Origin of the sequence: Streptomyces sp. NPDC088553 (assembly GCF_044752965.1) — a bacterium.
GTDB lineage: Bacteria > Actinomycetota > Actinomycetes > Streptomycetales > Streptomycetaceae > Streptomyces.
This window is the reverse complement of sequence record NZ_JBIVMG010000001.1, coordinates 733,763-791,433: the sequence shown is the minus strand read 5'-3', so window position 1 is coordinate 791,433 and position 57,671 is coordinate 733,763. Positions and strand designations below refer to the sequence as shown.

Below are 57,671 nucleotides of genomic sequence, written 5' to 3'. Positions count from 1 at the left end.
GCCTGACGGACGTGCGGGCCGTGTCCATCGGGCCGGAGGTGTGGCAGGGCTGGGACCGCTGGCTGTCGGACCAGTGGAAGCCGGGAACCTGGCCGCGCAACTTCCTGAAGGTCTACGAGCAGGGCGACCTCGACTACTACATCGTCACGGCCGGCCGCCCGCAGGACTGATCCCGGGACCCGGCTCCGCCGTCGCGCCCCCGTCGCCCACACGGGGCGCGCTTGGCCTATACCAATCGCGAGCGTCCCAGTAGTCTCCTCCGTGGCCAGCGGTACACCCCGCCCCCCACCCCGGTTGCGTGCTGGCGCGGGCGAAGCGACCCCAACCACTGCCCCGAGCAGCCGGGTTCCCCCCATGCGCCGCCTCCAGGAGGATCACGGTGAACGTTCGCACGAGAAGCTCGGCCATCCTCTGCATCCTCGGTCTCGTCACCTCCCTCGCGCTCTCCACGGCCTCCGCGGAGGACACCGGCACCCGGAAGCCGGTCGCGAAAGCCGCTCAGTCCGCAACGGCGGCCGAGGCGAAGAAAGTCGCGAAGATCTCGCTCACCCACGTCGCCACGGCGCGCAATCCGATCGCCGGCGCCGCCGGTCCGGGCGGCGCGATCTGGATCGCGGAACGGGCCGGAACCGTAAGGGTGTTGGGCCCACGTGGCCTCGGAGAACCGGTGCTCGACATCTCCGCCGAGACCACCACCGACGGTGAACGCGGCCTCCTCGGCATCGCTTTCGACCCGGCGCGCACACACCTCTACATCTCGTACACGAATCTCGAAGGCACCAGCACCATCGACGAGTTCGCCGTACGGAAGGGCAGGATCCGGCCGGAGACCCGGCGCACCGTCCTCACCCAGACGCAGCCGTACGCGAACCACAACGGCGGTGACATCAAGTTCGGGCCCGACGGATACCTCTACATCGCGTTCGGCGACGGAGGCGCGGGCGGCGACCCGCACGGCAACGGACAGAACCTCGACACGCTGCTCGGCAAGCTGCTGCGGATCGACCCGCGCGGAGGCACGCCGTACGCGATCCCCCCGGACAACCCCTTCGTCGGCGACCCGAACGCGAAGGACGAGATCTGGGCGTACGGGCTCCGCAACCCGTGGCGGTTCTCCTTCGACGCGCGCACGGGCGATCTGCTGATCGGCGACGTCGGCCAGAACGACTGGGAGGAGATCGACCGGGCGCCCGCGAGGAGCGAGGGCGGCGAGAACTACGGCTGGTCCCAGATGGAGGGCAACCACCCCTTCCGGGGCGGCACCGAGCCGGCGAACCACGTGCGCCCGATCCACGAGTACGCCCGCACCGGCCTCGGCTGCGCGGTCACCGGCGGGTTCGTCTACCGGGGGAGCGCGATCCCGGCGCTCAAGGGGCAGTACGTGTTCAGCGACTACTGCGACGGCACCATCCGCTCCCTCTCGCTGAAGAACGGCAGGGTGACCGGGGTGAACGACCTCGTCGTCAACGGGGGCGAGGTCATCTCGTTCGTGGAAGGCCGCGCGGGCGAGCTGTACGTCCTCGCGCTGGGCGGCGCCATCACCCGTATCGACCCGGCGTAGCCGACGAGGCACGCCACGGCCCGACCCGACGCCGGGGCGGGCCGTGGCGTGCGGTCCGGCGTCCCGCCTGACTTGAGTCCTGATGTGCGTCCCGATGTACGCCCTGGCGTGCGTCCTGCCGTTCGACGGGCGTTCATGTGACAACGGGTCCGACGCCGACCGGTGTTCGGCGTCGGGCGTGAGTCTCGTGACGCCCTTCGCCACTCTCTCAGGACGGACCCGCCGTGCTCGAAGTACGCGCTCCCCGGAGGCGCCGCCGCCTCGCCCCGATCCGCCTCGCCGTCGCCGGTGCCATGCTGCTCGCCGCGGCGACACTCGCCGCTCCGGCCGCGCACGCCGCCCCGGCGGACGACATCCGCATCAACGAGGTGGTGACCACCGGCAGCGTCGACGACTCGATCGAGCTGTTCAACAAGGGCGCGGCCGCGGTCGACCTCTCGGGCTGGGTCCTCAAGGACGACGACGCGAGCCACACGTTCACGGTGCCGGCGGGGACGACGCTCGCCCCGGGGGCGGCGCGCGCGTTCGCCGTGGCCGCGGCGTTCGGCCTCGGCTCCGCCGACAAGGCCCGCCTCTACCTGCCGGGCGGCAGCACCCTCGTCGACAGCTTCAGCTGGAGCGCCCACTCCGCCCCGTCCTGGTCGCGCTGCCCCGACGGCACGGGTGCTTTCGGGAAGGCGGCCCTGACGCTCGGCGCGCCGAACGACTGCGGCTCCGGTGGCGGGACGAACCCGGTGTCCTGGCCCGGCGGCGGCTCCGTGGCGACGGCCGACGGGGCCGACGTCTTCGGTGAGGACCTCAGCGGCCTGTACCAGGAGGGCTCCGTCCTCTGGGCCGCCCAGAACTCCGGCAAGCTGTGGCGCCTGGTCCGCGACGGCTCCGGGGGCTGGCGGCCGGACACCACCGACGGCTGGACCTCCGGCAAGTCGCTGCGCTACCCCGGCGGGAGCGGCAGCCCCGACGGCGAGGCCGTCACCCTGACCGCCGCCGGCGCCGCGGGCGGCGCGTACGTCGCCACCGAGCGCAACGGCGACGCCTCCGGCACCAGCCGCCTGTCCGTCCTCCGCTACGACGTCGCCACCGGCACCGGCAGCACGTTGACCGCCACGAAGGAGTGGAACCTGACCGCCGGCCTGCCGGCCGTGGGCTCCAACCTCGGCTTCGAGGCGATCACCTGGATCCCCGACACGTCCCTCGTCGCGGCCGGGTTCAAGGACGAGACGACCGGCGCGGCCTACGACCCGAACCGGTACGGCGCGCACACCGGCGGTGTCTTCCTCCTCGGCGTGGAGGGCACCGGCGCGGTCCACGCGTACGTCCTCCAGGACAGCGGGACCGCCACCCGCGTCGCCACCGTCGCCAGCGGCATGGCCGGCGTGATGGAGCTCCAGTGGGAGCCGCAGGCCGCCCGGCTGTGGGTGGTCTGCGACGACACCTGCGGCGGTCTGCACAAGACCATGAAGATCGGCAGCGCGGGCACCTTCGCCCCCACCGCCTCCTACCAGCGCCCGAGCGGCATGCCCGACCTCAACAACGAGGGCTTCGCCGTGGCCGGCGCCGACGAGTGCGTCGCCGGCACCAAGCCGGTGTACTGGTCCGACGACAGCAACACGAGCGGCCACGCGCTGCGCCGGGGCACCATCGCCTGCTGAGCCCCGACCGTCCCGGCGGCCGGGTCTCCCGGCCGCCGGACCCGTGCGATCAGGCGCGCCGGGTGGCTGCCGCCAGCGCGTCCCTGACCTCCTGGGCCACGCGGGCCGCATCTTCGGCGTTGTTGACGATGTCCGTGTGGTTCATGTCGATGACGAGGACGTCGCTGGCCGAGTAGTGCTTGTGCACCCAGTCGTCGTAGCCGGACCAGAGGGTCCGGTAGTACTCGACGAGGCTCTCGTCCTGTTCGAAATCGCGGCCGCGCAGGCCGATGCGGTGCAGCACGGTCTCGAAGTCCGCCTTGAGGTAGACCATGAGATCGGGAGCCTTGCGGTAGGGCAGGCCGTCGATCTCGCGCATCATCTCGTCGAGCAGCCCCTCGTACACCTGCATCTCCAGGGAGCTGATCCGCCCCAGGTCGTGATTGACCTTGGCGAAGTACCAGTCCTCGTAGATCGACCGGTCGAGGACGTTGTCCCCTCGCTTGTACGCCTCCTTGATCGCGGCGAAGCGCGTCTGGAGGAAGTACAGCTGGAGGAGGAAGGGGTATCGCTTCGCCTGGATCTCCTCGGGGCTCGCCGTGTAGAAGAGCGGCAGGATCGGGTTGTCCTCCACGCTCTCGTAGAAGACGTCGCTGCCCAGCTCCTTGGCGATCAGCTCGGCCACACTCGTCTTGCCGATTCCGATCATGCCGCCGACGCAGATCACGGACATACCTCACTTCTCCCTGGGGGTCTTCTCTTGCGTGGGCGGGTCAGCCGGGTGAGCTGGGAAACCCGCACCGATGAGACGCACGCCGGCGGTCACCCGATTCCCTGGGATCTTTGTGATCAGCGTCATGTGGTCCCGTCCGGGCCGCGGCCCTGGGGCGGGCCGCTGTCCTGGACCGGCCTGACCGTTCCGCGGCCGCCGCGGGAAGCGACGAGCCGCGGCCCTGAGGCCGCCCTGAATTTTAGATGACGAATGCGCCCCGGGTGGGCCCGAGTGCGGGCGCCCGCCTCGCCGCCCCCGAGGCGGGGAGCCGCCCCGGCTGGCTAGGGCGTGAGCCAGCCGCGCAGGAGCCGGCTCACGGCGGGCATCGCCACGTATGTCATGAGCACATTGAACACGCAGGCGACGATCGCGCTGCTGAGCAGGAGGGGGAGACCGGTCAGTCGCGGGATGAGGACGAGGCTTCCCAGGACGGAGATCGGGTAGATCGCCAGGGTCGCGCTGATCGCCATCTTCCACCGGGGCGGTGCGGGCCGTGTCGAGCCCGGCTCGGCGAACCAGGTCTCCATGCCGGTCAGGGTGCGCCGGGCGATCTCCGTGTGGTGGTGCCCCTCGCAGTCGGCGAACCAGGCCGCCCGCTCCGGAGACTCCTGCCAGCCCCGGCACGCCGCCTCGTCCCGGAAGCGGTGCACGAGGAACCACGGGGCGTCGCCGCCGGAGGAGCGGAAGAGACCGTATCCGAGATGCCCCGGGAAGGCGGCCGCGCTGTCGAGGATGCCCCTGGCCCACAGCTCGAAGGCCGCTTCGTAGCCGGGCTCCACCCGGCGGGCTATGAGGAGGGTCACCTCGCCGGTGTCGGCGGGGACGGTGGCGTGCTCAAGGCTGATCGCGGTCATGCGAACTCCATCCGATCTCACCGCGCCCGGCCGTACTCTACGCAGGGACCGCCGTGAGTGGGTGAAGGCCGCCGGGGCCGTCGCGGCCACGGCCCGGGCGAGACGGCCGACGGGAGGTGACGGTCAGTAGGCCCCTTCAGGGCCCGCCGACCCGCCCCCGGCCGGGAGTTCGCCGCTGCATGTCGTCCGGCCGAAAGCGCCCGTCGCCGTGGCGCGCTGGACGTGTGCGCCCCGTACGGCCAGGGTGCAGCTCGCCGTGCCGCCCTTCTCGTCGAGGGTGACACCGACGGACGGGGGCGTGCCGGGCGGCAGGCTCACCGTCTTCCGCCACGGCAGGCCGACACGCGTGACGACCCCCGCCGGGCCGTCGCCCGCCGCCCGGTAGGTGATGTCGGCCGTGCCCTCGCCGACCACCTCGTACGTCACCTCCGCCGCGGGTGCCCCCGCCCGGCCCTTCGGCGGGGCCTTCTCCTGGCCGAGGACCCCGAAGGCGACGAACGCCGCGCAGGCGAGCAGCAGGACGGCGGCGACGACGAAGCCGCCGCGGTCGGTGCCGCGGTCGTCCGGGCTCCGCGAATCCCTTGTGGTGGCCGGGGTTTCGGTCCCCTCCGGTGCTTTCGCTTCCTCGGTCGTCGGCATGGCCGCACTTTCTGTAGGCGTGAATTCGCCTGGGTTATACACCATCGGAATCGACCGGTGCCAGGCCGCCGACAAATCAGGCAAGTTGTTTGAGCGGTGCCACGTCGAACCTGAAATGCCCTAAATGAGCTGCCGCTTGACGAAGCGTCATGCGCGTGAATAAGAATCGCCTCCGCCTTGATCGGCACACCTCTCGCGAGGTCGCCTCCCCGTGTGGGGAGGTGGCCCTACTTGGCATGCCCTGAGGTGCTCCGGCCGAGGTCAGTGCCATCGCGACCGGTGAGGGATCCCCTTCGTCGGCGCGTTGGCGCGCTCCCCTGCGCGTACGCGCGTGAGGGGAGCCGAGGAAGGGATTCGCGTGAAATTCAGATACGGGCGGGCGATAGCCTGCCTCGTGGTCGCGGCTGTCGCCGGGACCATGCTGCCACAAGTCGCTTATGCCGCACCGGTTTCATCCGATGACGGCGAGGGAATTGTCGATGCTTTCGCCGGCTGGTTCTCGGACGACGAACCCGAGGGGCCCCAAGAGCCGTCGACGGGCGGCACCCCGGTGCTGCCGAGCCGCGAGAGGCTGCCGCAGGGCAAGGCGGTCGCGAAGCCGAAGCGCGTCGCGGAGCTGACGGGCAGGCGCACGGCCAACGCCCGCTACTGGCAGCTCTCCGACGGCCGGGTGCAGGCCGAGGTGTCGGCCGTACCGACGGGCTACCGGGCGGGGAACTCCTGGAAGGACATCGACCCGACGGTCACCCCGACCGACGCCGAGGGCTTCGCCTTCACCAACGGGACCAACACGGCCCGCAGTTGGTTCGGCACCGACCCGAGCGGCCTGCTGCGCTTCGAGGCCGGCGGCCGCGCCGTCACGCTGGGCCTGGAGGACGCGGGCAGGCTCACGCCCGTCGCCGAGGGCGACACCGTCACGTACAAGGACGCGGTCCACGGCGCCGACCTGTCGTACGAGGTCGGTCCGGGCCGGGTCAAGGAGAACATCCTCCTCGACCGGAAGCCCACGGGCCCGGTCTCCTTCACGTTCACCCTGGACGCGGGCGGGCTGACGCCCAAGGCCGGCAAGGACGGCTCGGTCCTCTTCTACGGCGAGGGCGCCGACCCCGTCCTGGTGATCCCGGCCGCGTTCATGACGGACGCCAGGAAGGACACCCGCTCGCCGTACGGCTTCGCGTACAGCGACAAGGTCACCCAGACGCTGAGCAGGGCCGGCAAGGGCTGGAAGCTGACCGTCACCCCGGACACGGCCTGGCTGGCCGCGCCCGAGCGGCAGTACCCCGTCACCGTCGACCCGACGATCTCGATCGCCCCGACGCCGACGACGGCGCAGGACGTCATGATCTCCTCGGACGGTCCGACGACCAACTACAACGACAACTGGCGCCTGTCGGTCGGTAACACCACGACCGGCACCTCCCGGGCGCTGCTGCGGTTCCCGCTCACCGGCGTCCCGGCCGGCACGAAGCTGGACTCGGCCGATCTGAAGCTGTACTACGACCAGACGCACACCACCGGCGAGACCGAGGTCCAGCTGGAGGCGCACCGCGCCACCCAGGCCTGGACCGAGGAGCAGGCCACCTGGAACAGCGCCAACGCCCTCACCGGCGAGCTCTCGGGCACGGCGGTCGTGGTGGACGACGGCGACGCCGGGCGGACGGCCGCCGTCGGCGCCTGGCCGGCGTCGGGGAACACCGCGTACACGCAGTACGCGGTCAACCAGGACTACCTGTACAACAAGGACTCGGTCGCGGGTGACACGTACACCTGGCAGCCGAACCTCCCCGAGGACGGCACCTACCAGGTCGAGGCGCACAGCATCCCCGCCTCGGACCGTGCCACGAACGCCCCGTACACCCTCACGTACGACGGCGGCAGCAAGACGTACACCGTCGACCAGCAGGCCGGTACCGCCGGGGTGTGGAAGACGCTGGGGTCCCACCCGTTCAAGGCGGGCACCCTGGGCAAGATCGTCCTGGGCGACGGTCCCGCGTCGACCGCCACGTCGGTGATCGCGGACGCCGTCCGCTTCACCAAGGGCGGTGTCGTCACCAAGCGGCCGGGCGAGCTGAACACCTGGCACACCTTCCCCGTGACGAAGACCGTCCAGTCCTGGATCGACGGCGCGAACGCCAACAACGGCTTCGTCATCAAGGCCGGCGACGAGAGCGCCAACGGCCCCAAGGGCGGACCGCGTTACGAGGGAAGCGAGTTCGGGTACGGCGGTGAGACCGCCAACTACCCCCGTCTGGTCATGACGTTCGGCCGTCAGGGCGTGGACCTCGCGGCCCCCACGACGATCCATGACACGGGCGCGGAGCTGTCCTGGTCGGCGTACCAGGACAAGGATCCGATCGGCACCGGCGACGACATCGTCGAGTACCAGGTCCACCGCTCCGTCAACCAGACGTTCACGCCGTCCCCGGCCACGCTCGTCGCACCCGTCGCGTCGACGGTGACCTCCTTCACGGACACCACGGGCGTGCCGACGAAGGCCGACGACCCCGACCCCTTCGGGCGCGCGTACTACTACATGGTCGCCGTCAAGACGAAGGACGGGCAGGTCGTCGGCGCCCCGACGCAGCTCGTACGGCTGCCGAAGGCCGGCCGGACGACGAAGGTCCTGGACGCGACGCAGGACACCACCCTGTCCTCGGCCCGTCCGGCCCTCACGCACGACACCATCGACGACAGCGGCCCGAAGAACTGGCTCAGCGTCGGCAACAACTCGGCGACCTACGGCGACACCCGCGCCCTGCTGAAGTTCCCGGCCCTCGGCATCCCCGCCACAGCCCGCGTCCTGGACGCGAACGTGCGGCTCTGGAGCACCCAGACCGCGCAGGACACCGCCGGGGCGATCTACGAACTCCGGCCGCTGACACGCGACTTCGACGAGGTCACGGCGACCTGGGCCAAGGCGAACGCGACCACGAACTGGACCACCCCGGGTGGTGACCTCGGCGCGGTGGCGGCCGACACGGGCGCGAAGACCAACGACCCCGCCCGGCACGACTGGAACGTCACCTCGCTCGCCCAGTCCTGGGTGACCACCCCCGCCTCCCAGCAGGGCGTGGCCATCAGGATGGCCGACGAGGCCGCCGCGCAGGAGCGGACCCTGTTCCTGTCCTCCGAGGGCACCGAGCAGCGCCTCCGCCCGAGGATCGTGGTCACGTACATCGACTCCACCACCGAGTCGACCTACTACGCGCCGCAGACCCCGGCGCGGATGACCCCGAACACCGACTACACCGTCGACTTCACCCTCACCAACACCACGGCGTCGACGTGGAACGCCGCCGACCAGGTCCTCACCTACACGTGGGCCCTCCCGGACGGCACCGACGTCACCAACGGCGGCAACCAGGTCAGGACCGCGCTGCCGACCGACGTCGCACCCGGCGGCTCGGCCGGCCTGCAGGCGACGGTCAGGACGCCGGTCAACTCGGACAACGGCAACAAGCGCACCGACTACGTCCTGACCTGGGACGTCTACAACAAGACGGCCGGCACCTGGGCCTCGGGCACCGCCGGCATCCCGGGCCTGAAGCAGAACGTGGCGGTGGAGGACCCGACCTCCAACCAGCTCGGCATGGAGAAGTTCTACTCCTACACGGGCAAGAACACCGGCGCCGGCTCGACCGTCATGAACAACACGGCCTCCGGCAACACCGTCTGGCAGTACAACGCCTTCACCAACCCCGGTCGCGGTGTCACCACCTTCGCCCGGTTCGCCTACAACAGCCTCGACACCTCGGACACGGTCTCCGGCCCCGGCTGGTCCTTCCAGGCCGCCGGCCCCGTCCGGCTCGGCGCGCCGCTGGAGTTCCACCCCAAGCCGCACCCCACCGAGATCAGGCTCCCGGACGGCGACGGCACGACCCATGTCTTCCGCGAGCAGCCCGACGGCTCCTGGAAGGCCCCGGCGGGCGTCCACTACAAGCTGACGGCCAAGCCCGGTCTGGACTGCACGCCCCTCAAGGACCCGGTGCCCGACGCCTGGACGATGACCCGTCCGGACGGCACCCGGTTCGTGTTCGGCTGCGACGGCTACCTGACGTCGCTGGTCGAGAAGAACGGCAACACGCAGACGTACACCTACGAGGAACGCAAGTCCAACAACAAGCCGACCAAGTTCCTCAAGTACATCACCGACCCGGCGGGCCGGCAGTCGCTGACCCTCGCGTACTACTCCAAGGCCGACAGCGGCAACCCGAAGATCATCGACCACGTCAGGTCGCTGACCGACATCTCGGGCCGCAAGGTCACCTTCGACTACTCCGACAAGGGCCTGCTCACCAGGATCACCGACGGCGCCGGCTCCACCCAGCCGAAGGTCTTCGGCTTCGAGTACGACGCCACCCAGGGCAACAAGAACGTCAAGCTCGTCAAGGCCACCGACCCGCGCGGCAACGCCACGTCGCTGGCGTACAACTTCCCGCAGACCGGGGACGACCCGAAGTACCACTGGTGGACCAAGACGATCACCGACCGTCTCCAGGGCTCCACGGGCTTCGTGTACGCGGTGAACGCCGGCGACCCCAAGTTCACCGACACCCGGGTCACCGACGCCGAGTCGCGTGCCACCGCCTACGTGACCGACGACTTCGGCCGCGCCGTCCAGTCGACGAACGCCAAGTCGCAGACGATGAAGCTCGCCTGGGACGCCGACAACAACGTCACCTACGCGGAGGAGAACAACGGCGCCAAGACCGCGTACTGCTACGACCAGAAGACGGGATACCCGCTCTGGAAGCGCGACGCGGAGAACAACAAGGCGGGCGTCCCGCCCTCCTCCGACTGCGCTCCGAACGTCTACCCGGCCAATTCCACCCGGTACGCGTACCAGACCCGCGCCGACGGCTACTCGGCCGATCTCTTCACCAAGACCTCTCCCGAGGGCCGGAAGTGGCAGTTCGGCTACGACACCTTCGGCAACCTGAAGACGGTCACCGACCCCAAGGGCGTCGCCACCACCACCGTCGCCGGTGACTACACCACGACGTACGAGTACGACGCGTACGGCCAGCTGACCCGGGCGACCGACGCCAACGGCAACGCGGACACGAACAGCGACTTCGGGCCCACGGGCTTCCCGGGGACGATGACGGACGCGCTGAACAAGTCGTCCGCCTTCGTCTACGACGAGCGCGGCCAGGTCACCGAGGTCACCGACGCGCTGGGCAAGAAGATCACCCAGACCTACGACACCTTCGGGCGTCCGCTGGTCAAGACCGAGCCCAAGGACCAGGCCGCCGGTGACCTGATCACCGCCCCCGCGCCCGTGTACGACGCCAACGACAACGTCACCACGTCGACGGCGCCCAACGGCGCGGTGTCCACCGCCGTGTACGACGCCACCGACCAGCTGACCTCGGCGACCGCGCCGAAGTACACCACCACGTCGGACGAGCGGCGGACGACATACACCTACGACAAGGTCGGCAACCTCAGGACGACGACCGAGCCGAAGGGCACGCTGACCACCGCGGACGCGACGGACTTCGTCACGACCAACTCCTACGACGAGATCTACCAGCTCACCTCCGTCACCAACGCGAACGGCGACAAGGTCAGCTACGAGTACGACAACGCGGGCAACACCACCAAGGTCATCGACCCGAAGAAGAACGCCACGGCCGACCCGGCCGACTACAGCAGCCTGTCCGCCTACGACCTGAACCACCGGGTCACCGCGGCCACGGACGCCGCCGGCAAGATCACCAGGAAGGCCTACGACAAGGACTCCCTGGTCGTCTCCACGACGGACGCCGAGAACAACACCACCTTCGTCAGCTACGACGAGCGCGGGAAGCAGACCGAGGTGAGGATCCCGCGCAGCGGCACCTCGCCGATCACCTACCGCACGACCCGGTACGAGTACGACCAGGTCGGCAACACCACCAAGGTGATCACCCCGCGTGCCGTCGAGGCGGGCACGACCACGGCGTTCACCGCCCGCACCGAGTACGACGCGCTGAACCGGCCCAAGCGCCGTTACCAGCCGTACGACCCCGCGGACGCCCGCCACAACGACCCGAACGTCTACACCGAGACCGTGTACGACGCCGTGGGCCGGGTCGCGAAGACCTCCATGCCGCCCTCGGAGGGGCAGACCGTCCGGAACGACGCCGTCTTCGAGTACTTCGACAACGGCTGGACGAAGAGCTCCACGGACCCGTGGGACATCGCCACCACCTACGACTACAACGACGTCGGCCAGCAGACGACCCGGACGCTGACCTCGGCGGGTGGCTCCTCCAACCGCACGATGACCTGGTCGTTCTACCCCGACGGCAAGGTCAGGTCCCGCTCCGACGACGGTGTTCCGGTGGGCAAGGCGGTCGTCCTCGCGGACAACTCCGACACCCAGCACACCTCCGCCACGGGCACCTGGGCCACCGGGAACATCACCGGGCAGCAGGGCTACGACCACCGCACCCACGCGGCCGGCGCCGGCACCGACGCCTTCACGTGGACGCTCGACGTCCCCGAGGACGGCACGTACACCGCGTACGTGCGGTACCCGAAGGTCACGGGCGCCGCGACGAACGCGAAGTACACCCTCAGCCACGGCACGACCACCGAACCGGCCGTCACCAAGGACCAGAACGCCGGCAGCGGCACCTGGGTCAGCCTCGGCGGCTACGCCCTCAAGCGGGGCGAGGACACCCGGCTGAGGCTGGAGCAGAACAGCACCGGCGTCGTCGTCGCGGACGGGATCAAGCTGGTCCGTGACAACTCCGCGGACACCGACACCGAGAAGCGGACCTTCGACTACACCTACGACGTCAACGGCAACCTGACCGCGATCGGCGACACGTCCTCCGGGGCGAGGGTCGACGGCTACGCCATCACCTACACCGGCCTCAACCAGGTCCGGAAGGTGACGGAGTCGCTGGCCGGCGTCGAGAAGAAGGCGACGTCCTACACGTACGACGCCAACGGCCAGTCGGAGACGGTCACCCACCCCAGCCAGTTCTCCAGGTACACCTACGACCTCCGCGAGAAGGTCAAGACGGTGTCCGTCGGCAAGTCCGCCACGGACACCGCCCCCAAGGTCACGTCATACACCTACACCGACCGCGCCCAGAAGCTGCGGGAGACCAAGGCCAACGGCAACACCGTCGACTACACCTACTACCTCGACGGTGCCCTGAGGTCGACGACGGAGAAGAAGGCGGACGGCACCACGCTGGTCGCCTCGCACACCTACGCCTACGACGCCAACGGCAACAAGGCGCAGGACGCCGCGAAGAAGATGAACGCCGACAACCGATCGGCGTACCTCGACTCCACGACGGACTTCACCTACGACCCGGCCGACCGGCTGACCAAGTCGGTCAAGACGGGCAACGGCGCGGGCACGGAGACGTACACCCACGACGACAACGCCAATGTCATCAGCCAGACCGTCAAGGGTGTCGGCACCACGTTCCAGTACGACCGGAACCGGCTGCTGACCTCGACGACGGCGGGTGTCGGCGCCCAGTACGCCTACGACCCCTTCGGGCGCCAGCAGTCGGTGAGCTCCGGCGGCAAGGTCGTCGAGCGGACCGTCTACGACGGCTTCGACCACGTCGTGGAGTCCCAGAAGGCGGGCGCCGGCGGCGCGCTGACGTCGACGACGTACACCTTCGACCCGCTGGACCGCACCGCGTCGAAGACGTCGGACGGCAAGACCACCGAATTCGAGTACCTCGGCCTGTCCGGTGAGGTCCTCGACGAGAAGGTCGCCGGCGCGCTCACCAAGTCGTTCCAGTACAGCCCGTGGGGCGAGCGTCTGTCGCAGACCAAGCACAACACGGACGGCACGACCGAGGACGGGTACTACGGCTACAACAGCCACACCGACGTCGAGACGCTGACCGACAAGAACGGCGACGCCAAGGCGACCTACGGCTACACCGCCTACGGCAACAACGACGCCACCGAGTTCACCGGCATCGACAAGCCCGAGGCGGGCCGGCCGGACAAGGAGGAGTACAACCCCTACCGCTTCAACGCCAAGCGCTGGGACGCCCAGTCCGGCACGTACGACATGGGCTTCCGGGACTACAACCCGGGCCTCAACCGCTTCACCAGCCGCGACATGTACAACGGCGCCCTCGCCGACATGAAGCTGGGCGCGGACCCGTACACGAGCAACCGCTACGCCTTCACCGGCGGCAACCCCACCAGCCTCGTCGAGCTGGACGGCCACTTCGTCTTCGCGATCCCGGCCATCTACTGGGCGGGGGCGGCGCTCGTCACGGCGCTGTACGCGGCGACGCCGGAGGGCCAGCAGAACCTGGCCGACGCGGGGGCGGCGATCGGCAGCATGCTGATGCCGTCCGCCGACGACACCACGTCCAGCGACTCGTCCGACGAGCCGCGGCCCGGCCCCACGCCCAGCCCGTCGCCGGGCCCCGCGCCCAGGCCCGCGCCGCGGACCACCGACACCAACAACCCCGCGTGCGACCCGACTCCGCTGATCGACGGCGGACGGATCTACGGCGGCCTGGAGGAGTACACCGACCACCAGGGCAACAAGGGCTGCCGCGCGACCGGCGCCTTCGCGTTCCTCACCAAGGCCGACCGCAGGTCGCGCACCGGTGCGGGCGGTCTGCCGAGGTGCCCCGAATGCGAGCCTTCTGTCCAGCCGGACGGAATGGGAGAAATCGCGGCAGGAGGCGGAGAGCCGCAGGCGGGTCACCTGATAGGTTATTGGGGCAAGGGGACGGGTCAGGATGTCAAGAACCTGGTCGCATTGCACGGAAGCGCGAACCGGAGGATGGCCAGCAAGGTGGAGCGCTTCGGTTGGAAGCATCTGACCGGGGACAACAAGCTGATCATGTCGGTCGTTCCCGTCTACGGAGATCCGCATTCGGCGGTTCCCACGCTGGTCCAGGTGGGAATGACCGCGTACGGACCTCAGGGGGACATCGTGGACACGTTCTCGTGCACGGCGATCAACTCCCAGTCCGGCGTCGGCTCGACCTGCTAGAAGGGGCCCAGTGGTGGCAACGCTTTCCGAGATACAGGCCCTGTTGGGCGAACCCCGGTTCAACTGGTCGGATCCCGCACCATGGATCGGACTGGAGCAGGAACTGGGAATCGAGTTCCCGGCGGACTTCCACGGGATCGTGGACGCCTACGGTTCTGTCTCGATCAATGGGCAGTTGTATCTGAAACACCCCGCAGGACACCTTCTGCATGATCTGGGAACCATGATCAAGAGGGAGCTTGAATTCTGGGGCGAGGAGGACATGGCCGAGTACCTGCCGAATCCGGCAGGAACGAAACCGGGTGAATTGATTCCGGTGGCGACGGCCACGACGGGGGAAATGATTTTCCTTCGGATTCCCGAGGAGGCCTCTTCGCCCTGGCGCGTCGTCGTCCAGGAGATGGACAGTCCGTCGTGGACGCTCTACGAGATGACGTTCGGCGAGTGGCTGCTCGCCTATCTCAAGGGGAGGGACGTGACGCTCTGCGTGCGCGACCGCGCGCCTGACGGTCCGTTCTACGAGTTCCTGCCCTAGGAACGCATCCGCGAAGCCCCACCCTTCTTGGGTGGGGCTTCGTCATGTGCGCCTGCATGGGCGGGCTTCGTCATGTGCGCCGACGTCACGGCGCCCAGCGTCCCGCGATCAGCGCGGCCTGCTCCCGCAACGCCGAGATCTGGATCTCGCGCACCGGAGCCTGGTCACCGGCGCGGCGGCGTCGGCCGAGGCCGCCGGCGAGGTCCGGGGCGTCGTGCGCGCGCTCGGCCGGTTCAGGGTGGTGAGTGACGGCTTCCCCGCCTTCCCCGACATCGTCGCCTTCGATCCGCTGCGGATCCTCGGCACCCGGGCCGACGGGATCACAGGGCACGAAGCCAGGCGGCTGCTCTTCCGGGACCACCAGGTCATGGCCGAGGTGGCGACCGGCGCGGCGATCGTCGCCGTGATCGGCGCGGGCTCCGTCCCCGACACCGACCGGTTCCTCGTAGCGCTGCACACCCTGCCGTCCCCGCTCGCCGGATCCGGCGCCGACCCGGCGGCCATGCGGCCCCGCCGGTACCCGGCCCCGCGAAGCTCACCGCCCCCGAGCCCCGGAGCACCGACACCGACCGGGCCGTGACGTGCCGGCTGCCGTCCCGTCAGGGGTGGAGGTGCTGCCGCCAGTCCTGCGGGACGCGGTCGGCCGGGCCCGGGGCCGGCTGGTCGGCCGGGTGGCCGTCCGGCGGGGCCAGTGCGGGGCCGGCGTCGTACAGATCGTCGGTGGCGTAGTTCCAGAACCAGCTCTCGCCGGGCTCGAAGCTCTGGACCAGGGGATGCCCGGTGGACTTCCAGTGCGCGGTGGCGTGCTGGGCCGGTGAGGAGTCGCAGCATCCGATGTGGCCGCACTGCGCGCAGCGCCGCAGGTGGAACCACCAGCCGCCCACCGCGTCGCAGTCCCCGCAGCCCGGGCCGCTGGGCGGGACGCTCGGGTCGATTCCCTCGATCTCGGTCATGCGTGCTCCTCGGCGCTGCTGGTGCCGGCGTCGGCACCGGTGCGGGGGTCGGGGTCGGGGTCGGAGCCGGGTTCCGGCTCGGTTTCCGTCTCGGGGGCGGTCAGCGGCAGCAGCACCTGGAATCGGGTGTCGCCCGGGACGGACTCGACCTGGAGGCTTCCGTGGTGCTTGCTCACGACGATCCGCCAGGAGATGTCGAGACCGAGCCCCGTGCCCTCGCCGACCGGCTTGGTCGTGAAGAAGGGGTCGAAGATGCGGCTGCGGATCTCCTCGGGGACGCCGGGGCCCGTGTCGCGGAACTCCACGAGCAGCCGGTCGCCCTCCCGGGCCGTACGGACCGTCAGGGTGCCGTCGCCGCCGTCGCTCCCGATGGCGGACACCGCGTTGTCGATGAGGTTGGTCCACACCTGGTTCAACTCGGCCGGGTAGGCGGGCACGTCGGGGAGGGAACGGTCGTAGTCCTTCACGACGCGTACCCGCTTGCCGATCTTCCCGGACAGCATCAGGAGCGTGCTGTCGAGGAGTTCGTGGACGTCGACCTCGCGGTGCGGGGCGCGGTCGAGCTGCGCGTACTGCTTGGCCGCGTCCACCAGGTGGGAGATGCGGTTGGTGGAGTCGTCGATCTCGTCCATCAACAGCTCTGTCTCGACGGTGTAGTTGAGCCAGCCGATGGCCCCGGGCAGCACGTCTTCGGCCACGGTCGCCGCCACCTGCTCCAGCCAGTCCGTGTCCAGACCGGCTTGGACGAAGGTGGGCGCGAGGCGCCAGCCCTCCGGGATGCCGTGGTCCTCCAGCCAGTCGGCGAGCTCGTCCTCCCGGTCGGACGCCTCCAGCGGGCTCAGCACCGGCGCCTTGGCGACCCGTTCCGCGGTGCGTTCCTGGATCTCGATGAGATCGGCGAGCGCCTCCCGGGAGTAGGGGCCCTTGGCGATGATGGACAGTTTGTGCCGCATCTTGCCGACCCGCTCCCGGAGCGACGCCGTGGCCCGGACCGCCGCCGCGGCCGGGTTGTTGAGCTCGTGGGTGAGTCCGGCGGACAACGAGCCGAGCGCGAGGAGCCGTTCACGCTGTCCGATGGCGCGCTGGGTGTTCTTGGACCCGAAGAACAGCCCTTCGAGGAGGTGCACCGCCATCGGGAACCAGTCGGCCATGATGTCCGCGAACGACTGCGCGGGCATGACGAAGAACCGGGTGGGCTCGGTCACCCGCATGGAGTTGTTGTACGTCTGCGGCACCCGGTCGCCCAGATACGCCTGCATCGCTCCCGCGTACACGCCGCGCTGCGAGGTGCGGCTCACCTCCACGTCGTCGCCGCCGACCCGGCGGTACAGGACGACGGTTCCCTCGATCATCACGTAGAAGCAGGTGGCCGGGTCGCCCTCGGTGTAGACGGGGCCGGGTCCGAACCGTTCCACCCGTCCCTCGGCGCAGAGCCGGGCGAGTTGCTCGGGCGAGAGCTTCTCGAAGAGGAAGAGCGAGCCGATCTCGTGCCGGTCGCAGGGCATGACCTCGCCACCCGCGTCGGCGCCACTGCCCGCGCCGCCCGTGCCCTCGCCGCCCGCGAAGGCGCCACCCGCGTCCGCGCCGCCCGTGTCCCGGCCGTCGGTGTCCCGTCCGTCCCTGTCCTGTTCGCTCATGACTGCTCCAGATACCGGTGGACGAGCATCACGGCCATCGCTCCCTCGCCCACCGCCGACGCGACGCGTTTCGCGGACCGGGCGCGCGCGTCACCCGCCACGAACACACCGGGAACGTTCGTCTCCAGGTGGTACGGCGGCCGGTCGAGGGCCCACTCGGCCGGTGGCCGGCCGTCCGGCGTGAGGTCCGGCCCCGCCAGGACGAAGCCGTGCTCGTCGCGCAGCACCGTCCCGTCGAGCCAGTCGGTCAGCGGGGCCGCCCCGATGAAGACGAACATCCACTGGGCGTCGACGTCCTCGGTCGCGCCGCTCACGGAGTCCCGCAGCGTCAGCCGTTCCAGGTGCTCCTCGCCGTGCGCCGACTCGACGACCGTCCTGGGCCGCACGGTGATGTTCGGCGCCTCCTCGATCTGCTGGATCAGGTAGTACGACATCGACGCCACCAGCGAATCCCCGCGCACGAGCAGCGTCACCGACTTCGCGCCCCGCGCCAGGAACACCGCCGCCTGCCCCGCGGAGTTGGCGCCGCCGACGATGTACACGTCCTGGTCCTCGCAGGAGGACGCCTCGGTGAGGGAGGAGCCGTAGTAGACACCGCGCCCGGCCAGGTCCTCGCAGCCCGGTGCCAGGAGCTGCCGGTAGGTCACCCCGGTCGCGAGGATGACGCTGTGGGCGGCGACCTCCGTGCCGTCCGAGAAGCGGACGACGCGTGCCGCGCCGTTCACCTCCAGACCCGTGACCTCGCGCGCGGTGAGGATCTCGGCACCGAAGCGGGTGGCCTGGCGGCGGGCGCGTTCGGTGAGCTGCCCGCCGGAGACGCCGTCCGGGAATCCGAGGTAGTTCTCGATGCGGGAGCTCTGGCCGGCCTGCCCGCCGGTCGCCGAGCGTTCGACCAGCACGGTCCGCAGCCCCTCGGAGGCCCCGTACACCGCCGCGCCGAGTCCGGCAGGGCCGCCGCCGATGACGACGAGGTCGTAGAAGTCGGCGGCCGGCGTCGTCGCGAGCCCCACCCGGGCGGCCAGCTCGGGCGCGTCCGGTTCGACCAGCACGGTGCCGTCCGGCGTGATCACCAGGGGCAGCCGGCGGCCGTCGGCCCCGGCCGCGTCGAGGAGCCGCCGGCCCTCGGGCTCGTCGGAGGAGTACCAGCGGTACGGGACCTGGTTGCGGGCCAGGAACTCGCGTACGGACGAGGACCGCGCCGACCAGCGGTGACCGACCACCTTGGTCGCGGGAACCGGCCGGTGGTCACTGGCGCGCCAGGCCGTCAGGAGGTCGTCCACGACGGGGTAGAGCTTCTCCTCCGGCGGGTCCCACGGCTTGAGCAGGTAATGGTCGAGGTCGACGACGTTGATCGCGTCGATGGCCGCGTTGGTGTCGGCGTACGCGGTCAGCAGGACGCGCCGGGCCCCCGGGTACACGGCGATGGCCTGTTCGAGGAACTCGATGCCGTTCATCTGCGGCATGCGGTAGTCGGCGAGGATCACGGCGACGAGGTCGCCCCGCAGCTTCAGCTCGCGGAGCGCGTCGAGGGCGGACTCGCCGGACTCGGCGCGCACGATCCGGTGGCCGCCGCCGTAGCGGCGCCGCAGGTCGCGGGCGATGGCGCGGGACACCCCGGGGTCGTCGTCCACCGTCAGGATGACGGTCCGTGCCGCGTCGGTGACCTGTGCCATGCGTCTCCGCCCTGCTCGCCTCGGACGGCCGGGACGGCGGGCTGCCGACGCCGGTTCCCGCCCATCGTATGTTCGATCGTGGGGAGCCGCTTCCGGCAGATGGGCAGCCCAGCTCGACAGAATTAACTGTCGGAGCGAGTCTTTGACAGTTAAGCTTGTCGCATGAGTGATGTTGCTGGGATTCCGACTCCCGACACGAACGACGAGAACTTCTGGTCCGCCGTCTCCAAGCTGGTGGAGCCCCCGTGGCGCGAGCCCACCCAGGACGACGCGTTCACCATGGACGAGAGGGTCCACGAAGCCGTCCGTGCCCTGGCCGAAGGGATCTCGACCCGCGCACTGGCCTACCGCGCCGCCGACAAGTCCTTCGACCCCGGTCTCATGGTGGCGCCCGACGTGCAGCTGGCACTTCTGCGGGCGCTCTACGAGGCCAAGCTGTCCGTCGACCGGCTGGCGGAGAGCGCCGCCACCGTCGCCGGCCGCGGTGGGGCGAACTACGCGCAGCTCGGTGCCGCCTGGGGCGGCATCAAGCGTCAGTCCGCCCGTCTCAAGTGGCCCCACGCCGTCGTCAGGAAATCCGCCGGCGAGTCCATCCCGCTCCAGTACGCGGGCGGAACGGCGGTCGTGCATCACGATGCCGACACCGACGCCTGGTGGTACACCGCCACGGCCGCCGATCACATGGAGACGGAGTCCGAGCCCGTCCACGGCACCTACGCCCAGGCCATCGCGGGAGCAACCGAGTTCCTCCTCGCGCACACCCTGCCCGACCGCCGGTCGCCCACGGCAGGCACGTAGCGGCCAGGGGGGACGAGTTCGGCCGAGCGTGCCTGGCGTGGCCCTGATCGCCGAGGACGCCATGGGGATGGACGGCGTGAACTGCCCCGCGCCCGGCGGAAGGCGGCAAGGGTGCCACGGACGTCAGGGCGGCGCCTCTCGCGCGGGAGGGCGCCATCACGGTGATGTGCTGCACGGACAGGCCGGACGCCGAGGGCGGGACCGTGTACGGGGTGCGGCGCCGGGGACCCGACGCCCTCCCCGGACGGCAAGAGCTTCGCGTTCCTGCCCCGGAACGACAGCGACCAGTGGGTGCTGTACCGGTCGGAGTTCGCCACGCCGGGCGCCCAGCCGGTGAAGATCGCCGCACTGGATCCGCCCATCGACGGCGCGGACGACCACCGGGTGTCGCTGATCAGCTGGAACTGACAGGCGTACGCAGGGGCGGGCTCGGGGACTCGTACTGGAGGTCCGCCGCCACGACAGGGGTGCCGGCCCCTTACGCTCCGGAGGATTTCGCCCTAACCTCGCACCACTGCTCGCACGTTACCGGCCGGTCAATGAATCGTTGACGGGCAGTCGGGCCCGGGGGGTTGAGATGAGTTCCGCGCAGCACCTTCTTGAAAGCCGCCCGCGGTCGGTGGCGCACATCTTCCTCGCACGCGTCGAGGCCACACCCGACCGCGAGGCCTACCGCCACCCCGTGCCGGCCGGGCACGGCGCCGTCGGCGACGAGGAATGGCGCTCGCTGACATGGGCCCAGACCGCGGAGCGCGTGAAGGCGATCGCGGCCGGCCTGCTCACCCTAGGACTGCGCCCCGAGGAGCGGGTGGCCATCTCCTCCTCGACCCGGGTCGAGTGGATCCTCGCCGACCTGGGCGTGATGTGCGCCGGCGTCGCCGCGACCGCCGTCTACCCGAGCACGAACGCCGAGGAGACCGCGTACATCCTCGCCGACTCCGGCAGCCGGGCGATCTTCGTCGAGAACGCCGAGCAACTGGCCAAGGTGGCCGGGCGCGCGGAGGACCTGCCCGGGCTCGACACCGTCATCGTCTTCGACCCCGAGGCGGACATGCCCCAGGTGGCGGGTCTGGACGTGCTGACCCTCGCCGAACTGGAGAAGCGGGGCACGGCGCACCTGCAGGAGCGTCCGGACGCGGTCGACGCGGCGGTCGAGGCCATCCGGCCGGACCAGCTCGCCACCCTGATCTACACCTCCGGCACGACCGGGCGCCCGAAGGGCGTGCGTCTGGTGCACGACTGCTGGTCCTACCAGGCCGTCGCGCAGGAGGTCAGCGGGCTGCTGCTCCCCGACGACGTGCAGTTCCTGTGGCTGCCGCTGTCCCATGTCTTCGGCAACGCCCTGATCGCCGGTCAGGTGAAGACCGGCAGCGTGATCGCGGTGGACGGCCGCATCGACCGCATCATCACCAACCTGCCCGCCGTCCGGCCCACCGTGATGGCGTCGGCGCCGAGGATCTTCGAGAAGGTCTACAACGGGATCGCCGCCAGGTCGAAGGCCGAGGGCGGCGTCAAGCACAAGATCTTCCTGTGGGCGGCGAGGGTCGCCCGCGACCACGCCAGGACCGGCCAGGAGACCGTGGTGGCGACGGGACGGCGCACGCTGCCCCTGTGGCTCTCCGTGCAGCACGCCGTCGCCGACAGACTCGTCTACGGCAAGATCCGTGCGGCCTTCGGCGGCGCGCTCCGCGGCAGTGCCTCGGGCAGCGCCGCACTCGCCCCCGACATCGGCTACTTCTTCGCCGGCGCGGGCGTGCCCGTGCTGGAGGGCTACGGCCTGACGGAGACCAGCGCCGCCGTCACGGTCAACCCCGTCGAGAACTTCCGGGTGGGCACGGTCGGCAGGCCCCTGCCCGGCACCGAGGTCCGCATCGCCGAGGACGGGGAGATCCTCCTGAAGGGCCCCGGCGTCATGCGCGGCTACCACAACCTCCCGGAGCAGACCGCCGAAGTCCTGGAGAGCGACGGCTGGTTCCACACCGGCGACATCGGCGAGATCGACAAGGACGGCTTCGTCCGGATCACCGACCGCAAGAAGGACCTGTTCAAGACCTCGGGCGGCAAGTACATCGCGCCCACCGAGATCGAGAGCCGGTTCAAGGCCGTCTGCCCGTACGCCAGCAACATCCTGGTCATCGGCAACAACCGCAACTACTGCACCGCCCTGATCACCCTCGAAGAGAGCGTGATCATGCCCTGGGCGGTGTCCCAGGGCCTCGACGGGCGCGGTTACGCGGAGGTGGTCTCCTCGCCGGAGGCGCACGCGCTGATCGACGGCTTCGTCCAGCGGGTGAACGGCGACCTGCAGCGGTGGCAGACCATCAAGAAGTTCGCGGTCCTGCCGCGCGACCTCGACATCGAGCACGGCGAACTCACGCCGAGCCTCAAGGTCAAACGGCCCGTCGTGGAGCGGGAGTACGCCGAGGTCGTCGAGGCCATGTACGAGGGCGCCCGCGAGGCCTGACCTCGCTCGGGCCGGGCCCGAGGGCCCGGCCCGAGCGCGCTGCGCTACGCGGAGGCCCTGCCCAGGCCCCCGGATCCGCCGTTCGTGGGCGGGTACGCGGGCCGTTCCGGTACGGCCGGGGAGCCGTGCGGGGACGGGAGGGGCGGCAGGGACGGCTGCTGCAGCCAGGCCCTGAGCAGGCCGTCCACCGGCTCCGTCGCGTAGCGGGACACATGGGCCGTGAAGGTCGCCGTGGTCACCACGCCGTGCCGGTGCACCGTCGCCCAGTCGCGCAGCATGCGGAAGAAGGCGCCGTCGCCCAGGGCGCAGCGGATCGCATGCACCGTGAGACCCCCGCGCTCGTACAGCCGGTCGTCGAACATCAGCTTGCGCCCGGGGTCGGCGAGCTTCAGGTCCTGCGGCTGCGTGGCGAGCAGCCGGTACGCGGTCGCCGCGAGCTCCTGCGCGGTGCGGCCGCCGGAGCGCTCCGACCAGAGCCACTCGGCGTACTTGGCCAGGCCCTCGTTCAGCCAGATGTGCCGCCAGTCGGCGATGGTCACGCTGTTGCCGAACCACTGGTGCGCGAGCTCGTGCGCGACGAGGCGCTCCGAACCGCGCGCGCCGTCGACGTGGTTGGCGCCGAAGAGGGAGAGCCCCTGGGCCTCCACCGGTACGTCGAGCTCCTCGTCGGCGACGATCACCGCGTACTCGCCGAACGGATACGGCCCGAACAGCTCCTCGAACAGCTGCATCATCGCGGGCTGCCGGGCGAAGTCCCGCGAGAAGCGGGGCAGCAGATGCGCCGGCACATGGGCGCTCTGCGGCACCCCGCCGAGCCCGGGGTCCCCGAGCAGCACCGTCTGGTGCATGCCGATGGAGAGCCCGACCAGATAGCTGGACGTCGGCGCGGACTGCTCGTACACCCAGGTGGTCGTACTGGCCTTGGTCGTACGGGTGAGCAGCCGGCCGCCCGCCACCACGGTGTACGCGGAGGGCGTGTTGACCGAGATCTGGTACGAGGCCTTGTCGGCGGGCCGGTCGTTGCACGGGTACCAGGAGGGGGCGCCGACGGGCTGGCTCGCGACCAGGGCGCCGTCGGTCAGCTCCTCCCAGCCGAGCCCGCCCCAGGGGCTGCGCACCGGCCTGGGGTTGCCCGCGTAGTGCACCTCCACGGTGAACGCGGCGCCCGCGGACAGCGGCTTGGCCGGCCGGACGCGGAGCTTGCCGCCGCGATGGGTGTAGTGCGGCGCACGGCCGTTCACCAGGATCCGGCCGACCTTGAACTCGGAGAGGTTCAACTGGAACTCGGTGAGCGGTGCCCGGCCCGCGATGGCGCTGAGCCGCGCCGTCCCGGCCAGGCGGTTGGGGCCGGGACGGTACTCCAGAGCGAGTTCGTACCGATGCACGCGGTAACGGGAGTCGCCGTGGTCAGGGAAGTACGGGTCCGATGCCGTTGTCCGCTCGCCGCTCACTGCTGCTCCCGCTCCCTGCCCTGTGCTGTGCTCGCGCCGCCCGTTCAGGCCCGCCACGCCTCGATCGGATTGCCCAGCCAGCGGGTGTCGGCGGGGACGGATTCCCCGGCCATCACGAGAGAGGCGGGACCCAGCGTGCTGCGGGCCCCGACCGAACTGCCGGGCAGGACGATTCCGCCCGGACCCAGAGTGGCGCCCTCGCGGAGGACCACAGTATCCGTCCTCAAGATCCGGTCGTGGAAGAGGTGAGTCTGCAAGACACAGCCACGGTTCACGCTGACCGCGTCACCCAGGACGACCAGGTCCGTCTCGGGCAGCCAGTAGCTCTCGCACCACACGCCCCGGCCGACCCGGGCCCCGAGCGCGCGCAGCCACAGGTTGAGCAGCGGCGTACCCGGCACCGATCCGATCAGCCACGGCACGGCGAGGACCTCGACGAACGTGTCGGCCAGCTCGTTGCGCCACACGAAGCCGGACCAGAGCGGGTGCTCGCCCGTCCGGTGCCGGCCCACGAGCAGCCACTTCGCGGCCACCGAGACCAGGCACGCGGCCGCACCGGCGGCGAGCAGGACCGCCCCGGACAGCAGCGCCGTGCCCCAGACCCCGAGACCGGTCGCCGTGACCAGGGCGCAGAACACCGCCACGGTCAGGACCGCCAGGGCGGCCGAGGAGAACACCGGCAGCAGCCGGAAGAGCTCCACCAGACCGCGCGCCCACAGCAGCCGCGCGGGCGGGTCGTACGTCCGGCTCCGGTCGGAGTCGGACGCGGACCGCGGCAGCCTGACCGGGGGCAGGCCCAGGTACGAGCTGCCCTTCTTGGCCTTCTTCGGCGTCGCCGACAGCACGCCGACCAGCCCGTCGTCCGGCACCGTGCGGCCCGGAGCGGTCATGCCGGAGTTGCCGAGGAACGCCCGGCGCCCGATCTCGGAGTGCCCGATCCGCACCCAGCCACCGCCCAGCTCGTAGGGAGCGGTCAGGGTGTCGTCGGCGAGGAACGCGCCCTCGCCGACCGTGGTCAGGCTCGGCAGCGCGAGCACCGTCGACACCTCGGCGCCCCGGCCGATCTTCATCCCGAGCAGCCGCAGCCAGACCGGGGTGATCAGACCGGCGTACAACGGGAACAGCGTCTCCCGCGCGAGGTCCATCAGCTGCGTGACGGTCCACGCCTGCCAGGCGACCCGGCTGTGCGTGGGGTGGCTGCCGGTGCGCAGCCCGAGGCTGAGCAGCCGCACCGAGACGAGCACCAGCGACGCGTACGCGAGCCCGTAGGCGAGCGCCCCGGGCACCACGGCGATCAGCGCTCCCCGCAGCGCCTCGGCGAGCCCGGCGTCGGCCGGCACGAAGCGGCTCACCACGAGCAGCGCGGGCAGGGCGGCGAGCACCGGCAGAACCGTGAGGAGGAAACCGGTCGCCCCGTAGACCGCCCGCCAGTGGAGCGGCCGCGCCGGCCGCTCCTTGGGCCAGTTCCGCTTGGCCTTGCCGAGCTTGCCCGCGGGCGCGCCGGCCCAGCGCTGCCCGGTCGGGATCTGTCCCGCCACGGCGGAGCCGGGGGCCACCTCGGCCCGCTTGCCGACCCGCGCCCCGGGGAACAGCAGGCTGCGGGTGCCGACCACCGCGCCCGCGCCGACCTTCACCGGGCCGATCTCCAGCCGGTCACCGTCCAGCCAGTAGCCGGACAGGTCCACCTCGGACTCCACGGCGCAGCCGCGGCCGAGCTTCAGCATGCCCGTGACCGGCGGCAGCGAGTGCAGGTCCACATCGGGGCCCACCTTGGCGCCGAGCGCCCGCGCGTACCGCTCCAGCCAGGATCCGGTGAGCGAGGTCGCTCCGACGAACTCGGCGAGCCGCTCGGCCGTCCACAGCCGCAGATGGACGCTGCCGCCGCGCGGGTGGCGTCCGGCCCTCACCCCGCGCAGCAGCAGCCGCGCGCCGCCCGCGGCGATCGCCAGTCGGCCGGGCGGGCTGAACAGCAGCGCCGCACCGGCGGCCACCACCCACCACGAGGCGGTCGGCGCCCACGGATAGGCCCCGAACCGGTGCAGGACGTTGCCCAGGGCGAGCAGCGCCACCGTCCACCGGAGTCCGATCACGGTGAACAGCGGAAGCAGCAGGACGGTCTGCAGGAGCCCGGCCCGGAACGGCACCGGCGGAATCGTCCGTACGGCCCCGTCGTCCTGGACGGACTTCTCCAGGCGCCGGGCCAGCTTGCGCAGGGTGGGCTGCTGGTAGATGTCGACGACGGCCGCGCTCGGATACCGGGCGCGCAGCCGGGTGGTGAGCTGGGCCGCGGCGAGGCTGTTGCCGCCGATCGCGAAGAAGTCGTCGGCGGCGCCGGTGACGGCCACGCCGAGGGTCTCGCTCCACTGCTCGGCGAGCCAGGCCTCCGTGCCGTACAGCTGCTCGGACGGGCCGGTGGTCTCCAGGTCGGGCAGGGGCCACGGCAGCGCGTCCCGGTCCACCTTGCCCGACGTGCGGGTGGGCAGTTCGGCGACGGGCGCGAGGAGCGGCACGAGGGCCGCGGGGAGCTCGGCGCGCAGCCGCTCGACCGCCGCCGCGTGGTCCCAGCCCTCCTGCGTCACCAGATAGCCGACGAGCAGCTGGTTGCCGCTGCGCGCGGTACGGACGGCCGCGGCGGCGCCGGCGACACCGGGCAGGCCCTGCAGGGCGGAGTCCACCTCGCCCAGCTCGATGCGGCGGCCGCCGAGCTTGATCTGCTCGTCGCCGCGGCCGAGGAAGACCAGCCCCTCCGGCTCGGCACGGACGAGGTCACCGCTGCGGTACGCGCGCTCCCAGCCGAGGGACTCCAGCGGGGCGTACTTCTCCGCGTCCTTCTCGGGGTCGAGGTAGCGGGCGAGACCGACGCCGCCGATCACCAGCTGGCCGCTGCCGCCCATCGGCACCGGCTCGCCGGACTCGTCGACCACGGCCAGCTCCCACCCGTTCAGCGGGAGGCCGATCCTGATCGGCTCCTCACCGGTCAGCAGGGAGGCGCAGGCGACGACGGTCGCCTCGGTGGGGCCGTACGTGTTCCACACCTCGCGGCCCTCGGTGACCAGGCGCTGGGTCAGCTCGGGCGGGCAGGCCTCGCCGCCGAAGATCAGCAGCCGGACCTCGTCGAGGGTCTCCGGATCCCAGAGCGCGGCGAGGGTCGGCACGGTGGAGACCACCGTGATCTCCTGCTCCACCAGCCAGGGGCCGAGGTCGGCGCCGCTGCGCACCTGCGACCGGGGGACGGGCACGAGGCAGGCGCCGTAGCGCCAGGCCAGCCACATCTCCTCGCAGGAGGCGTCGAAGGCGACGGAGAGACCCGCCATGACCCGGTCGCCGGGTCCGATCGGCTCGTCGACGAGGAACAGCGCGGCCTCGGCGTCCACGAACGCGGCGGCGCTGCGGTGGCTGACGGCGACACCCTTGGGCTTGCCCGTGGAACCCGAGGTGAAGATGATCCAGGCGTCGTGCTCGGGCCCGGGGCGCGTGGCGGCGGCGCCGTCGCCCTCCCGCCCGGTGACGTCGATCCGCTGCTCCGCGCCGACCACGGCCCGCACACCGGCCTCGCCGAAGACAAGCTCGGCCCGCTCGTCCGGGTCCTCGGCGTCGACCGGCACATAGGCGGCTCCGGCGGCGAGCACGGCGAGGATGGCCACGTACAGCTCGTTCGTCCCGGACGGCACCCGGACGCCCACCCGGTCGCCGAGCCCCACACCGGCGGCCGCGAGCGCGCGCCTCCGGCGCTCGACCTCGACGGCCAGCGCCCGGTAGGTCAGCCGGGCGCCGCCGTCGTCCAGGGCGAGCTCGTCGGGGTGGTCCCGTACCGAGGCCTCGAAGATGTCGACGAGGGTGCGCACCGGGGCGGCGGTCCCGGCGGAGAACCGGGCGGACTTCCCGGACTCCTCCTCCCACGCGTCCCCGTCGTGGAGCAGAGTGGTGTCACCGTGCTCGGGTGTGGCTGCCATCGGACCTCGCGTCTCGTTCCCGGCAACGTCCGGGTCGCCGGGCGGAGCCCGGGTCTGCCCGGGTTGTTCCGTTCCGACGCCAAACAGCCCGCCAGTCTAGTGCGTCGGCCAGGATTCTCCGCTCGACACCTTGCGCGTGGCTTGTTGCGGACGGTATTGGAGGCGGATTCCGGGTGACCGTACGGTGGCCGGTGACGCCCGGGCGCCCGCCGGCTCAGGCGCCCGCCGACAGCCCGGCCACCCCTGGACCGCGGAGATCGGCCAGCACCGCCTCGCGCCCCGTCACCGCGAGCAGCAGGGACAGCGCGGGGCCCTCCGCCTCCGGCCCGGTTCCGATCGTCAGATCGGTGTCCGTCGCCGTGAGCCGGACGCGGGACAGGAGTTCCTTCGCTCCGCCGAAGGACACCGGGGTGCGCGCCTGGAGCCGGAGGGCCCGGACGACGGCGCGCGGCGGGTAGGAGCGGCTGAGGCCCAGGGGCCGGCGGATGTCCTCCCCGTGGACGATCTCCTCGACGAGCCGGCTGTCCAGGGGCGCGGGTGGCGCCGATGTCCTCGACGCCACCCGGCGGAACCGCTCCAGGGTCTCCCGCGGAGTGGCCCCGCGCTCGCGTTCCACCCCGCGCCTGTTCTGGCGGTCGAAGTCGAACCGCGCGCGCACCATGTCCGTGAGGAAGCCGAGGCGTGTCGCGCGGGCGTTGTCGACCAGATGGGCGAGCACGTCGTGCACGGTCCAGCCGTCACAGAGCGACGGCTCCCGCCACCGCTCGTCCTCGAGGTGCTCCAGGTCGCCGATCAGCGCCGCCCGCTCGGCGTGCACCATCGGCCAGACGTCGTCCGTCACGGCTTCTCCCTCATCGGCTCTCGTTCATGCCGCCAGGGCCGCCCGCACCTCGCCCGCCAGGGCGAACGGGTCGCCCGTGGGCGTCGTCGGGTAGCGCTGGTGGCCGCGCGCCCAGGCGTCGTCCCGCGCGAACCAGTCGACGGCCACCGGCGCGGTGCCGGTCACCAGCGCACGGTCGAGACTCGCGAAGTAGGCGGCCCACCGGGGCGCGTAGACGTCCTGGACGAGGCCGGACCATTCACGGTTGGCGTAGTCGCGCAGGCCGCCCGTCTCGCTCGGCCCCTTGCCGGCCCAGGTGGTGAGGATCGAGCGGGCGTCGTACTCCAGCTGGTCCCGTTCCTCCGCGTCGGCGCCCCAGGAGCGCGCGTCGGCCAGCCAGGGACCGATCAGGAACCGCTGGTCGGAGCCGACGAGCCGCCCCAGCAGCTCCTCGTGCGCCTGCCACTCCCGTACCAGCGCCCGGAAGCCCGTCAGGTCCTCGGCCTCGTACGCGGCCTTGATGCGCGGCAGCAGCACCCGGCCGCGGTTGGTGAGCGCCTGACGTGCCACGTCCACGAGATCGAAGCGGTACGCGTCCGTGGTCCGCAGCCGGGGCGCCACCTGGAGCAGTTCATCGAGGGCCCGCTCGACCGTCACGGCGTCGTACCGCATGGCCTTCGGGCTCCATTTCGCGGCGGTGGCCGCCGTCAGACCCGGCCGTGCGGCGAAGAGGCTGTCCTGCGGCTCGCTCCACGTCCCGGTCGCCATGCTGTACGGGCCGAGGCGCAGCCGCTCCCACGCGGCCGCCGCATGGGGGTCCGTACCGCCGTAGCGCCGGGCGGCGTACTCGGCGAACCAGGTCTTCTGGTCGATCGGACCCGTCTGCCAGGCGAGTTCGGTGAAGAGGTCGAACGCGGCGGGGCTCCCGCCGGTGGCCTCGGGGAGGTACGCGATCCCGCGCAGCGCGCTGTCCTGTTTGCCGAGCCAGGCGTGGAAGCGGTCCACCCACGCGCCCGTGTTGCCGCCGATGCTGGTGTGGCCGCCGAAGTTGGGGATCGTGCCGAAGGCGTACGGCGTGCCGCCCCACCGGACCTCGCGGTCGAGCCCGTCGTACCGGTCGGAGAGGCCGTCGACGATCAGGAGCCGACGGCGGTCGACGCCGCTCAGGAGGGCGTCGGTGGGGTTGTTCTGCCAGCCGAGCATGACCCAGGTGGCGCCGGGACGCGCGGTGTCCAGAGCCCGCTGGACGGCCCCGGCGGCCGCCGCGACGTCGACGGGGCCCGCGACCCCGCCCTCGTGCAGCAGGTCCATCTTGAACATGTCGCTGACACCGAACCGCTCCTGCTGGTAGCGGTAGTAGGCGGCGGCGAGCCGGGCGAAGACGGGCCCGGTCGGATCCAGCCAGTCGGGCCGGTCGAAGCCCACCCACTTGCCCTGTGGAACGGTGACCGCGCCGTCGTTCCGCGCGGCGAAGTCCGTCGGCACGGTGCCGAAGAAGCCCGGCAGCACGGGCGTCATCCCGAGCGAGCGGAGGTGGCCCGCGATCCGCCCGCCCAGCGTCGCCCGGGCCTCGACGAGCTGGTCGGAGACCGGCCCGCCGAACCCCGACAGGTTCTGCAGCAGCCACCAGCCCTGATGGGCCGGGGCGGGGATCCACGCGCGCAGCTCCGCCGCGCTGTAGCCGAACTCCTGGAGCGCCCGGTAGTACGGGTATTCGGCCCCCGTCGGGACGAAGACCTCGTTCACGCCGTGCAGCGCCATCAGGTCGATGTCGTGCTGGTAGGACGCGAAGTCGCGGTAGGCGCCGGAGTACCCCTCGTCGGTGTCGTTGAGGGCGTAGCGGTGGGGCACGGAGGCCGACCGGGTGAGGGTCCCGGCGACCGCGGGGAGGGTGCCGGGCAGCCGGCCGACGCTGGAGCCGGGCCATCCCAGGTCAACCCCGGCGACCCGCTCCAGGTACCAGCCGACACCGGTGAGGAGCGTGGCCGGAGAGGTGCCCCGGACCTCGATCGCCCCGGCCTCGCCCGAGACCGTGAAGTAGTCGCCCGAGGCGGGCTCCTCGACCGGGACCAGGATGAACTGCGCCGCCCGGGAGGGCAGCAGGCGCTCCAGGCTCGACCGGGCGGGTGCGGGGTCGAAGGGGGCGGCCGACGGGGCGGTGGCCCCCGGCAGCGGCGGCGCTCCGGGCGGGCTCGCCGCCGTCACGGCGGCGAGCGCCGTGGCGACGAGGACGGCACGGCATCGAAGGATCAGGCGACGGCCCATCTGGCTCCCTGCTGCGGGTCGAGCGGAAGGCGAGGCGTGCTTCGGGAGGTCCGGTCGACGAAGACTAGCGACACCGCGCCCAGCGGGACTGCGGGCACGCCCTTCCGACCGGGCGCCGGTGCTCCGGCGGCGCCGGTGGGCCCGGTGAGTGGGGACGTACCTGCCATGTACGGATGATCGGGCCGGGGCGCCGGGCGCGCATGCCGATACCGCCGCCCGGGGGGCGGCGGTGTCGGAGGGTCCCCTGCCACGACCCTCGCCCCGGCCTCCGGGCACGGGGTGCGCGGGGGCCGGGGGTGTGGCGTCCTGGGGGACCGTCAGGGCATCGCGGTGGGGCGGAAGCTCTGCGACGGTGAGCCGTCGCAGGGCCGTTGGACGAGGGCGACGCCGACCGCGGTCGTGCCGGTCGTGGCGAGGCACTTGCCGCTGTGGCGGGCGACGAGGTGGTACCGGCCGGAGGGCTCGGCCACCGGCAGCCACTGCTGGTTCGTACCGCCCCCGTAGGCCCACAGCTGCAGGGGCGCCCCGTCGGCCGTCGACCGGTCCGTCACGTCGAGGGACTGCTGCGGAGCCGTGCGGACGCCGATGCGGGTGTGGCCGTCGGTCGTCGGCGTGAAGCGGAACTGCTGGGCCTGGGTGCCGTTGCAGGTGTACTGCTGAACGGGGGTGCCGTTGGCCGTGCCCGCCGCCCGGACGTCGACGCACAGGCCGTTCGCCTCGGCGGCGAGGGTGTACCAGGAGTCCCCGGGGAACGGGCCGGGCGGGGTGGTGCCGGCGCCCGCCAGCCACCGGAGCCCGTCGAGGAGGAGACGGTTCTGGGTGGGGCTGGCGAAGGTGGAGGAGAGTCGGGTGTCGGTGGTGTAGTTCATGGCGTTGTGGCCGAAGTTCGCGTACAGCATGCGGTACTGGGTGTTGGTCCACACGAGCGGGTAGTCACCGCTGTACCAGGACTGGTTCGGGTCCGTGCCCAGCGGGAAACTGACCGGGTCGACCGAGGCGAGCACCTTGATCGACGGGTTGGACCGCAGGTTGTTCGACCAGCTGTACCACTCGCTGACGGCGGAGGTCCACGTCGTGGGCAGACCGGCCGCGGCCGGGTGGGAGCCGTTCTCCGTGCGGACGACGGCGGTGGTCGGACCCCAGGTGTTGGAGCGGAAGTTCCCGCTGCCCAGGAACTGGTTGTAGTACCAGTCCCAGCCGGAGGCGTTCGTCGTGAACGCCGACACGTGGAAGCCGAGCCAGCCGCCGCCGTTGCGCATGTACCGCTCGAATCCGGCGCGTTGGGCGGCGCTCTGCGGGGCGTCGTCGAGGAACAGGACGACGTCGTACGCGTCCACGCCGCCGTTGGCGAGCAGGTTCCAGTCGGTGGTCGCCGTGTAGGAGAAGTTCTGGGCGGCGGCGGTCCGGGAGAACCAGTCGTTGGCCTCCTTCACGAAGTCGATGTGGGCCGCGTCCCAGGTGCCGTTGGAGAACGAGATCACCCGGAAGTCGGGTGCGGCCGGGGCGGCCTGGGCGGGTGCGACGGCACCGAGGCCGAGGGCGAGCGCCATCAGGGCGAGGAGCCGTATCAGGTGTCGTGTCATGGGTGGTTCACCAGGTTCGCCACGTTGGTGGAGGAGTTGGACGGGCCGCCGCGGTCGTTGACGACGTGCCGGATCGTGCCGGTCCCGCCGAGGGAGACGGTCACCATGCTCCGGAAGCGCACGTCGGGCCGGTTGGGTGCCTCGATGGCGTGCTCGGCGGTGACGCCCGGGTTGACGTTGAAGTAGCAGTAGCTGCCGAGCCCGTAGGCCTGGTGACTGGTGACCGAGTCGGCGACCTTGTAGGCGGCGTAGCCCTGGGTCGAACCATTCATCCAGGCGGCTTGGTTGGGCGGGTCGTACGGCATCTCGTTCTGGTAGAAGTACGTCCGGCCTCGGTTGCCGTTCCAGACGGTCTGGTGCTTCTGGTAGTGCTCGACGAACAGGCCGTACATGGTGACGTCGTCGCCGTTGACGACGAGACCGGTGTCGGCGGTGTTGGTGTTCCAGCCGACGCCCGTGCCGTGGTCCGCGCGCCAGACCCACAGGTGGTCGCCGATGACGTGGTCGCTGTTGACGACCAGGCTGGTGGTGGCCTTGCCGACGGCCGCGCCGCCGACGCGGAAGTACACGTCGTGGAGCGAGGTCGGGTTCGCCGCGTGGGAGGCGGACGATCCGGCGGGGCCGAGCTCCAGGAGGGCCGGCGAGTTGACCGTGCCGGCGTCGAAGAGGACACCGGCGATCTTCACCCCGTCGACGTCGGCGACGGTCATCGCGGTGATGCCGTTGTCGGGGACGAAGGTGGCGAGGCCGAGGCCGAGGACCACGGTGTCGGGGCGGGTGACCCGGAGGGTCTCGCCGAGGTGGTACACGCCGGGGGTGACCAGGAGGTCCTTGCCCGCGGCGAGAGCGGCGTTGATCTGGGCCGCGGTCGCGCCCGGCTTCACGATGTGGAAGCGGTCGATGGGGAGTTGGGTGGCGGCGGGGGTGCCGCCGGCCGCCCACGTGGTGCCCGTGGAGTCGGTGCGCGGGGCGGGCACGACGACCTTGTAGGCGCCGGTGGCGTCCACGGTGAGGAAGGGCTTCTCGCGGACGACGGGGGAGCGGTCCACGGTCGTGTACGGCGGGTTGGGGAAGCTCGTGCCGGGGACGCCCTGGCTGCCGACGAAGACCATGTTCCAGTTCGACCCCGTCCAGGAGCCGAGCTGGGAGTTGCGGGTCAGCCACTGCTGCTGGGTGCCGGAGCGGACCTGGCCGTCGATCCTGGTGTCGGCCATGAAGCCGCCGCTGGACCAGCCGCCGTCGCTCAGCTCCAGGTTGCCGCGGACGTGCATCCGGCGGTACGCCGAGGCCTGGGACACGGCCCAGCGGTCGGTACCGCCGGTCGGGGTGACGGAGAGGTTCTCGGCGCCGCGCCAGAAGTTCTGGGTCGCGTTCTGCGGCGGGAACCAGTCGGCCTCGACGTGCACGGCGCCGTTGATGGTCACGGAGTCGGGCGACTGGCCGAGCCCGAGGACCTGGGTGTAGAAGCCGACGTTGACATCGTTGTTGTACGTGCCCGGCTTGAACAGGACGGCGTACCGCTCCGGCCCGAACTGGTTGGTCTCCTGGCGCTGGAAGATCGTGTTCAGCCGGCCCTGGACGGTCGCCGAGGGCATCGACGGGTCGAGGACGACGACGTTCGGCCCGAGGTCGACGTCCCCGGGCGCGGTGCCGACCGGGGTGACCTGGAAGCGCTGGGCGGCCGTGCCGTTGCAGGTGTACTGGACGAGCTGCACGCTGTCGGCGGTGGACGCGGCGGGGACGTCGAGGCACTTCCCGCTGTTGCGGTTGACGAGGTGGAAGGCGCCGCCGCCCTCGTCGACGGCCCGCCACTGCTGGTTGAGGCCTCCGCCGTAGGTCCACAGGTGGACGGCGGCGTTGTCGGCGGTGGAGACGTCGCTGACGTCGACGGCCTGGGCGGAGTCGTTGCGCGCGCCGATCCGGACGTGGCCGTCCGAGGTCGGTGCGACGGTCCACTGCTGGGCGGTGGTGCCGTTGCACGCGTACTGCTGGACGGCGGTGCCGTTGGCGGTCGCGGCGGCGCGGGCGTCGAGGCACTTGCCGCTGCCGGCGTTCACGAGGGTGACGGTGCCGGTGGGGATCTCGGCCGCGGCGGCGGATCCGGGGGAGAGGGCGACGAGGGCCGAGCAGAGCACCGCGCCGGTGGCCAGGACCGCCGCGAGGCGCTGGGGTCGTGGGCGGGCGCGGGAGGGGCGCCGGGGTGCGGCGCTCCTGGGCAGGGAGGTGGGGGCGGACATGGGGCTCCTTGGTGGGGACGGGAGGAGAGGCGCGGAGGTCGTGGGCCCGTGGTCAGCCGTTGTAGGCCGCGAGGATCCGGGTGAACTCCCAGGCCTGCTGCCCGATCCCGGAGCAGGTGTCGGCGCCGCCGCCGGTGCAGGGCCGGTCGCGGTTGACGGACCAGAAGGTCAGCCGGGCCAGGTGCCGCTGCTGCGCGTAGGCGAGGATCGCGCGGAAGTCGGCCTGGGTGATGGTCTCGCCCACGTCCGTGACGCCGTTCATCGAGGAGATGCCGGTGTGGCGGTAGGCCTGGTCGTCGCTGTAGCCGTACGCGTTCTTCACCGCGGTCTTGAGTCCCTCGGCCGCGCGGACGGTCAGGGTGCCCATGTTCTGTCCGTTGCCGCCGAAGTTGAACGGCATGATGGTCCAGCTGTCGACCGTGAGGCCGGCCGCGGCGGCCCGGTTGATGAGGCTGGTGTCGGGGCCGTTCTGGCCGGTCCCGAAGGTGACGTACACCTTCAGGCCGGGGTTGGCGGCCTTGACCGACTTGAGGGCGTCGACCGTGCGCTGCTGGACGGTGGGGCTGTCGTAGGCCGCGGCCTCGATGTCGATGTCGATGGCCTTGAGCCCGTACGCGTTGATGACCTTCTGGTACGCGGCGGCGAGTTCGCCCGCGCTGGAGCAGGAGCTCTCCAGCTTGTTGCCGCTCCAGCCGCCGAAGGAGGGGATGACGTCGCCACCGGCCGCCCGGACCGTGTTGACCGTCTGCTGGTCGACACCGCCGACGAGCGGGCGGCCTCCGTCCCACTGCGGGTTGCAGTAGCCGTTGCTGAGGACGAAGGCGAGCGTGAACCACTTGACGCCGGTGGCGTTCATGACGGTGGTCGGGCTCGGCGGGCTGCCCCAGCCGTTGTAGAGGTACGGCGCGACCGCCATGTTCCCGCCGGGGGCCGGTCCGGTGCCACCGGCCGGGGGAGCGGTCCACTTCTGGTTGGCGGCGCCGGTGCACGTCCAGATCTGCAGCCGGGTGCCGTTGGCCGAGCTGTTGCCCGTGGCGTCAAGGCACTTGTCGGCCCGCGGGTTGACGATGTCGCGGGCCGCCGTGACGGTCCAGCGCTGCGCGGCGGAGCCGTTGCAGTCCCAGAGCTGCACCGTCGTTCCGTCGGCCGTGCCTCCCGAGGTCACGTCCAGGCACTTGCCGAGGGCCTTGACGGTGCCGTCGGATCCCACGTCCCAGGTCTGGGCGGCGGTGTCGTTGCAGTCGTACAGCTGGACGGGGGTGCCGTTCGCGGGATTGGCCCCCGCGACGTCGACGCACTTGCCTCCGATGCCGGTGATCCGGCCGGCGGCGGCTTCGGCGGGGGCGTCGGTGGCGACGGTGAGACCGCCGGCGGCGAGGGCGAGCGCGGCCACGGTGAGTGGCAGACGGGTCCGGTGCATGTGGGGGTCCTCTCGGGTGGGGGAGAGTTCGTCGGCGGACGGGGCCGGGCGGCGGCGCCCACCGCGGATCTACCGGGTCGACCAGGCAGTTCAAGGACATGAACGCCATTCCACTTTCTGAGCGGCAAAAGTAAAGGTCTGAACCAGGCCCGTCAAGGGTTCGCGCATTCACGCCTTGAACGCACAACGTCCCCAACTGCGGCCCGAGTTGGGTTTTGTCGGGAGCTGGCGTGAAGTGTTGACGGCAGCGGCGGTCGTGAGCGGCGCCGGGCGCGGCCGGGCGGTGGCCCGGACGGATCGCGAAGGAGGACTTCAGCGGGGCCGGGGCGCTCGCTCGCGCGTGCGAAGCAACGGATACGCTCGGCGGCATGCCGAACCGAGTTCCGTTCCACGAAGCGCTGCTCTCCGCCGTGGGCACCCCCCAGCAGGCCGACCTCCTGGACAGCAGTCCGCGGTCGCGGGTGTGGCGGGTGCGGCTGGCCGACCGACGGCTGGTGATCGTCAAGCAGATCACCGACGGCGGGGACGCGGGCGCCGACGCGGACACGCGCTTCGCGCGGGAGGTCGCCGGACTCCGCCTGGCGGGGCGGGCCGCCGGGCCCGCCGTGGCCCCGGCGGTGCTCGCCACGGACCCGTCCTCGCGGGCGATGGTCCTCGAGCACGTGGCCGACCTCGGCAGGACGGACGACTGGATGCCGGGGTACGCCGAGTCCCTCGCCCGGCTGCACGCCCTGACCGGCCCCGCCGACGCGGGCGCGCTACCGGCCTGGTCGGGGCCCACGGCCAGCGACGCGGAGTCCTTTCTCGCCCTGGCCAAGGCGCTCGACGTGCCCGTGCCGTCGACGGTTCCCGATGAACTCGGCGGTCTCCTGGAGCGGTTGGACCCCACCCCGCACCATGCGCTGCTGCACGGCGACCCCTGCCCCGGCAACGATCTGCGCACCGCCGAAGGCGTCCGCTTCGTCGACTTCGAGCGGGCCTCGCTCGGCAACGGCCTGATCGAACTCGCCTACTTCCGCATCGGCTTCCCCACCTGCTGGTGTGCCATGGCGGTCACCGCGGCCCCGCTCACGGAGGTCGAGGACGTCTACCGGACCACCTGGCGCGGCCTCACCGGGAAGGACGTGCCGGGTGACCTCGCCGACGCGTGTGCGGGCTGGCTGATCCAGGGCGACGCCCTCGTCGAGCGGGCCCACCGAGGGACGGCCGACCAGTTCGCCCGGGTGCCCGCCGAGGACTTCGAGTGGGGCAACGCCTCCGCCCGCGAGCGGCTCGTCCACCGCCTGGGCGTGGTCGCCGACATGACCCGCGACCACGACCACCTGCACGCCCTCGGCCGCCTCGGCTCCGCCATGGCCGACCGCCTGCTCGAACGCTGGTCGACACTGCGCCCCCTGCCCACGCAGGACTCCCGCCCCTGGTAGGAGGGGGTGTCTCGCCGATCAGGTTCGGGCCGGCCCTGAGGGCGCGCGGCGGTACTGGGTCGTGTCTGGTCGACCGGGCCGGGCTCGCGGAGCCCGGCCCGGTCGACGAGTCCCCTAGGACACCAGTCCCTGGCCCTCCAGCTCGGTCAGGCGCACGGTGCAGAGCCCGCCGCGCTCGGACTTCACCTCCGTCACCTTCAGCTGGGTGCCCGGAGCGAGGATGTACTCCTCCTCGCCCGTGAAGGCGGAGAACCGCCGGATCGCCACCGCCCGCGCCGGAGTGACCTCGAACAGGGTCCGCCGGCCGCGGCTCCCGAGGAACGCCTTGGCCACGCCCAGCTCGGAGGTGCAGGACGACACGCCCCACCACGTCACCGTCTGCCCCAGCGGGTACTGCGACCGCAGGTCCAGCGCGACACCGCGCCACAACGGCCGGGTCTGCGCCGGCAGCGACTTCACCGCGGAGAACAGCAGTCGCAGATACGGAAGGTAGGGCACCAGCCGCTCCCGGTCCGGGGACCGCAGGACGGCGTTGATCTCGCGGTAGAACGCCGACTCGCACGTGTAGAGGTGCAGCGCCGAGATCGCGTCGGCGGAGAGTCCCTCCCCGAACGCGGACTGCCCGGGCCCCGCCTCGGCGGCCTTCGACTCGCCGAACGCGCTCGACCTCTCGATGTGCCGGTCCAGCCGGGCGAGGACCCGCGACACCGGCTCGACGGCCTTGCGGAAGTCCATCAGCGGCGTGTCGAACACCCCGGTGACGGCCGGGAGGACGAGTCCCTCGTCCTTGACGCTCGTGAGGCGTTCCAGATACAGCTGGTGGAGCTCCATCGTCGAAGCGATGAACGCCCCCATCCGCTCCGCGACATCACCGCCCTCCGAACCGTCCGCGCCCGCCGGCTTCCGGTCCCAGCCCTTGCTCGGCAGCCAGTCGACCGGTTCGGCGCCCACCGCGGCCAGGGCCTCGTTCACCTGGGCGAAGTGGTCCCCTTCGCAGAAGATGTCGCCCTGGGCGGCCGGGTTCGCGTGGTCGAGGTGCCGGACCTCGACCCCCGGGTACTTCTTCTCCAGCCGCTGGACGACCCTCTTCAGGCTCCGGGCGTGCGCGCCCCACCAGGCGAACACCACACCCCGGTCCTCCTCCGCGGCGTCCTGCTTCGCCCGGAGGATCTCCTCGACGATCTGCTCGGCCACCGGCCGCCAGAAGGACGTGTGACGATCCGTCGGCACCGCCCCGTCCGCGCTCGCCGTGAGAGAGGCGTTGAGCAGGAGCACACCCTGGGTGAGCATCGCCTGGAACCACTCCGGCGGCGCGACGGTGTCCTCCTTCCTCAGCAGCGCGCGGACGTCGGCGATCGGCGTCTTCTTGACGATGCCGTACTTCCACATCGCGGCCGCCTTGATGATGCAGCGGATGCTGACCACACGGCCGAACTGGCTGTCCTTCCAGTCGCTGAAGGTGTTGTCGAACATCGCGATGCCGGTCGCGCTCTCCGCCCGCGGGTACGGGTTCTGCCCGAAGGCGACCACCTTCCACTTGTGCGGCGGATGCGGCTTCAGCGCCTGGAACGTCAGCTCGCGCACCGGAACCACCTCCGGACTGCGCTTCGGGCCGATGAAACCGGCGGCCCCCGGCTGGGCCTCGATCACCGGCGCCAGCAGCGGAAGCCACGGCTCACCGCCCCCGGTGAACAGATCGGCGAGACCCAGGGGGTCCCCGGCGGAGGAACCCGCGCCGCCGGCGGCCGGCACGTCGACATCGTTCACGAGGACAGAACTCCCAGAACTCGGACCGGCCGCCCCCTCGGGCCCACCGGCATGCTGTACGGATTCGGATTCGGATGCGGTGAGGTCATCACCGGCGGGCCCGCCCTGCGCGGCGCCGGCCTGAGGAACCTCCGCGTCAGTGACGAAAGCAAGGCCGCTGCGGGACGTTGATCCGGACCCGCCGCGCGGACCCCGCTCCCTCGATGTCGTCGAGCTGCCCGAGCACCGCGGCCCGCAACTCGTCGTAGTCCGCGAACCCGTGGTCGTGGAAGAGCGCGTACCCCGTCCACATCAGGTTGGCGCACACCCCCGCCGGCACCCGGCCCGTCTGCGCGCCCATCCCCACGAGCGCCACCGACCTGATGCTGCCGGGCTTCACCCGGTTCTGCAGGTGCACCGCCTGGAACGCCGCCGCGCACGCCAGCGCCACGTTCATCGTCTCGCTGACGTCCTGCGAGGACTGCCGCATGGTCGGCGTCGAGATCAGATACCGCGGTACGGCCGCCCCGGACGGGACGCACACCGCGCTGCCCACCGGCAGACTCCCGCCGAACCGGTCCCGGATCGCCCGCTGCACCCTCACCTGGATGCCCGCGCCGAGGTGCCGCTTGACGACGGCGTCCACGCCACCGTCCATCCGGCCCCGCGCGTTGGTGGGGGACACCCACGCGTCGACATCCACGTCGAGCAGGGACCCGCGCCGGATCTCCACCTCGGGCGTGTCCGCGAACGCGGACCGCCAGGCCGCCACCACCTCGTCGTTGACATCGACCAGAACGACCCTCAACGCACGTTCGACACCCACGAATTCGCCCCTCTCGCGCAACCGCTCGAACAAGATCGAAGCTATCGCGAGGCACTGACAACGGGGCCGGTACGGAGGCCGCCCGGGCTCGCCTCGCGGTCGCGCGGCGGACGGCCCGCGTCTCGCCGACGGCGAGATCCACACCCCGATGTTCCAGGGCTGGACCTTCCACACCCGCCGCGCCTGGTCGGCGGGTGCCCAGAGCCGGCCGTACGACCCTCCGGGTGGACTTCGACTCCCCCTACCGGCGGGGGCCCGCGCGGTGACCCTCCGCTTCCGGATGTACGACGCCGGAAGCAACCGGTACCGGGCGGTGGACCACATCCGTCCGGGCTGACGGGGGTCCGGTGCCCTCGGGATCCCGGTCGCTTGGGCGGTCCCGGTGCCCGGGGGCTCCGCCTCGACTTGATAGGCAAGTGAATGCTTGCCTATCCTGGAGTGGTGGCCGACGACCTCTTCAAAGCATTGGCCGACCCCACCCGCCGCACCATCCTCGACGAGCTGACGCAGAAGTCCGGACAGACGCTGTTCGAGATCTGCGCCCGGCTGAGCATGAAGCACCAGCTCGGCATCTCGCGCCAGGGCGTCTCCCAGCATCTTGCCGTGCTGGAGGCCGCCGGGCTCGTCGAGACCAGACGGGAGGGGCGCTACAAGTTCCACGACCTGAACACGGCCCCGTTGCGGCAGATCGCCGACCGGTGGCTCGCACCCCACCCGTCCGGACCGGAGGAGAACACCCCATGAAGATCCACCTGACCAGCGTCTTCGTCGACGACCAGGCCAAGGCCGAGCGCTTCTACACCGAGATCCTCGGCTTCGTGAAGAAGCACGACGTCCCGGTGGGCGAGACGGACCGCTGGCTGACCGTCGTCTCGCCCGACGAGCTCGACGGCACTGAACTCCTCCTGGAGCCCGCCGGCCACCCGGCCGTCAAGCCGTACCGCGACACCCTCGTCCAGGACGGCATCCCGCTCGCCCAGTTCGCCGTGGACGACGTGCGGGCGGAGTTCGAGCGCCTGACCGCCCTCGGGGTCCGGTTCACCCAGGAGCCCCTGGAGATGGGCCCCGTCACCACCGCCGTCTTCGACGACACCTGCGGCAACCTGATCCAGATCGCGACCAAGCCGCAGTAGGACGTACGGCGGCGGCACGCGCGCGACGCGTAGCGCGGCGGCGGCCCCGCGCGCCCCGTCAGAGGTGCCGCGGGGCGCGCCGTACGCGGGAGGCGATCACGGCCGTCGCGCCGCTCCCGCATCCGGCGCCGAGTACCGCCCAGGTGGCGGGGTGCGTCCAGGCGGCAGGGGGAAGCTGCCGCGCCAGGACGAGGACGCCCATGACGACGACGAACCAGCCGAAGGCCGACCGCAGGGTGTCCTGCGGGACGCGGCCCGCCAGCCGCGCGCCGGCCGTGCCGCCGATCACGGCGGCCGCGGTGACCGTCAGGACGAGCCCCCAGTCGATGGCGGCGCCCGTGAGGTGGCCGGCGAGTCCGGCGAACGAGTTCATCGCGATGACGAGGAGCGAGGTCCCGACCGCGAAACCCATCGGCAGCCCGCCGAGGATCGCCAGGGCCGGGACGACGAGAAAGCCGCCGCCGGAGCCGACGAGACCCGTCACGGCGCCCACGGCCAGGCCCTTGGCGGCGAGGCCCGCGAGCGCGGGACCGCCCTGCTCGGGCCGGGCCTGCTCGGTCCGGGTCCGCTCGGGCCGATCGGGCTCGGGCCGGTTCGGCTCGCGTCCGTGGCGCGGCCCGCGGAGCATCGCCACCGCTGTGGCCAGCATCATCAGCGCGAAGCCGCCGAGCAGGACCGTGCCGGGCACGTACTCCGCGAGCCGCCCGCCCCCGTACGCCCCGGCCATGCTGAACGCGCCGAAGAGCAGGCCGGTCCGCCATCGAACCCGCCGCGCCCGCGCGTGCGGGACCAGGGCGGCCAGGCTGGTGGCGCCGACGACGAACAGAGAGCCGGCGATCGCCTCCTTGGTGTCCTGACCCGCCAGATACACGAGGATCGGCACCGTCAGGATCGAGCCGCCGCCCCCGAGCACGCCCAGGCTGACGCCGATGAGCAGGGAGGCGGCGACGACGAGCACGGTCACGGCGTGCTCCGCAGCTCCGCGATCACCGAGCGGACGTCGGGGCGGGGACCGCGGTTGTACGGCAGCTTGGAGAGCAGGACGCCCATCATGCAGGAGTTGCTGAGGGCCGCGAAGGTCAGTCCCGCGCCGATCGCCGTCCCGATCAGGTGGACGCCCGGCACCAGGACGCCGACGAGACCGGTGGTCAGGACGACGGAGCCGGCGACGAGGCGCACCTGGCGCTCCATGTCCCAGCGCTCGGGGCCGCGGTTCACGGGCGCACCGGCCGCCTCCCAGGCGTTCACGCCGCCGTCGAGGACACGGAGGTTCGGCAGCCCCGCCCCGGCGAGCGCCTGCTCGGCCTGCGCGGCCCGGGCTCCCGACCGACAGACCAGGACGACGTCCTCGTCGAGGTGGGAGAGGAGCTCGGCGCGGTGCTCGCGCAGGGTGTCCAGGGGGACGTTGTACGAGCCCGGGATGTGGGCGGTACGGAACTCGCCGGGCGTGCGGACGTCGAGGAGGCGTGGGGCGCGCCCTTCCTGGACGAGCCGGTGCAGGACGGCGGGGGTGAGGGAGGGCGGGGCGGCTGAGGGGGTGGCGCTCATGCGTGACTCCGGATGGAGGGATGGAGGGATGGAGGGATGGAGGGATGGAGGGATGGAGGGATGGAGGGGCGGACGGAGGGGTCGAAGATCCGTGGAGGATCAGACGGCGGCAGGGGCCGTGGGCTGCGCCAGGGCCGCGTGGCCGCCCAGCACGTCGGAGACGTCCACGAAGCCGCGGTGGCGCAGCAGGCTCGCCGCGATGGAGGAGCGATGGCCGCCGGCGCAGTGCACGACCAGGGGTCGGTCGGTGGGCAGCTCGGCCGTGCGCCGGGGAAGCTCGCTGAGGGGGATGTGCAGGGCGTCGTCGAGGAAGCCGTTCGTCTCGCGCTCCCCGTGGGTGCGGACGTCCACGACGACCGGAGGGTGCTCGCCCGCGAGCGCGGCCCGGAGCTGGGCGGCGGTCAGCCGGCTCGCCGGGCCGACCTCGTCGGCCAGCTCCTCCAGGGCGTCCTCGGGGTCGCGCAGGTGGCCCGCCACGCGGTCGAAGCCGATCCGGGCGAGGCGGGTGACGACCTCCTCCGCGCGGTTCTCGGGCGCGATGACGACCAGCTCGTCGGCGGGGTCGAGGACGCTGCCGGCCTGCTCGGCGAACCGGCCGTCGGCGGGAACGTTCACCGCGCCGGCCAGATGGCCCGCCGCGAAGTCCTGGGGTGAGCGCGCGTCGACGACGACCGCGCCCGAGCGGCGCAGCCGGGCGAACTCGGCCCGGGAGAGCGGGTGCGCCGCCGCCGTGGCGTCGTAGCGGCCCCGGTTCTTGCGGTTGAGTTCGGCGTCGTACGCGAAGTAGCCCGGCGCGGTGGACTGGCCGGCGGTGACCAGCGCGACGAAGGCGTCGCGGCTCATCGGCGCGCAGGCGTAGTTGGTGGCGCGCTGCGTCCCGATCGTGGACCACTTCTCGGTGGAGAGGCTCTTGCCGCAGGCGGAGCCGGCCCCGTGCGCGGGGAAGACCCGCACCTCGTCGGGGAGGGCCATCAGCTTGTTCTGGACGCTGTCGTGGAGCATCGCGCCGAGTGCCTCGGCGGTGACGCCCACGGAGGCGAGCAGATCCGGGCGGCCGACGTCGCCGATGAACAGCGCGTCGCCGGTGAGGACGCCGTACGGGACGGTGTCGTCGTCGTGCTCGTACACCAGGACGCTGATCGACTCCGGGGTGTGCCCCGGCGTCTCCATGATCTCCAGGACGACGTCGCCGAGGGCGATCCGCTCGCCCTCGGCCAGCTCACGGATCGGGTACTCGGTCTCGGCCCGGCGGCCGTAGCCGATCCAGGCGCCGGTGCTGTCGGCCAGCTCCAGATGGCCGGCGACGAAGTCGGCGTGGAAGTGGGTGTTGATGACGCCGACCACGGTCAGGCCGTGGGTGCGGGCGTCGGACAGGTACTCGGAGACGTCCCGGCGCGGGTCGACGACCACCGCCTGGCCGGTCCGCTCGTCGGCGATCAGGTAGGACGCCTGGGAGAGGCAGTCGAGGTAGTACTGGGCGAAGAACACGGCCATCCTTTCGTGCGGTATGCACGTACCGGGGTACCCCTAGGCTTCTGATACCCCCCTGGGTATGTGCGAACTCGACCGTAAGGGGACTCCTCGCGGCAAGTCAAATACCCCCCTAGGTATCCGTCGGGGCGGGGTGAGCGCGCCGAGGGAGCGAAACGGCACAGAGCCGCCCTCCGGCCGGGAGGTCGTCCCGGCCGGAGGGCGGCTCTGCGGAGTGTGCGTTCGTGGCCCCGCCCGTGGGCGGGCGTGCCGTCGGATCATGGGGTCAGCGCTGGGTGCCCGCGCGCCGACGACGGGTGAGCACGAGGATCGCGGCACCGACCGCACCCAGGGACGCGGCGGCGACGGCGTAGGGCGTGAGCTGCGCACCCGTGGTCGCGAGGGAGCTGTCGCCGGGCTCGGTGGCGGACGGCGAGGGCGGCGTCGTACCGGGCGCGGCGGGCGCGGAGCTGTTCTCGGCGGGCGGTGCCGAGCCCTCGGGCGCCGTCGTCTCCGGGGTCCCCGGGACCTCCTCCGCGGGCTGCGAGGGGGAGGGGGACGGTGACGAGGCGGGGGGCGTCGTGGAGGAGGGGGTCGGCGTGGGGGTGGCGCCCGGGCCCTCGGGCGTGGGCTTGCAGGTGAAGGTCGAGGAGCCGGTCCACGGATAGTTGTGCGTCTCGTTCCCCGTGCCGTGGGTCCGCAGGTCGCCGCCGACGTAGACGCGGCCGTTCGTGCTGGCCGTCAGGTCCGCGGACGCCTCGGGAGCGAGGATCGACCCCATGAAGTTCCCTCCGCCGCCGAGGGTGAGCGACGGGGACGCCTCGAAGTTGTAGAGGATCCGCGAGGCGGCCTCGCCGAAGTGCGCGGAGTCGTACCCGTCGACGCGGTCGCCGTTGAAGCCGACGGACAGGGGCGAGACGCTCACCGCCTGACGCCCCGTCACGTTCACCACGACGGCGGATCGTCCGGGAATCGACCGGAAGTCGAAGGACGAGGCGCCGTCCAGCTCCTTGGCGGAGATCTCGAACACCTGCGGGCCGGTGGTGCCCGCCTGACCGCCCTCGAAGGTGACGGTGTCGCCCCGGCGCACGCTCGTACCCGTGGGCTTCAGCGACCCGAGGGACGCCGACTCGTCCCGTACGGTGCCGGCGAACGTGTCGTACGGCGTGAGGGCCTCGCGCGCGCCCAGGCCCGACGAGCGGCTCCCGCCGTTCGTCTCCAGCCTGCCCTTCTCGCCGATGGCGCCGCCGACGCGGACGGCGCCGCCGTGGCCGGAGGCGGAGGACAGGCCGTGGCCGACGTCGACCGTCGTCCCATCGGCTATCGCCAGGTCCCCGCCCACGGCCAGCATGACCGAGCCGGGCGGCGGCACGATGCCGGAACCCGCGCCGGCGCGGCCCACGTTGAACACGCCGCCGGACGCCTTGGCGAAGGTGGCGTTCCCGCCGACGACCAGCAGACCCTCGGCCTCGGCGGACGCGCCGTCGGCGGTGTAGTCGCCGCCGGCGAACAGGGCCACGTTGGTGTCGGTGAACCGCGGTTCGTGACCGATACCGGGTTCCTCGCCGGGAGCCGGGCAGGTTCGGGTGCTCCCCGGGGCGGGGGTGGCGGCAGGGGTGAGGGGCGTGGCGAGGGCGGGGCCCGCGGCGGTGATGCCGAGGACGACGCCGAGTGCCACGGCGCTGCTCAGCCGACGGCCCGTTCTTCCGGTGGTGCTCATGTGCTGGTCCTTTTCTGGGGTTCCATGAGGGGGTGGGGCGAGCTGGGGCGGGGCGGGCGCCTGGACTCAGTCGGTCTCGGCCCGCAGGGCGGTGCGGGTGAGGGGGCCGTAGACGCCGGGCCTCTCCGGGATGTTCCGCGCGATCTGGAAACGGCTCAGGGCCTCACCCACGGGCTCGGTGAACACCCCGTCGGCCGACCCGAGATAGAGGTAGAGCCGCTGGAGCCGCCGCTGGAGATCGGCGACTTCGGGGCCGGCGCTGCCCAGGGCGAGCTCGCGCGACGTGGGCCGTGGGGGCCGATGGGGCTGGTGCGAGGAAGGCGGCGGGGGTGTCGTCGTGGGGGCGGGGGAGGGCGTGGACGCGGCGGCGCGGGAGGGGGTGGCCGAGGGCGCGGGTGCGGCCGGGGCCGGGGGAGGGGTCGCCCGTGGGACACGGACATGCGCGCTCTCCCCGGCCGACGGGTGCGCGCCGGTCGGGGGGAGTCCGCCGGTCGAGGGGGTCGTCGGCGCGGTCGCGGCCGTCGCGAGGCCGGGGAGCGCGAGGGACGGGTGCGAGGGCGGGGTGGGCTCGGGGCCGGCGGAGAGCCAGACGGTCAGCGCGCCGGCGAGCCCCGCGGAGAGCGCGCCCGCGACCATCAGCGGAAGCGACATGGACCGCCACGCGGGGGGCGCCGTGTGGGCGGGCCGGGACCGGCGCGACCCGGGGGAGGGTGTCGCGGCATGGGCCGGAACCTTCGGCAGCCGCACGGTGGCGTCGAAGAGTTCGATGTCCTGCCCGCGGGCTCCCGCGCCGCCGCGGTGGGGCTCGGCGACCTTCCCGAAGACGCGATCGGTCGGGTGCTCCGGGCGCGCTGTTTCCCGGGCGATGGGAATGACTGCTGTGGTCAGGGCAGCCCTGTTGCGCATCGAGTGCTCCAGATGAGGCGAAGCCGAGTGAGGTGTGGCGAAGTCGTGGAGATCTTGACCATCGTTCAAAGGGAGCGTCAACTGACCTCAATGCCGCTGAAATCAGAAGCTTCCCGACCTTGTTCCTTAATAGACCTTTAAGGCGTGACGCACGTCACACGGGATGGGGTGGCGGTCAGGCTCGGGAGGGGTTCGTGGGTCCGGTGGGTCCGGTGCTCCGCGGGGCGGTCGTCTGTTCGGCTGCCGCGAAATCTGATGAATGGGCGCCACGATGTGATCGGGTCATTGCATTTTCCGTGCAGTGATTAGTCGTTTTATGGGTCGAGAATGACCACTGGAGGCAGCCCTTCCAGCACGGTCACATGGTGAACCCGAACTGACTATGCTCCCCCGTGTGTTGCGCTGCGATCACAGCGAGTCATGAACGCTGTGGTGTCGCGCGGACGGAACGTGGCACTCGCCCCAAAGAAGCCCGATTCGTTCCTGTCGGTGCATCGCATCACCTCAGTCCGTTCATTCCAGACTGATTAGGGACCCCTTGATGGTTCGTGCAGGTTCAATTTCCAGAGCCCGGCCACCCGCGGGCGATCGCGTCTGGCTCCTCCCCCCTGGAGTTCTGGCCGGAGCCTTTGCCATAGCGTTTCTTTTCTCCTCCGCACAGATACGGACACCGGTCGCCTGGTGCGGTCTCGCCGCGGTCGCGCTGACGGCCGTCGCGTCCGCCGTGACCGCGCGCCGACTGCGGTCGGGGGCCGTCGTGCGCTACGAGCAGGCGATCGCCGACGCGCAGGAGTACTACGCGCAGCGGGAGTCCGCACTTCTCGGACGGCTGGCCGATCAGCGCGCCACCACCGTCTGGCTCGCGGAGGAGCTCCTCCCGGCCGCGGTCGCCCGGATGAAGAAGGGCGACCCCGCATCGGAGATCCTGCGGTCCGTCAACTTCGGCGAGCACCTCGACGAGGACTTCACCGAAGCGGTCCGGGGTGCTCTGCAGACGCTCCTGGAAGCGGTGGAGGCCGAGGAGTACACCAGGGACGCCTCCCAGCGTGCCCTCGTCGCCGTCGCGCGCCGCGTCCAGGCGATCGTGCACCAGCTCGCCAAGGACCTGCACTCGATGCAGATCCTCCACGGCACGGATCTCGTGGTCTCCCGCGGCCTCCAGGGCGTCGACCACCGCACCGCCCTCATCGGCCGCCTCGCGGCCAGCATCGCCGTCCTCGGCGACGCGCGGCCCGGACGGCAGTGGTCGAAGGCGATCCCGCTCTACGACGTGCTGCGCGGAGCCATGTCCCGCATCGTCGACTTCCCCCGGGTGAAGCTGCAGTCGGTGACCGCCGTGGCCGTCGTCGGCCCCGGAGCCGAGCCGCTCATGCACCTCCTCGCCGAACTGCTCGACAACGCCACCACGTTCTCGCCGCCGCACACCCCGGTGGAGGTGTCCGCGAGCGAGGTGCCCTCCGGCATCGCCATCGAGATCGAGGACCGCGGGGTCGGACTCACCGAAGAGGTCCGCCAGCGCGTCGAGCGCATCATGGCGCAGTCGGCGTCGGGCATCCACCTGGCCGGACTCGGCGAGGTGACGCAGCTCGGTCTGCCCGTCGTCAGCCGGCTGGCCCGCGAGCACGGCTGCGAGGTCGACCTGCGCACCTCCGCCTACGGAGGCGTACGGGCCGTGGTGCTGGTTCCCCGGAATCTGATCACCACCGTGCCGCAGTCCGCCGTGCGGTATCCGCAGCCGCCCGCCCGGCGGCGCACGGGAGGCCCGATCCTGCCCAGGCCGACGCCCCCGGGCGACGCCCCGAAGGAATCCGTGGAGGTCAGGAAGACCGTCAACGGACTCCCGCAGCGGCGACGCGAGACACCCGTCCAGACGCCGATCGTCCAGGTGGGCCCCACGCCCCCCGCTCCGGCCGCGACCCGGGGATCCTCCGGCACGACCCGTCAGCCGGGTCTGATGTGGGAGGCCTTCAACGGCGACAAGCGCGCGGCCGCCGAACCTTCCCCCGCACACAGCGAGCCTTCAGATGAGGTCGAGTAACATGCTGCCACTGCCGAACATGGACTGGATGCTCAAGGAGCTCGTGGGCGGCGTCCCGTACGTACGACATGTCGTCGTGCTGTCGGCGGACGGCCTGTGCATCGGGCAGTCGAACACGGAGCCCGACACGGCCGACGCGATCGCCGCGGCCTGCTCCGGCATCCAGAGCCTGGCGAGGGCCATCGCCCAGCGGTTCCCCGAGGGGGACGGCTCGACGCGGATGGTCGGGATCGAGGCCGACGGCGGTTACTTCTCCCTGATGGCGGCCGGCCCCGGCGCCTACCTCGCGGTACTCGCCGACGACCAGGTGGACGCCGGCCTGCTGGGTGACCGCATGCGGACGCTGGTGGTCCGGATCGGGCAGCACATGACCAGCCCTCCTCGTGAGGACGTCGGGCAGGCGATGTGACATCGGAGAACCAGGACCCCTGGAATGAAACCGATCCCGTTCCGCTCTACGTCATTACCGGGGGCACGGGTTCCGCGGCGAACACCTTCAATCTGGTCACCCTCATCGCGACGCGCTCCGAGCCCGACGCCGCGATGCAGCCCGAGCAGGCGGCCATCCTCACGATGTGCGCCTACCCGCTCTCGGTGGCCGAGGTGTCGGCGTACCTCAGCCTTCCGTTCAGCGTCGTCACCACGCTGCTCTCCCAACTCGTCGAGGACGAACGGGTCGAGGCCATCGCACCCGTGCCCGTCGCGGCATTCCCCGAACGCGGCCTGCTGGAGGCGGTGATCCATGGACTACGCAAGCTCTGACGTACGCGTCGCCGGCCCCCACGGCGCGGACATGCCGCTGCCCCACAGTGCCAGGGGCGTCAAGGTCGTGATCGTCGGAGGCTTCGGCGTCGGCAAGACGACCATGGTCGGCGCGGTCAGCGAGATCCCGCCGCTGACCACCGAGGAGACCATGACGCAGGCGGGCGTGGGCATCGACCACAACCCCGGCGCCCACGGCAAGAACACCACGACCGTCGCCATGGACTTCGGACGGATCAGCATCAACGAGGAGCTGATCCTCTATCTGTTCGGGACGCCGGGACAGGAACGCTTCTGGTTCCTGTGGAACGGCATCTTCGAAGGCGCGCTCGGCGCCGTCGTCCTCGTCGACACCCGCAGGATCGAAGTCTGTTTCGAAGTCATCACCCGCCTCGAGGACCGCCGCGTCCCCTTCGTCGTGGCCGTCAACACGTTCCCTGAGGCTCCGCACCACCCCGTAGAAGACCTGCGCGCTGCTCTGGCCCTCAGCGAATCCGTGCCCATAGTCACCTGTGACGCACGTGACCGGGCGTCCTGCCGTGACGCCCTGCTGTCGCTGATGGTCTACCTGCGCACCCTCGCCGCCGCCCAGGAGACCGCATGACCCACCCACCCGCCGAACACACCACCGCGATGCCCGGGGCGATCCCCCCTCCGGGCTGCCCGGCCCACCTCGCCACCGGACCCGGTGGAGCGACCCGCCTCTACGGCGGCGCCGCCGAGACGGACCCCATGGGCCTGTACGAGGAACTGCGCGCCAAACACGGTCCGGTGGCACCCGTGCTGCTCGACGGCGACGTACGCGCCTGGCTCGTCCTCGGCTACCTCGAGAACCGCGACGTGGCCAGCCGCCCGACCCAGTTCTCCCGCGACCCCCGCGTCTGGCACGGCTGGCGCAGCGGCGAGATCGACCCCGCCACCTCGCCGCTGGTGCCGATGATCGGCTGGCGCCCCGACTGTGTCTGCGCGGACGGCGAGGAGCACCAGCGGCTGCGCGGCGCGGTCACGGCCGGCCTCAGCCAGTTCGACCACCGGGGCATCCGCCGTCACATCACCCGCTTCGCGCACCAGGTGATCGACACCTTCTGCGAGGACGGCGAGGCGGAACTGGTCGGCCAGTTCACCGAGCACGTCCCCATGCTCACGCTGACCCACCTGCTCGGCATGTCGGACGAGGCGGGCCCCCGGCTCGTCCACGCCGCCCGTGACCTCTTCAAGGCCACCGAGACCTCGCTCGCCAGCAACGCGTTCGTCCTGGAGAGCCTCGCGCAGCTCGTCGACGCCAAGCGGGTCCGCCCGGGACAGGACATCGCGTCCGCGCTGATGGCCCACCCCGCGAACCTGTCGGACGAGGAGGTGCAGCACCACCTGCGTCTCATCCTGCTCGCCGGGTACGAGACGACCGCCAACCTCATGTCCAACGTGCTGCGCATGGTGGTCACCGACCCCCGGTTCCGCGGATCGCTGGCCGGCGGTCAGATGACCCTGCCGGAAGCGGTGGAGCAGGTCCTCTGGGACGAGCCCCCGCTGATGGTGTGCCCGGGCCGCTGGGCCAACGGCGACACCACCCTGGGCGGACAGCAGATCAAGGCGGGAGACATGCTCCTGCTCGGCCTCGCCGCCGGAAACGTCGACGAGGCGATCCGTCCGGATCCCGCGACGCCGGTGCACCACAACCGCGCGCACCTGTCCTTCAGCGCCGGCACCCACGAGTGCCCCGGCCAGGACATCGGCCGCATCATCGCCGACACCGGCATCGACATCCTGCTCACCCGGCTCCCCGACATCGCCCTGTCGATCCCGGAGGAGGACCTGACCTGGCGTTCCTCCACCTGGGCCCGGCACCTGACGGCGCTGCCCGTGAGCTTCGCCGCCCGCGCCCCCCAGGAGTTCGACGTGCCGAGCCCGCTGCCGGCCCCGCCGGCCCCGAGCGTCGGGACGCCGGAGGCGCCGCCGTGGCAGACGGCCGAGCCGGAGCCCGTGCCCGAGCCGGAGCACCGGCCCGCACCCCGCCCCTCGTGGCGGACGCGGCTCAAGCACCTCCTGCGGATGAGGTAGGCCGCACGTCGAGGGGGCTGCCGACGCCCGTACGCCGGTATCCCCCTCGCCGGATCAGGACCGCTGCCGCTGTTCCGGCACGGAGAGGTCCGCGGCGGCGTAACGGGGCGCTCCCGTGTACCAGGCGTGGAGGCCGGACAGGAAGCCGCAGGCCCCCTGGAGCCAGGTCTCCAGCTCGGCCCGCTCGTCGTGATCGAGCCCCGACCGCCGTACCAGCTGCGGCAGTTCGCTCTGCCGGAGGTGCTCGAAGTCCCGCAGCCGGGTGTTCACCAGATTCAGGGCCGCGGGCACGGCGTCGTGGAGGGCGATGCCCAGGGACGCGCCGAGGACCACGACCAGGTTGTTGACGTCGTGCTCCTCGTTGACCTCCCGCTCGTACGACGCCAGGTCGTTGGCCAGCCCCATGTAGTCCATGAAGGCGTCGAGCAGGGCACGTACGGTACGGCTGTGCCGTATCTGCTCGGGTATGCGCGCGCCGGTGGCCAGCTCGACGGAGTACGGGGCGGTGTGGGCGGCGAAGCTCTCGCGCCGGAACGGGGCGTACTCGATCAGGTGGGGGACGCGGCCGCCGCGGCTGTTGGCCAGCTCCTCGACCCCCGCGTCGACGTAGCGCACCAGGGCCCGGTTGAACTCGTGCCGCCAGTGCGCCAGTCGGGGCGGGAAGAAGTGCCGCTGCAGATCGGCGATGCCCCGCTCGACCGGGTTGGACGGCACGGGCGTGCGGGCGCCGCTGCCGAAGTCCGGTCGCAGGAACTCGTGCAGCCGGGCGGTGAAGGCCACGGCGCCGGGCAGGTCGCCGGTCTGCTTGAACGCGGCGGCGAAGTAGTCGTCCCAGGCCAACGCCCAGATGTTGAAACGGTGGTTGAGCCGGAGGTCGGCGAACGAGGCGTCGGGCAGGGCCCAGGCGGTCAACTGATCGACCGTCATGGCGTGGAACTGCGACCGGGTCCATATAGGGGGATGGCCCGACGGTCCTTCCGCGCCGTCCAGCATGCCCATCGCGCGCGCCCACGTCTCGCTCTCCTCGTGCAGGGCCGACAGATACGGATTCACCCGCAGTGGATAGGGCATCCACAGCCGGGGCTGCTCGAGAGCACGCACTGTCATGGGGACCAACCTCCTTCTTCGTTCGGCCGCGGAGGGACGCGGTTGGGCTGTGTGCACTCCCGCACGTGGTGACGGCCGCACTGCCGTGACGCCGGACGATGCCCGGCGCGCGGCCCTCCAAACCTGCCCGCCACCGGCGATCGTCAACCCCTCAACTGTTCCTGACCAGTATTCAGAACAGCTTCATGCGGAAGGAAACGATCCTTCTGGAGAACGTTCCGTAATTCCGCGCAAACTGTCGTCATCCTTCCCCGGAGCCTTCGCCCGAGTGCCCTTCGGGCCTCGGACGAGTATGCAGAGGAGGAGGGCCGCCATCACGACGCCCCCCGCCTCGACGGCGTTGGCGACGCACGCACGCCTGCGCGCCCCCGGGCCGCGAGGGGCTCGTCCTCCTCTCCGGCACCGCGGGGCCGGCGGGCCCGGCCCCTGCCCGGCCGCGTGAATAATCGCGTGCCCGAACGACGGCGACGCGTTACCGTCGCTCGTATGAACGTCACCGGCCGAAGCCTCACCGCGACCGCGCGAGCGACCAGCTCGCCGGTTGCCGCCGCCTGACCTTCCCCCTCCCACCGGCGACCGGAAACGGCCCTCCGGTGGTTCCGTGGCTCCTCCGCCCGCTTCGACGACCCCGCCGGCCCGTTCTCCGGTGCCTCCCTTGCCGTACGCGAAGGAGCCATCCCATGAAGACCGAGCACATCGTCCGCACGTTCGTCGAGTACTTCGAGGAGCGCGGCCACCGCCGCGTCACCGGATCGACGCTGCTGCCACCGCCGGGCGACCCGGTCCTGTTCACCACCTCCGGCATGCACCCGCTCACCCCCTACCTGGAGGGGCGTCCCCACCCGATGGGCCGACGCCTCGTCAATGTACAGCGCTGTCTGCGCACCACGGACCTGGAAGAGGTCGGTGACGCCACCCATCTGACCGTCTTCGAGATGCTCGGGACCTGGTCGCTCGGCGACTACGAGGGCCCCCAGAGCCTCGAATGGGGATACGACCTGCTCACCGAGGGCCTCGGCGTCGACCCGGGCCTGCTCCACGCCACGGTGTACGCCGGGGACGAGCGGACGGGACAGGACAGCGCCTCGCTGGAACTCTGGCAGAACCGCGGCGTCCCCGTGGAGCTCACCGTCACCGACAACTGGTGGTCCAACGGGCCGACCGGCCCCTGCGGCCCCGACTCGGAGATCTTCCTGTGGAGCGGGGACACCCCGCCACGCTCGACCCCCACCGAGGACGACCGCTGGGTGGAGGTGTGGAACCACGTGATGATGCGGCATCGCCGCCTCGACGACGGCTCCCTCATCCCGCTTCCCCAGCGCAACATCGACACCGGGCTCGGCCTGGAGCGGCTCGCCTCCCTGCTCCAGGGGAAGCCGTCCGTGTTCGAATGCGACGTCTTCGACCCCTGGCGCCGCCTCGTCCCCCTGATCTGGACGCTGGACGAACCGACCCGGCGTCTCGTCCACGACCACCTGCGCTCGGCCGTCGTGGTGAGCGGCGACGGGGTGCGCCCCGGCAGCACCGGACGGGGGTACGTGGTGCGCCGCCTGGTCCGCCGCGTGCTCACCGTGCTGTGGCGGGACGACCCGACGCGCGGTCTGGGCGACCTGCCGTCCGAGCTGATCGAGCACACCCTGGACCACTTCCGGCAGGACACGGACCCGGGCGAGGTGCGCCGGATGCTGCTCGACGAGGAGCGCCGGTTCCGACGGCAACTCGAACGCGGCCGCCAGGTGCTCGCCCGCCCGCGGTTCCAGCGCCCGCTGGACGAGGAGGACCTCCACTACCTCCACGACACGCATGGCCTGCCTCGGGACCTGGTGAGAACTCTGCGCGAGGAATGAGGGTCCTTCTCGGTACGACCGGGTTCACCCGTGACGGTGGACCCGGTCCGAGCCGCCCACGCGCCCCGGGCCGGTTCGGGCACGGTGATCACCATGCACCCCCGCCGTACGACGTTCCTCCTGCTCTCCGTACTCCTCACGGCCGGCTGTGTGGCCGTTCCCCACCCGCCGTCGCCCCCGCCGCGGCCGGGGCCCGAAGGGCCGGCGCCGGCCGCCGACCGGTCTCCGACACCGATCTTCACGCCGGTCCCCGCGTGGCCCGTACCCGCGCAGTCCGTTCCGCACGAGGAGATCGCCGACACGGAACCGCTGCCCGGCACACCGGCCGGGAGGCCGAGGGGACGGCAGGTCACCCAGGGAGTGGGGGGCGCCGCCGACGCGCCTGGCACCGGGCGGCCACGGGAGCGGCGAACGGCCACGCCGCCGACACACAGAGGCGCGACGGCCACGCGCAGTTCGGCGAAGCAGGCCAAGCAGGCCAAGCAGGCCAAGCAGGCCAAGCAGGCCGCGGGGAAGACCCGTACACGGACGGAACCCCGGGCGGTGCCGTCCGGGCGGGGGGCGCCACGCCCCAAGGCGCCGTCCGCCACGCGCGGCGGGCCGCGGCCGGCGAGCGCCGGGACTCCGGCGATGCGCCGCCTGTGCCGCCAGGCCGAGGACATCGACGCTCCCATGGGCGCGGCCGACCTGTGCCGCGGCATGTACGGCCGCTGAGGCGAGCGAGCGCGGCCCGGGGGATCAGGCGCCGTTCGACCCGGGGTTCATGGACTCCATCGCTTCCTTGGCCCGCTCGTCCATCTCCTCGGTGGGGACGTCCTCGACGTGCGAGGCGACGTTCCAGCGGTGCCCGAACGGGTCCTCGAACTGGCCGGTGCGGTCGCCGTAGAACGCGTCCTTGACCGCCGACAGTTCCTTCGCGCCCTGCGCGAGCGCCCGGGCGAAGACCGCGTCGACGTCCGCCACGTACACGTGCAGGGTGACCGGCGTGCCGCCGATCGTCTTGGGGGAGCGGAACCCGAGGTCGGGGAACTCGTCCGCGAGCATGATGACCGAGTTCCCGATGGCCAGCTCCGCGTGGCCGATCCTGCCGTCCGGGGCCGGCATCCGCATGCGCTCCTCGGCGCCGAGCACGGACACGTAGAAGTCGATCCCGGCCGCGGCTCCGTCGACACAGAGGTACGGCGTGACCCGCGGATACCCCTCGGGGATGGGCTGTACGGTCACGGTTTCCGCCTTTCCCGACCGGGCGGTCGCCGTCGACCGCCACGTCCGCCCACTGATATCCCGGCCCCCGCGGCACGCACCGGAGCCGCGCGGCGGGCGACCAGGGGATGCCCCGAAGGGCGGCAGCGGCGACGTGCGTCAGCGGCCGACGCCGCCGACGTACATCCGCAGGTCACGGCGGCGCGCGACATGACCGCGCCACCCGGCGAGGAGCACCAGTACCGTCCAGGCGACGAGGCCGCCGATGAGCGCGTCCAGGCGGCCGGCCGCGTCGACCTGGTCGGCCTGTTCCATGGGCACCTTGCCGCGTGCGTCGCGCACGACGGCGAGGCGGTCGCCGACGGCCGGGGCGCCGCTGCCGCGATAGACGAACCTCTCCGCCAGCTCCCGGCCGTCGGAGCCGCGCAGGGTCAGTTCGTGGTTCTTGCCGCCGGTGCCGGCGGCGCTGTCGGCCACCACGAGGACGTCCTCACGGACCCCGTAGCGTTCGAGTGCCAGTTCGGGCGCGTACTGGACCGCGCCGACCAGCACGAAAAGCGCGGGTGCGATCGCGAGCAGGACCAGCCAGATCCCCCGGTGCAGCAGGTGCAGCATCATTCCGAAGGCCAGGCACAGCACCACTCCGGTGCCGATGGCCACCCATTCCGCGCTCGGGACGAGGAACGAGACGCCCGAGACGACAGCGGCCGACCCCCAGACGTACAGCACCAGGGCGAGGGTGCGGCCCACCGCCGTCCGCGGTCGGGCGGACCGGCGCACGGAGGCCGGCGGATTGCCGACGCCGGGTGCTGCCGCACTGCCGTGTAGGGCCTCTGACATGCACCTTCTCCTGATTCTGGCCGCACCTGACGGGTGGGACGGCCGACGACGGTGCACGATAGCCGACGGGCGGTCTCCCTCCCCGCCTCCTTCCGTCTCCGGCCGCGCCTCCGTCGCGCGGCTGCCGGGCGGGCGACGTATCGTCCGAATATGCGTGACGAGCGCGTACCCCGCCGTCGACCGCGCTCCGGGCCGCCGGGCCCGGACACGCGGGCCGGTGAGCGCAGCCGCGCTCCGCGCCCGGACCCGCGCGGTGCCGTGTCGGGCGCCGCGGGCGGGTGAGACCCGTGGGCGGGAGCGCGGGCAGCGGGACCGAGGACGTCTTCGCCGACGGCCGGATGGCCGCCGTGCTCACCGGTCTCATGCGGGACACCGAAGCCTCCGTGGGTTTTGTCTACCTGCTGATCCCGGGGGACCGGATGCTGCGCCTCGTGCTCCTCTCCGGCCTGTCCCGGGAGATCGCCGCGCCATGGGTACGGATCCCGGTCGACGCTCCGATCCCGGTCGCCGACGCCATCCGCGAGCGGAAGCTCGTATGGCTGAGCGGCCTGCAGGACATCGCCCACCGCTACCCGCGGATAGGGATCGTGCTGCCGTACGACTTCATGCTGGCGGCCGTCCCCATCGTCGACGACACGACCGTGTGGGGCGGTGTCGTCCTGCTCTGGCCGGTCTCGCACGCGCCGGAGCTCGACGCGCGCGAACAGGAGACGCTCGACGCCCACTGTCGTCTGTCGGCACGGCTGCTGCGGCGGGCCGCCGACCAGGATCCCCCGCCGCCTCACCCCACCGAGCCCTACGTCGTCCACCCCGA

The 57,671-nt window shown here is 71.7% G+C and carries 42 protein-coding genes (2 of these 42 running past the window's edge); 18 read left to right on the top strand and 24 right to left on the bottom strand.

The window, feature by feature from the left end; all coding sequences use genetic code 11:
• The 3 genes from ACIP8Z_RS03500 to ACIP8Z_RS03490 form a co-directional block, all read left to right on the top strand.
• On the top strand, positions 1-170 hold the end of the coding sequence (locus tag ACIP8Z_RS03500; protein WP_402078150.1) for a class I SAM-dependent methyltransferase. It extends 637 nt beyond the left edge of the window; only the last 170 of its 807 coding nucleotides appear in the window; its start codon lies off the left edge, out of view; it ends in the stop codon at positions 168-170.
• Between the two features lie 209 nt (positions 171-379).
• Positions 380-1,561, top strand: a complete 1,182-nt coding sequence (locus tag ACIP8Z_RS03495; RefSeq protein WP_402078148.1) for a PQQ-dependent sugar dehydrogenase — start codon at positions 380-382, stop codon at positions 1,559-1,561.
• A gap of 224 nt (positions 1,562-1,785) precedes the next feature.
• Positions 1,786-3,213, top strand: a complete 1,428-nt coding sequence (locus ACIP8Z_RS03490) for a lamin tail domain-containing protein (RefSeq protein WP_402078146.1) — start codon at positions 1,786-1,788, stop codon at positions 3,211-3,213.
• Between the two features lie 49 nt (positions 3,214-3,262).
• On the opposite strand, the gene ACIP8Z_RS03485 is transcribed toward ACIP8Z_RS03490, so the two are convergent.
• The 3 genes from ACIP8Z_RS03485 to ACIP8Z_RS03475 all read right to left on the bottom strand — a co-directional run bounded on the left by ACIP8Z_RS03485 (position 3,263) and on the right by ACIP8Z_RS03475 (position 5,457).
• Positions 3,263-3,925 (bottom strand): deoxynucleoside kinase, encoded by a 663-nt coding sequence (locus ACIP8Z_RS03485; RefSeq protein WP_402078144.1) that lies wholly within the window; start codon positions 3,923-3,925, stop codon positions 3,263-3,265.
• A 320-nt stretch (positions 3,926-4,245) separates the two neighbouring features.
• Entirely contained in the window at positions 4,246-4,818 is a 573-nt protein-coding gene (locus ACIP8Z_RS03480; RefSeq protein WP_402078142.1) for an antibiotic biosynthesis monooxygenase, read from the bottom strand.
• Positions 4,819-4,941: 123 nt separating this feature from the next.
• The gene (locus ACIP8Z_RS03475) at positions 4,942-5,457 is read right to left on the bottom strand and encodes a hypothetical protein (RefSeq protein ID WP_402078140.1); all 516 of its coding nucleotides are present in this window, start codon (positions 5,455-5,457) and stop codon (positions 4,942-4,944) included.
• Positions 5,458-5,875: 418 nt separating this feature from the next.
• On the opposite strand from ACIP8Z_RS03475, the gene ACIP8Z_RS03470 reads away from it, so the two are divergent.
• Both ACIP8Z_RS03470 and ACIP8Z_RS03465 read left to right on the top strand, forming a co-directional pair.
• Positions 5,876-14,440, top strand: a complete 8,565-nt coding sequence (locus ACIP8Z_RS03470; RefSeq protein WP_402078905.1) for a DNRLRE domain-containing protein — start codon at positions 5,876-5,878, stop codon at positions 14,438-14,440.
• A gap of 13 nt (positions 14,441-14,453) precedes the next feature.
• A complete protein-coding gene (locus ACIP8Z_RS03465; protein WP_319311945.1) occupies positions 14,454-14,975 on the top strand; it encodes an SMI1/KNR4 family protein in 522 nt (173 codons plus the stop codon).
• 85 nt (positions 14,976-15,060) lie between these two features.
• Here the strand turns inward: ACIP8Z_RS03465 and ACIP8Z_RS03460 are convergent, their stop codons facing one another.
• The 4 genes from ACIP8Z_RS03460 to ACIP8Z_RS03445 form a co-directional block, all read right to left on the bottom strand.
• Entirely contained in the window at positions 15,061-15,432 is a 372-nt protein-coding gene (locus ACIP8Z_RS03460; RefSeq protein ID WP_402078137.1) for a hypothetical protein, read from the bottom strand.
• 142 nt (positions 15,433-15,574) lie between these two features.
• Positions 15,575-15,928, bottom strand: a complete 354-nt coding sequence (locus ACIP8Z_RS03455) for a UBP-type zinc finger domain-containing protein (protein ID WP_402078135.1) — start codon at positions 15,926-15,928, stop codon at positions 15,575-15,577.
• A complete protein-coding gene (locus ACIP8Z_RS03450) occupies positions 15,925-17,433 on the bottom strand; it encodes an ATP-binding protein (RefSeq protein ID WP_402078903.1) in 1,509 nt (502 codons plus the stop codon). Before ACIP8Z_RS03450 ends, ACIP8Z_RS03455 begins: the two co-directional genes overlap by 4 nt.
• A gap of 128 nt (positions 17,434-17,561) precedes the next feature.
• Positions 17,562-19,238: an FAD-dependent oxidoreductase gene (locus tag ACIP8Z_RS03445; RefSeq protein ID WP_402078133.1), complete on the bottom strand. Its 1,677-nt coding sequence runs from the start codon at positions 19,236-19,238 to the stop codon at positions 17,562-17,564.
• 162 nt (positions 19,239-19,400) lie between these two features.
• Between ACIP8Z_RS03445 and ACIP8Z_RS03440 the strand changes: the two genes are divergently transcribed.
• On the top strand, positions 19,401-20,036 hold the full coding sequence (locus ACIP8Z_RS03440; protein WP_402078131.1) for a hypothetical protein: 636 nt from the start codon (positions 19,401-19,403) through the stop codon (positions 20,034-20,036).
• Positions 20,037-20,613: 577 nt separating this feature from the next.
• Positions 20,614-22,500: an AMP-dependent synthetase/ligase gene (locus tag ACIP8Z_RS03435; RefSeq protein ID WP_402078128.1), complete on the top strand. Its 1,887-nt coding sequence runs from the start codon at positions 20,614-20,616 to the stop codon at positions 22,498-22,500.
• Between the two features lie 44 nt (positions 22,501-22,544).
• Here the strand turns inward: ACIP8Z_RS03435 and ACIP8Z_RS03430 are convergent, their stop codons facing one another.
• From ACIP8Z_RS03430 to ACIP8Z_RS03400, 7 genes are all read right to left on the bottom strand, one after another.
• On the bottom strand, positions 22,545-23,951 hold the full coding sequence (locus ACIP8Z_RS03430; protein WP_402078126.1) for a M1 family metallopeptidase: 1,407 nt from the start codon (positions 23,949-23,951) through the stop codon (positions 22,545-22,547).
• A 44-nt stretch (positions 23,952-23,995) separates the two neighbouring features.
• The gene (locus ACIP8Z_RS03425) at positions 23,996-27,904 is read right to left on the bottom strand and encodes a Pls/PosA family non-ribosomal peptide synthetase (protein ID WP_402078123.1); all 3,909 of its coding nucleotides are present in this window, start codon (positions 27,902-27,904) and stop codon (positions 23,996-23,998) included.
• A gap of 214 nt (positions 27,905-28,118) precedes the next feature.
• The gene (locus tag ACIP8Z_RS03420) at positions 28,119-28,724 is read right to left on the bottom strand and encodes a maleylpyruvate isomerase family mycothiol-dependent enzyme (protein ID WP_402078900.1); all 606 of its coding nucleotides are present in this window, start codon (positions 28,722-28,724) and stop codon (positions 28,119-28,121) included.
• A 45-nt stretch (positions 28,725-28,769) separates the two neighbouring features.
• The gene (locus ACIP8Z_RS03415) at positions 28,770-30,989 is read right to left on the bottom strand and encodes an alpha-N-acetylglucosaminidase (protein WP_402078121.1); all 2,220 of its coding nucleotides are present in this window, start codon (positions 30,987-30,989) and stop codon (positions 28,770-28,772) included.
• Between the two features lie 317 nt (positions 30,990-31,306).
• On the bottom strand, positions 31,307-32,572 hold the full coding sequence (locus tag ACIP8Z_RS03410; protein WP_402078119.1) for a ThuA domain-containing protein: 1,266 nt from the start codon (positions 32,570-32,572) through the stop codon (positions 31,307-31,309).
• On the bottom strand, positions 32,569-34,809 hold the full coding sequence (locus ACIP8Z_RS03405) for an RICIN domain-containing protein (protein WP_402078117.1): 2,241 nt from the start codon (positions 34,807-34,809) through the stop codon (positions 32,569-32,571). Before ACIP8Z_RS03405 ends, ACIP8Z_RS03410 begins: the two co-directional genes overlap by 4 nt.
• A gap of 52 nt (positions 34,810-34,861) precedes the next feature.
• Entirely contained in the window at positions 34,862-36,229 is a 1,368-nt protein-coding gene (locus ACIP8Z_RS03400) for a ricin-type beta-trefoil lectin domain protein (RefSeq protein ID WP_402078114.1), read from the bottom strand.
• Between the two features lie 368 nt (positions 36,230-36,597).
• On the opposite strand from ACIP8Z_RS03400, the gene ACIP8Z_RS03395 reads away from it, so the two are divergent.
• Complete coding sequence (locus ACIP8Z_RS03395) at positions 36,598-37,653, top strand: phosphotransferase family protein (protein ID WP_402078112.1); 1,056 nt, start codon at positions 36,598-36,600, stop codon at positions 37,651-37,653.
• A gap of 114 nt (positions 37,654-37,767) precedes the next feature.
• Here the strand turns inward: ACIP8Z_RS03395 and ACIP8Z_RS03390 are convergent, their stop codons facing one another.
• Together ACIP8Z_RS03390 and ACIP8Z_RS03385 are read right to left on the bottom strand one after the other, a co-directional pair.
• On the bottom strand, positions 37,768-39,420 hold the full coding sequence (locus ACIP8Z_RS03390) for an ADP-ribosyltransferase domain-containing protein (protein ID WP_402078109.1): 1,653 nt from the start codon (positions 39,418-39,420) through the stop codon (positions 37,768-37,770).
• Between the two features lie 136 nt (positions 39,421-39,556).
• Positions 39,557-40,225 carry a macro domain-containing protein gene (locus ACIP8Z_RS03385; RefSeq protein ID WP_402078107.1) on the bottom strand — a complete coding sequence of 223 codons (669 nt, stop codon included), beginning with the start codon at positions 40,223-40,225 and terminating at the stop codon, positions 39,557-39,559.
• A 441-nt stretch (positions 40,226-40,666) separates the two neighbouring features.
• On the opposite strand from ACIP8Z_RS03385, the gene ACIP8Z_RS03380 reads away from it, so the two are divergent.
• Positions 40,667-40,969 (top strand): helix-turn-helix transcriptional regulator, encoded by a 303-nt coding sequence (locus tag ACIP8Z_RS03380; protein ID WP_187624190.1) that lies wholly within the window; start codon positions 40,667-40,669, stop codon positions 40,967-40,969.
• Positions 40,966-41,358, top strand: a complete 393-nt coding sequence (locus tag ACIP8Z_RS03375) for a VOC family protein (protein WP_355959111.1) — start codon at positions 40,966-40,968, stop codon at positions 41,356-41,358. The genes ACIP8Z_RS03380 and ACIP8Z_RS03375 overlap by 4 nt, the downstream gene beginning before the upstream one ends.
• A 58-nt stretch (positions 41,359-41,416) precedes the next feature.
• Here the strand turns inward: ACIP8Z_RS03375 and ACIP8Z_RS03370 are convergent, their stop codons facing one another.
• The 5 genes from ACIP8Z_RS03370 to ACIP8Z_RS03350 all read right to left on the bottom strand — a co-directional run bounded on the left by ACIP8Z_RS03370 (position 41,417) and on the right by ACIP8Z_RS03350 (position 47,002).
• Positions 41,417-42,322, bottom strand: a complete 906-nt coding sequence (locus tag ACIP8Z_RS03370; protein ID WP_402078103.1) for a sulfite exporter TauE/SafE family protein — start codon at positions 42,320-42,322, stop codon at positions 41,417-41,419.
• The gene (locus ACIP8Z_RS03365; protein ID WP_402078101.1) at positions 42,319-42,906 is read right to left on the bottom strand and encodes a rhodanese-like domain-containing protein; all 588 of its coding nucleotides are present in this window, start codon (positions 42,904-42,906) and stop codon (positions 42,319-42,321) included. The genes ACIP8Z_RS03370 and ACIP8Z_RS03365 overlap by 4 nt, the downstream gene beginning before the upstream one ends.
• A 99-nt stretch (positions 42,907-43,005) precedes the next feature.
• Positions 43,006-44,394 (bottom strand): rhodanese-like domain-containing protein, encoded by a 1,389-nt coding sequence (locus tag ACIP8Z_RS03360; RefSeq protein WP_402078099.1) that lies wholly within the window; start codon positions 44,392-44,394, stop codon positions 43,006-43,008.
• A 268-nt stretch (positions 44,395-44,662) separates the two neighbouring features.
• Positions 44,663-46,096 carry a choice-of-anchor A family protein gene (locus tag ACIP8Z_RS03355; RefSeq protein WP_402078096.1) on the bottom strand — a complete coding sequence of 478 codons (1,434 nt, stop codon included), beginning with the start codon at positions 46,094-46,096 and terminating at the stop codon, positions 44,663-44,665.
• A 66-nt stretch (positions 46,097-46,162) separates the two neighbouring features.
• Positions 46,163-47,002, bottom strand: coding sequence for a peptidoglycan-binding protein (locus ACIP8Z_RS03350; protein WP_402078094.1), 840 nt, complete (start codon positions 47,000-47,002; stop codon positions 46,163-46,165).
• Between the two features lie 757 nt (positions 47,003-47,759).
• On the opposite strand from ACIP8Z_RS03350, the gene ACIP8Z_RS03345 reads away from it, so the two are divergent.
• From ACIP8Z_RS03345 to ACIP8Z_RS03325, 5 genes are read left to right on the top strand one after another with little or no spacing between them, the layout of a single operon-like run.
• A complete protein-coding gene (locus ACIP8Z_RS03345; protein WP_402078092.1) occupies positions 47,760-49,040 on the top strand; it encodes an ATP-binding protein in 1,281 nt (426 codons plus the stop codon).
• A gap of 1 nt (position 49,041) precedes the next feature.
• Complete coding sequence (locus ACIP8Z_RS03340; protein WP_229312772.1) at positions 49,042-49,449, top strand: roadblock/LC7 domain-containing protein; 408 nt, start codon at positions 49,042-49,044, stop codon at positions 49,447-49,449.
• A complete protein-coding gene (locus ACIP8Z_RS03335; protein ID WP_266901946.1) occupies positions 49,446-49,802 on the top strand; it encodes a DUF742 domain-containing protein in 357 nt (118 codons plus the stop codon). The genes ACIP8Z_RS03340 and ACIP8Z_RS03335 overlap by 4 nt, the downstream gene beginning before the upstream one ends.
• Complete coding sequence (locus ACIP8Z_RS03330) at positions 49,783-50,406, top strand: ATP/GTP-binding protein (RefSeq protein ID WP_319311965.1); 624 nt, start codon at positions 49,783-49,785, stop codon at positions 50,404-50,406. Before ACIP8Z_RS03335 ends, ACIP8Z_RS03330 begins: the two co-directional genes overlap by 20 nt.
• Positions 50,403-51,860: a cytochrome P450 gene (locus ACIP8Z_RS03325; protein ID WP_402078089.1), complete on the top strand. Its 1,458-nt coding sequence runs from the start codon at positions 50,403-50,405 to the stop codon at positions 51,858-51,860. The genes ACIP8Z_RS03330 and ACIP8Z_RS03325 overlap by 4 nt, the downstream gene beginning before the upstream one ends.
• Positions 51,861-51,914: 54 nt before the next feature.
• On the opposite strand, the gene ACIP8Z_RS03320 is transcribed toward ACIP8Z_RS03325, so the two are convergent.
• Positions 51,915-52,967 carry a hypothetical protein gene (locus tag ACIP8Z_RS03320; RefSeq protein ID WP_402078086.1) on the bottom strand — a complete coding sequence of 351 codons (1,053 nt, stop codon included), beginning with the start codon at positions 52,965-52,967 and terminating at the stop codon, positions 51,915-51,917.
• Between the two features lie 680 nt (positions 52,968-53,647).
• Here ACIP8Z_RS03320 and ACIP8Z_RS03315 point away from each other — a divergent pair.
• Positions 53,648-54,814, top strand: coding sequence for an alanine--tRNA ligase-related protein (locus ACIP8Z_RS03315; protein WP_402078083.1), 1,167 nt, complete (start codon positions 53,648-53,650; stop codon positions 54,812-54,814).
• A gap of 30 nt (positions 54,815-54,844) precedes the next feature.
• Positions 54,845-55,528 (top strand): hypothetical protein, encoded by a 684-nt coding sequence (locus ACIP8Z_RS03310; protein WP_402078081.1) that lies wholly within the window; start codon positions 54,845-54,847, stop codon positions 55,526-55,528.
• Between the two features lie 24 nt (positions 55,529-55,552).
• Here the strand turns inward: ACIP8Z_RS03310 and ACIP8Z_RS03305 are convergent, their stop codons facing one another.
• Both ACIP8Z_RS03305 and ACIP8Z_RS03300 read right to left on the bottom strand, forming a co-directional pair.
• Complete coding sequence (locus ACIP8Z_RS03305; RefSeq protein ID WP_402078078.1) at positions 55,553-56,038, bottom strand: VOC family protein; 486 nt, start codon at positions 56,036-56,038, stop codon at positions 55,553-55,555.
• A gap of 138 nt (positions 56,039-56,176) precedes the next feature.
• Positions 56,177-56,857, bottom strand: a complete 681-nt coding sequence (locus ACIP8Z_RS03300) for a hypothetical protein (RefSeq protein WP_402078075.1) — start codon at positions 56,855-56,857, stop codon at positions 56,177-56,179.
• A 287-nt stretch (positions 56,858-57,144) separates the two neighbouring features.
• On the opposite strand from ACIP8Z_RS03300, the gene ACIP8Z_RS03295 reads away from it, so the two are divergent.
• Positions 57,145-57,671, top strand: the 5' end (the start) of a protein-coding gene (locus ACIP8Z_RS03295; protein WP_402078073.1) for a SpoIIE family protein phosphatase. It continues 1,843 nt past the right edge of the window; the window shows 527 of its 2,370 coding nt (coding positions 1-527); its start codon is at positions 57,145-57,147; the stop codon falls past the right edge of the window.

What these genes read in the sequence shown, in the direction of transcription:
- ACIP8Z_RS03485 (WP_402078144.1), bottom strand. Translation starts at nt 3,925, where the DNA reads ATGTCCGTGATCTGCGTCGGCGGCATGATCGGAATCGGCAAGACGAGT.
- ACIP8Z_RS03480 (WP_402078142.1), bottom strand. Translation starts at nt 4,818, where the DNA reads ATGACCGCGATCAGCCTTGAGCACGCCACCGTCCCCGCCGACACCGGC.
- ACIP8Z_RS03475 (WP_402078140.1), bottom strand. Translation starts at nt 5,457, where the DNA reads ATGCCGACGACCGAGGAAGCGAAAGCACCGGAGGGGACCGAAACCCCG.
- ACIP8Z_RS03470 (WP_402078905.1), top strand. Translation starts at nt 5,876, where the DNA reads ATGCTGCCACAAGTCGCTTATGCCGCACCGGTTTCATCCGATGACGGC.
- ACIP8Z_RS03455 (WP_402078135.1), bottom strand. Translation starts at nt 15,928, where the DNA reads ATGACCGAGATCGAGGGAATCGACCCGAGCGTCCCGCCCAGCGGCCCG.
- ACIP8Z_RS03450 (WP_402078903.1), bottom strand. Translation starts at nt 17,433, where the DNA reads ATGCCCTGCGACCGGCACGAGATCGGCTCGCTCTTCCTCTTCGAGAAG.
- ACIP8Z_RS03445 (WP_402078133.1), bottom strand. Translation starts at nt 19,238, where the DNA reads ATGGCACAGGTCACCGACGCGGCACGGACCGTCATCCTGACGGTGGAC.
- ACIP8Z_RS03440 (WP_402078131.1), top strand. Translation starts at nt 19,401, where the DNA reads ATGAGTGATGTTGCTGGGATTCCGACTCCCGACACGAACGACGAGAAC.
- ACIP8Z_RS03435 (WP_402078128.1), top strand. Translation starts at nt 20,614, where the DNA reads ATGAGTTCCGCGCAGCACCTTCTTGAAAGCCGCCCGCGGTCGGTGGCG.
- ACIP8Z_RS03425 (WP_402078123.1), bottom strand. Translation starts at nt 27,904, where the DNA reads ATGGCAGCCACACCCGAGCACGGTGACACCACTCTGCTCCACGACGGG.
- ACIP8Z_RS03420 (WP_402078900.1), bottom strand. Translation starts at nt 28,724, where the DNA reads ATGGTGCACGCCGAGCGGGCGGCGCTGATCGGCGACCTGGAGCACCTC.
- ACIP8Z_RS03415 (WP_402078121.1), bottom strand. Translation starts at nt 30,989, where the DNA reads ATGGGCCGTCGCCTGATCCTTCGATGCCGTGCCGTCCTCGTCGCCACG.
- ACIP8Z_RS03410 (WP_402078119.1), bottom strand. Translation starts at nt 32,572, where the DNA reads ATGACACGACACCTGATACGGCTCCTCGCCCTGATGGCGCTCGCCCTC.
- ACIP8Z_RS03405 (WP_402078117.1), bottom strand. Translation starts at nt 34,809, where the DNA reads ATGTCCGCCCCCACCTCCCTGCCCAGGAGCGCCGCACCCCGGCGCCCC.
- ACIP8Z_RS03400 (WP_402078114.1), bottom strand. Translation starts at nt 36,229, where the DNA reads ATGCACCGGACCCGTCTGCCACTCACCGTGGCCGCGCTCGCCCTCGCC.
- ACIP8Z_RS03395 (WP_402078112.1), top strand. Translation starts at nt 36,598, where the DNA reads ATGCCGAACCGAGTTCCGTTCCACGAAGCGCTGCTCTCCGCCGTGGGC.
- ACIP8Z_RS03375 (WP_355959111.1), top strand. Translation starts at nt 40,966, where the DNA reads ATGAAGATCCACCTGACCAGCGTCTTCGTCGACGACCAGGCCAAGGCC.
- ACIP8Z_RS03365 (WP_402078101.1), bottom strand. Translation starts at nt 42,906, where the DNA reads ATGAGCGCCACCCCCTCAGCCGCCCCGCCCTCCCTCACCCCCGCCGTC.
- ACIP8Z_RS03355 (WP_402078096.1), bottom strand. Translation starts at nt 46,096, where the DNA reads ATGAGCACCACCGGAAGAACGGGCCGTCGGCTGAGCAGCGCCGTGGCA.
- ACIP8Z_RS03350 (WP_402078094.1), bottom strand. Translation starts at nt 47,002, where the DNA reads ATGCGCAACAGGGCTGCCCTGACCACAGCAGTCATTCCCATCGCCCGG.
- ACIP8Z_RS03340 (WP_229312772.1), top strand. Translation starts at nt 49,042, where the DNA reads ATGCTGCCACTGCCGAACATGGACTGGATGCTCAAGGAGCTCGTGGGC.
- ACIP8Z_RS03330 (WP_319311965.1), top strand. Translation starts at nt 49,783, where the DNA reads ATGGACTACGCAAGCTCTGACGTACGCGTCGCCGGCCCCCACGGCGCG.
- ACIP8Z_RS03325 (WP_402078089.1), top strand. Translation starts at nt 50,403, where the DNA reads ATGACCCACCCACCCGCCGAACACACCACCGCGATGCCCGGGGCGATC.
- ACIP8Z_RS03320 (WP_402078086.1), bottom strand. Translation starts at nt 52,967, where the DNA reads ATGACAGTGCGTGCTCTCGAGCAGCCCCGGCTGTGGATGCCCTATCCA.
- ACIP8Z_RS03315 (WP_402078083.1), top strand. Translation starts at nt 53,648, where the DNA reads ATGAAGACCGAGCACATCGTCCGCACGTTCGTCGAGTACTTCGAGGAG.
- ACIP8Z_RS03300 (WP_402078075.1), bottom strand. Translation starts at nt 56,857, where the DNA reads ATGTCAGAGGCCCTACACGGCAGTGCGGCAGCACCCGGCGTCGGCAAT.